58 protein-coding genes, 2 tRNA genes, 2 pseudogenes and 1 riboswitch are annotated in these 55305 nt (G+C 64.1%); of the genes and pseudogenes, 42 read left to right on the forward strand and 20 right to left on the reverse strand.

Features of this window, described 5'->3' with window-relative positions; genetic code table 11:
• A partial coding sequence (locus tag CXY75_RS03645) for an alcohol dehydrogenase catalytic domain-containing protein (protein WP_158251108.1) occupies positions 1-667 on the reverse strand: 667 nt, incomplete at its 3' end.
• A gap of 238 nt (positions 668-905) precedes the next feature.
• Positions 906-1727, reverse strand: a complete 822-nt coding sequence (locus CXY75_RS03650; RefSeq protein WP_104081499.1) for an aldo/keto reductase — start codon at positions 1725-1727, stop codon at positions 906-908.
• A 361-nt stretch (positions 1728-2088) separates the two neighbouring features.
• Here CXY75_RS03650 and gatC point away from each other — a divergent pair, with 361 nt between their 5' ends.
• From gatC to CXY75_RS03685, 7 genes are all read left to right on the forward strand, one after another.
• Positions 2089-2385, forward strand: coding sequence for an Asp-tRNA(Asn)/Glu-tRNA(Gln) amidotransferase subunit GatC (gatC, locus tag CXY75_RS03655; RefSeq protein WP_104081500.1), 297 nt, complete (start codon positions 2089-2091; stop codon positions 2383-2385).
• Between the two features lie 2 nt (positions 2386-2387).
• The gene (gatA, locus tag CXY75_RS03660; protein WP_104081501.1) at positions 2388-3935 is read left to right on the forward strand and encodes an Asp-tRNA(Asn)/Glu-tRNA(Gln) amidotransferase subunit GatA; all 1548 of its coding nucleotides are present in this window, start codon (positions 2388-2390) and stop codon (positions 3933-3935) included.
• On the forward strand, positions 3935-5458 hold the full coding sequence (gatB, locus tag CXY75_RS03665; RefSeq protein WP_104081502.1) for an Asp-tRNA(Asn)/Glu-tRNA(Gln) amidotransferase subunit GatB: 1524 nt from the start codon (positions 3935-3937) through the stop codon (positions 5456-5458). Before gatA ends, gatB begins: the two co-directional genes overlap by 1 nt.
• A 3-nt stretch (positions 5459-5461) precedes the next feature.
• Positions 5462-5728, forward strand: a complete 267-nt coding sequence (locus CXY75_RS03670) for a hypothetical protein (protein ID WP_104081503.1) — start codon at positions 5462-5464, stop codon at positions 5726-5728.
• A gap of 83 nt (positions 5729-5811) precedes the next feature.
• Entirely contained in the window at positions 5812-6867 is a 1056-nt protein-coding gene (locus tag CXY75_RS03675; RefSeq protein ID WP_233201719.1) for a VIT1/CCC1 transporter family protein, read from the forward strand.
• A gap of 200 nt (positions 6868-7067) precedes the next feature.
• The gene (dinB, locus tag CXY75_RS03680) at positions 7068-8285 is read left to right on the forward strand and encodes a DNA polymerase IV (protein WP_104081505.1); all 1218 of its coding nucleotides are present in this window, start codon (positions 7068-7070) and stop codon (positions 8283-8285) included.
• Positions 8286-8307: 22 nt separating this feature from the next.
• Positions 8308-8634, forward strand: a complete 327-nt coding sequence (locus CXY75_RS03685) for a hypothetical protein (RefSeq protein WP_104081506.1) — start codon at positions 8308-8310, stop codon at positions 8632-8634.
• A gap of 127 nt (positions 8635-8761) precedes the next feature.
• On the opposite strand, the gene CXY75_RS19395 is transcribed toward CXY75_RS03685, so the two are convergent.
• Positions 8762-9004 carry a hypothetical protein gene (locus CXY75_RS19395; RefSeq protein WP_146069354.1) on the reverse strand — a complete coding sequence of 81 codons (243 nt, stop codon included), beginning with the start codon at positions 9002-9004 and terminating at the stop codon, positions 8762-8764.
• 42 nt (positions 9005-9046) lie between these two features.
• Positions 9047-9157: riboswitch (TPP riboswitch) on the forward strand.
• Positions 9158-9189: 32 nt separating this feature from the next.
• Between CXY75_RS19395 and CXY75_RS03690 the strand changes: the two genes are divergently transcribed.
• From CXY75_RS03690 to CXY75_RS03710, 5 genes are all read left to right on the forward strand, one after another.
• Complete coding sequence (locus CXY75_RS03690) at positions 9190-9837, forward strand: ECF transporter S component (protein WP_104081507.1); 648 nt, start codon at positions 9190-9192, stop codon at positions 9835-9837.
• Positions 9838-9840: 3 nt separating this feature from the next.
• Positions 9841-11370, forward strand: coding sequence for an ABC transporter ATP-binding protein (locus tag CXY75_RS03695; protein WP_104081508.1), 1530 nt, complete (start codon positions 9841-9843; stop codon positions 11368-11370).
• Complete coding sequence (locus CXY75_RS03700) at positions 11367-12161, forward strand: energy-coupling factor transporter transmembrane protein EcfT (RefSeq protein ID WP_104081509.1); 795 nt, start codon at positions 11367-11369, stop codon at positions 12159-12161. The genes CXY75_RS03695 and CXY75_RS03700 overlap by 4 nt, the downstream gene beginning before the upstream one ends.
• Before the next feature lie 7 nt (positions 12162-12168).
• Entirely contained in the window at positions 12169-12735 is a 567-nt protein-coding gene (locus tag CXY75_RS03705; RefSeq protein ID WP_104081510.1) for a hypothetical protein, read from the forward strand.
• A gap of 121 nt (positions 12736-12856) precedes the next feature.
• The gene (locus CXY75_RS03710) at positions 12857-13129 is read left to right on the forward strand and encodes a hypothetical protein (protein WP_104081511.1); all 273 of its coding nucleotides are present in this window, start codon (positions 12857-12859) and stop codon (positions 13127-13129) included.
• A 6-nt stretch (positions 13130-13135) separates the two neighbouring features.
• Here the strand turns inward: CXY75_RS03710 and CXY75_RS03715 are convergent, their stop codons facing one another.
• The 4 genes from CXY75_RS03715 to orn all read right to left on the reverse strand — a co-directional run bounded on the left by CXY75_RS03715 (position 13136) and on the right by orn (position 15662).
• Positions 13136-14437 (reverse strand): hypothetical protein, encoded by a 1302-nt coding sequence (locus tag CXY75_RS03715; RefSeq protein WP_104081512.1) that lies wholly within the window; start codon positions 14435-14437, stop codon positions 13136-13138.
• A gap of 24 nt (positions 14438-14461) precedes the next feature.
• Positions 14462-14812, reverse strand: coding sequence for a metallopeptidase family protein (locus CXY75_RS03720; RefSeq protein ID WP_104081513.1), 351 nt, complete (start codon positions 14810-14812; stop codon positions 14462-14464).
• 25 nt (positions 14813-14837) lie between these two features.
• A tRNA-His gene (locus CXY75_RS03725) sits at positions 14838-14913 on the reverse strand.
• Between the two features lie 44 nt (positions 14914-14957).
• Positions 14958-15662: an oligoribonuclease gene (orn, locus tag CXY75_RS03730; protein WP_104081514.1), complete on the reverse strand. Its 705-nt coding sequence runs from the start codon at positions 15660-15662 to the stop codon at positions 14958-14960.
• A gap of 40 nt (positions 15663-15702) precedes the next feature.
• On the opposite strand from orn, the gene CXY75_RS03735 reads away from it, so the two are divergent.
• The 7 genes from CXY75_RS03735 (at position 15703) to nadE (ending at position 22203) form a co-directional block, all read left to right on the forward strand.
• Positions 15703-16005: a thioredoxin gene (locus CXY75_RS03735; RefSeq protein WP_369826658.1), complete on the forward strand. Its 303-nt coding sequence runs from the start codon at positions 15703-15705 to the stop codon at positions 16003-16005.
• Between the two features lie 3 nt (positions 16006-16008).
• The gene (locus CXY75_RS03740; RefSeq protein ID WP_199182361.1) at positions 16009-17520 is read left to right on the forward strand and encodes an ABC transporter substrate-binding protein; all 1512 of its coding nucleotides are present in this window, start codon (positions 16009-16011) and stop codon (positions 17518-17520) included.
• Between the two features lie 68 nt (positions 17521-17588).
• Positions 17589-18536 carry an ABC transporter permease gene (locus CXY75_RS03745; RefSeq protein WP_104081515.1) on the forward strand — a complete coding sequence of 316 codons (948 nt, stop codon included), beginning with the start codon at positions 17589-17591 and terminating at the stop codon, positions 18534-18536.
• Entirely contained in the window at positions 18533-19387 is an 855-nt protein-coding gene (locus tag CXY75_RS03750; RefSeq protein WP_104081516.1) for an ABC transporter permease, read from the forward strand. The genes CXY75_RS03745 and CXY75_RS03750 overlap by 4 nt, the downstream gene beginning before the upstream one ends.
• Positions 19384-21150: an ABC transporter ATP-binding protein gene (locus tag CXY75_RS03755; RefSeq protein WP_104081517.1), complete on the forward strand. Its 1767-nt coding sequence runs from the start codon at positions 19384-19386 to the stop codon at positions 21148-21150. Before CXY75_RS03750 ends, CXY75_RS03755 begins: the two co-directional genes overlap by 4 nt.
• A 97-nt stretch (positions 21151-21247) precedes the next feature.
• A tRNA-Arg gene (locus CXY75_RS03760) sits at positions 21248-21320 on the forward strand.
• 61 nt (positions 21321-21381) lie between these two features.
• Complete coding sequence (gene nadE / locus CXY75_RS03765) at positions 21382-22203, forward strand: ammonia-dependent NAD(+) synthetase (protein WP_104081518.1); 822 nt, start codon at positions 21382-21384, stop codon at positions 22201-22203.
• 95 nt (positions 22204-22298) lie between these two features.
• Here nadE and CXY75_RS03770 read toward each other — a convergent pair whose 3' ends face one another.
• Positions 22299-23063 (reverse strand): hypothetical protein, encoded by a 765-nt coding sequence (locus CXY75_RS03770; protein ID WP_104081519.1) that lies wholly within the window; start codon positions 23061-23063, stop codon positions 22299-22301.
• Positions 23064-23189: 126 nt separating this feature from the next.
• Positions 23190-23465: a hypothetical protein gene (locus CXY75_RS03775; RefSeq protein ID WP_233201712.1), complete on the reverse strand. Its 276-nt coding sequence runs from the start codon at positions 23463-23465 to the stop codon at positions 23190-23192.
• A 157-nt stretch (positions 23466-23622) separates the two neighbouring features.
• Between CXY75_RS03775 and msrA the strand changes: the two genes are divergently transcribed.
• From msrA to CXY75_RS03800, 5 genes are all read left to right on the forward strand, one after another.
• Positions 23623-24147, forward strand: coding sequence for a peptide-methionine (S)-S-oxide reductase MsrA (gene msrA / locus CXY75_RS03780; protein ID WP_104081520.1), 525 nt, complete (start codon positions 23623-23625; stop codon positions 24145-24147).
• Between the two features lie 206 nt (positions 24148-24353).
• Complete coding sequence (locus CXY75_RS03785; protein WP_104081521.1) at positions 24354-24884, forward strand: single-stranded DNA-binding protein; 531 nt, start codon at positions 24354-24356, stop codon at positions 24882-24884.
• A 55-nt stretch (positions 24885-24939) separates the two neighbouring features.
• Positions 24940-25467 (forward strand): hypothetical protein, encoded by a 528-nt coding sequence (locus tag CXY75_RS03790; protein WP_104081522.1) that lies wholly within the window; start codon positions 24940-24942, stop codon positions 25465-25467.
• 5 nt (positions 25468-25472) lie between these two features.
• Positions 25473-27155, forward strand: a complete 1683-nt coding sequence (ettA, locus tag CXY75_RS03795; RefSeq protein ID WP_104081523.1) for an energy-dependent translational throttle protein EttA — start codon at positions 25473-25475, stop codon at positions 27153-27155.
• A 12-nt stretch (positions 27156-27167) separates the two neighbouring features.
• Positions 27168-27638, forward strand: a complete 471-nt coding sequence (locus CXY75_RS03800) for a thioesterase family protein (protein WP_104081524.1) — start codon at positions 27168-27170, stop codon at positions 27636-27638.
• Positions 27639-27644: 6 nt separating this feature from the next.
• On the opposite strand, the gene CXY75_RS03805 is transcribed toward CXY75_RS03800, so the two are convergent.
• Positions 27645-28520, reverse strand: coding sequence for an acyl-CoA thioesterase II (locus CXY75_RS03805; RefSeq protein ID WP_104081525.1), 876 nt, complete (start codon positions 28518-28520; stop codon positions 27645-27647).
• A 67-nt stretch (positions 28521-28587) separates the two neighbouring features.
• Between CXY75_RS03805 and CXY75_RS03810 the strand changes: the two genes are divergently transcribed.
• On the forward strand, positions 28588-29268 hold the full coding sequence (locus CXY75_RS03810) for a hypothetical protein (protein WP_104081526.1): 681 nt from the start codon (positions 28588-28590) through the stop codon (positions 29266-29268).
• Between the two features lie 3 nt (positions 29269-29271).
• Here CXY75_RS03810 and CXY75_RS03815 read toward each other — a convergent pair whose 3' ends face one another.
• Positions 29272-30804, reverse strand: a complete 1533-nt coding sequence (locus CXY75_RS03815; protein WP_233201713.1) for a PucR family transcriptional regulator — start codon at positions 30802-30804, stop codon at positions 29272-29274.
• Between the two features lie 153 nt (positions 30805-30957).
• Between CXY75_RS03815 and gabT the strand changes: the two genes are divergently transcribed.
• The 6 genes and pseudogenes from gabT to CXY75_RS03845 all read left to right on the forward strand — a co-directional run bounded on the left by gabT (position 30958) and on the right by CXY75_RS03845 (position 37254).
• Complete coding sequence (gene gabT / locus CXY75_RS03820) at positions 30958-32325, forward strand: 4-aminobutyrate--2-oxoglutarate transaminase (RefSeq protein ID WP_104081528.1); 1368 nt, start codon at positions 30958-30960, stop codon at positions 32323-32325.
• Between the two features lie 152 nt (positions 32326-32477).
• Positions 32478-32710: pseudogene (locus CXY75_RS03825) on the forward strand (aldehyde dehydrogenase family protein); the annotation flags it as partial.
• 25 nt (positions 32711-32735) lie between these two features.
• On the forward strand, positions 32736-34097 hold the full coding sequence (locus CXY75_RS03830; RefSeq protein ID WP_104081529.1) for an NAD(P)/FAD-dependent oxidoreductase: 1362 nt from the start codon (positions 32736-32738) through the stop codon (positions 34095-34097).
• Entirely contained in the window at positions 34094-34966 is an 873-nt protein-coding gene (locus tag CXY75_RS03835) for a universal stress protein (RefSeq protein WP_104081530.1), read from the forward strand. Before CXY75_RS03830 ends, CXY75_RS03835 begins: the two co-directional genes overlap by 4 nt.
• Before the next feature lie 6 nt (positions 34967-34972).
• Positions 34973-36517, forward strand: a complete 1545-nt coding sequence (locus CXY75_RS03840) for an APC family permease (RefSeq protein WP_104081531.1) — start codon at positions 34973-34975, stop codon at positions 36515-36517.
• Positions 36518-36606: 89 nt separating this feature from the next.
• Positions 36607-37254: an FMN-dependent NADH-azoreductase gene (locus CXY75_RS03845; RefSeq protein WP_104081532.1), complete on the forward strand. Its 648-nt coding sequence runs from the start codon at positions 36607-36609 to the stop codon at positions 37252-37254.
• A gap of 49 nt (positions 37255-37303) precedes the next feature.
• Here CXY75_RS03845 and CXY75_RS03850 read toward each other — a convergent pair whose 3' ends face one another.
• Positions 37304-38425: a hypothetical protein gene (locus tag CXY75_RS03850; protein WP_146069355.1), complete on the reverse strand. Its 1122-nt coding sequence runs from the start codon at positions 38423-38425 to the stop codon at positions 37304-37306.
• Between the two features lie 388 nt (positions 38426-38813).
• Between CXY75_RS03850 and CXY75_RS03855 the strand changes: the two genes are divergently transcribed.
• Complete coding sequence (locus CXY75_RS03855; RefSeq protein ID WP_104081534.1) at positions 38814-40721, forward strand: HNH endonuclease signature motif containing protein; 1908 nt, start codon at positions 38814-38816, stop codon at positions 40719-40721.
• Between the two features lie 80 nt (positions 40722-40801).
• Positions 40802-41386, forward strand: a complete 585-nt coding sequence (locus tag CXY75_RS03860) for a hypothetical protein (RefSeq protein WP_104081535.1) — start codon at positions 40802-40804, stop codon at positions 41384-41386.
• Positions 41387-41497: 111 nt separating this feature from the next.
• Here the strand turns inward: CXY75_RS03860 and CXY75_RS19700 are convergent, their stop codons facing one another.
• Positions 41498-42118, reverse strand: coding sequence for an META domain-containing protein (locus CXY75_RS19700; protein WP_158251109.1), 621 nt, complete (start codon positions 42116-42118; stop codon positions 41498-41500).
• Between the two features lie 544 nt (positions 42119-42662).
• Here CXY75_RS19700 and CXY75_RS03870 point away from each other — a divergent pair.
• The 4 genes from CXY75_RS03870 to CXY75_RS03885 are packed head-to-tail and all read left to right on the forward strand — an operon-like array spanning position 42663 to position 47530.
• Positions 42663-43301 (forward strand): PadR family transcriptional regulator, encoded by a 639-nt coding sequence (locus CXY75_RS03870; RefSeq protein WP_104081537.1) that lies wholly within the window; start codon positions 42663-42665, stop codon positions 43299-43301.
• On the forward strand, positions 43298-44017 hold the full coding sequence (locus tag CXY75_RS03875; protein WP_104081538.1) for an ABC transporter ATP-binding protein: 720 nt from the start codon (positions 43298-43300) through the stop codon (positions 44015-44017). Before CXY75_RS03870 ends, CXY75_RS03875 begins: the two co-directional genes overlap by 4 nt.
• Positions 44018-44028: 11 nt before the next feature.
• The gene (locus tag CXY75_RS03880; RefSeq protein ID WP_158251110.1) at positions 44029-46809 is read left to right on the forward strand and encodes an ABC transporter permease; all 2781 of its coding nucleotides are present in this window, start codon (positions 44029-44031) and stop codon (positions 46807-46809) included.
• A 46-nt stretch (positions 46810-46855) separates the two neighbouring features.
• On the forward strand, positions 46856-47530 hold the full coding sequence (locus tag CXY75_RS03885; protein WP_104081540.1) for a hypothetical protein: 675 nt from the start codon (positions 46856-46858) through the stop codon (positions 47528-47530).
• Between the two features lie 82 nt (positions 47531-47612).
• Here CXY75_RS03885 and CXY75_RS03890 read toward each other — a convergent pair whose 3' ends face one another.
• The 3 genes from CXY75_RS03890 to CXY75_RS03900 all read right to left on the reverse strand — a co-directional run bounded on the left by CXY75_RS03890 (position 47613) and on the right by CXY75_RS03900 (position 50169).
• A complete protein-coding gene (locus tag CXY75_RS03890; protein WP_146069356.1) occupies positions 47613-48269 on the reverse strand; it encodes a hypothetical protein in 657 nt (218 codons plus the stop codon).
• Between the two features lie 203 nt (positions 48270-48472).
• A complete protein-coding gene (locus CXY75_RS03895; RefSeq protein WP_104081542.1) occupies positions 48473-49126 on the reverse strand; it encodes a YigZ family protein in 654 nt (217 codons plus the stop codon).
• Positions 49127-49506: 380 nt separating this feature from the next.
• Positions 49507-50169, reverse strand: a complete 663-nt coding sequence (locus CXY75_RS03900; protein ID WP_104081543.1) for a TetR/AcrR family transcriptional regulator — start codon at positions 50167-50169, stop codon at positions 49507-49509.
• Positions 50170-50284: 115 nt separating this feature from the next.
• On the opposite strand from CXY75_RS03900, the gene CXY75_RS03905 reads away from it, so the two are divergent.
• Genes CXY75_RS03905 through CXY75_RS20955 form a run of 3 tightly spaced genes read left to right on the forward strand, consistent with a single transcriptional unit; the run spans position 50285 to position 52011 of the window.
• Positions 50285-50581 (forward strand): DUF1905 domain-containing protein, encoded by a 297-nt coding sequence (locus CXY75_RS03905; RefSeq protein WP_233201721.1) that lies wholly within the window; start codon positions 50285-50287, stop codon positions 50579-50581.
• Positions 50582-50623: 42 nt separating this feature from the next.
• Positions 50624-51412, forward strand: coding sequence for an alpha/beta fold hydrolase (locus CXY75_RS03910; protein ID WP_104081544.1), 789 nt, complete (start codon positions 50624-50626; stop codon positions 51410-51412).
• Positions 51413-51471: 59 nt separating this feature from the next.
• Positions 51472-52011, forward strand: coding sequence for a YciI family protein (locus CXY75_RS20955; RefSeq protein ID WP_369826663.1), 540 nt, complete (start codon positions 51472-51474; stop codon positions 52009-52011).
• On the opposite strand, the gene CXY75_RS19400 is transcribed toward CXY75_RS20955, so the two are convergent.
• Positions 51944-52378, reverse strand: coding sequence for a hypothetical protein (locus tag CXY75_RS19400; RefSeq protein ID WP_146069357.1), 435 nt, complete (start codon positions 52376-52378; stop codon positions 51944-51946). The two genes, CXY75_RS20955 and CXY75_RS19400, sit on opposite strands and share 68 nt — an antisense overlap.
• 122 nt (positions 52379-52500) lie before the next feature.
• Positions 52501-52794, reverse strand: a pseudogene (locus tag CXY75_RS03920) (IS3 family transposase); the annotation flags it as partial.
• Positions 52795-53006: 212 nt separating this feature from the next.
• On the opposite strand from CXY75_RS03920, the gene CXY75_RS03925 reads away from it, so the two are divergent.
• Both CXY75_RS03925 and CXY75_RS03930 read left to right on the forward strand, forming a co-directional pair.
• Positions 53007-53414 (forward strand): hypothetical protein, encoded by a 408-nt coding sequence (locus CXY75_RS03925; protein ID WP_104081546.1) that lies wholly within the window; start codon positions 53007-53009, stop codon positions 53412-53414.
• 80 nt (positions 53415-53494) lie between these two features.
• The gene (locus CXY75_RS03930; RefSeq protein WP_146069358.1) at positions 53495-53749 is read left to right on the forward strand and encodes a hypothetical protein; all 255 of its coding nucleotides are present in this window, start codon (positions 53495-53497) and stop codon (positions 53747-53749) included.
• A gap of 31 nt (positions 53750-53780) precedes the next feature.
• Here the strand turns inward: CXY75_RS03930 and CXY75_RS03935 are convergent, their stop codons facing one another.
• Together CXY75_RS03935 and CXY75_RS20360 are read right to left on the reverse strand one after the other, a co-directional pair.
• Positions 53781-54281 (reverse strand): GNAT family N-acetyltransferase, encoded by a 501-nt coding sequence (locus CXY75_RS03935; RefSeq protein ID WP_158251111.1) that lies wholly within the window; start codon positions 54279-54281, stop codon positions 53781-53783.
• Between the two features lie 258 nt (positions 54282-54539).
• Positions 54540-55250, reverse strand: coding sequence for a hypothetical protein (locus CXY75_RS20360; RefSeq protein ID WP_233201714.1), 711 nt, complete (start codon positions 55248-55250; stop codon positions 54540-54542).
• Positions 55251-55305 lie beyond the last annotated feature (55 nt).

Genomic DNA, 55305 nt, shown 5'->3' on the forward strand with positions numbered 1-55305 from the left:
CGCCGATCTGCTCGGCGAGAGCCAGCCGGTCTGGGCGTCGGTCCACGACCCAGACTTTACTGGCGCCCTTGATTGTGGCAGACAGAGCCGCCATGAGCCCGACCGGACCTGCACCGTAGATCACGACCGTGTCGCCGGGAATCACGCCGGCCATTTCGGTAGCGTGGTAGCCGGTCGGAAAGATGTCCGAGAGCATCACGTAATCGTTTTGCTTTTCCACTGCGTCATCACCCAGGCGCAGGCAGTTGCTGTCGCCGTAGGGCACACGCAGCATTTGGGCCTGCCCGCCGGGGTACGGACCCATTCCGGCGAAGCCGTAGGCGGCGCCGGCGCCGACCGGGTCTGGTTGAGTGGTCATGCAGTAGTTGGTGAAACCGCGTTCGCAATTCTTGCAAAACCCGCAAGATATATTGAACGGCAGCACGACTCGATCGCCGATCTTGACGGCGTCGACGCCGTTTCCGATCTCGATGACCTCGCCCATGTTCTCGTGACCAAACGTGCGGCCCACCTCAAAATCGGTGCGTCCTTCGTACATGTGCAAATCCGAACCGCAAATATTTGTTGCCGTAATGCGGACGAGAACGTCAGTGGGACGTTCGATCTTGGCATCAGGAACGTCTTCAACACTGACGTCGTTCGGACCCTTGTAAACAACTGCCTTCATTTCTCTTCACTCCCTGAATGTCATGACCGTGAGAGACGGACGGTCCGTCTTCACTTTCGGAGGTTTTCAATGGATGAATGTCCAGGCAGTCTGATGCTGCGCGGAAAGTGGGAATAACTCAGTTTTATCATGATCGAAGTTAACCTGCCAGCATTCGTCTCAGGGGCGCGACAGCGCTCTGACCGGATCAATGGAACGCGACTGCGCCAAAACGCTCGTCACGACAGAGTGGACGGCGTCACAGAATATCGAGCGGCTGCTTGCTGCGGGGCGCCGGAAATGCATTATCCAGGGATGCTAAATCCTCGGCATCGAGAACTACCGCGCCCGCACCGACGTTCTGATGTACATGCTCGATCGACGAAGCCTTGGGAATCGCGATGACGCCGGGTTGTCTGATGACCCAGGCCAGTGCAATTTGGGCACCCGTCACTCCGTGGCGCTCTCCGATCTCGGTCAATAGTGGATGCTCGAGCAAGGACGGTCCCTGGCCGAGTGGCGAATAAGCCATGAGCGGCATGCCCATGCGTTGCTGCCAGGGTAGGAGATCAAACTCGATGCCTCGACTGCCCAGGTTGTAGAGCACCTGATTGGTAGCACATCCATGAGGCGCTTGCTTCAGCTCGTCACGATCAAAATTCGATACACCCCAGCTCCGAATCTTGCCAGCCGCACGGAGCCGTTCGAACCCGTCGACGGTTTCGAGGAGTGGAAAACTGCCGGACCAATGCAGCAAATAGACATCGAGTCGATCGGTTCCAAGCCGTCGCAAGCTGCGCTCGCACGCAGCGACAACGCCGCTGCGGCTCGCGTTGTGCGGGTACACCTTGCTGACCAGCACGACCTCATCGCGGTGACCGCGGATGGCCTCGCCGACCAATTCCTCGGAGGCGCCGTCGCCATACATTTCGGCGGTGTCGATCACGGTCAGGCCAGCGTCGATCCCTGCCCGAAGGGCCGCCACTTCCGTGACTCGCTTCGTGGCATCTTCACCGAGATACCAGGTTCCCTGTCCAATGACAGGTACCCGGATGCCGTCAAAAAAGTCGGTATCGCGCATGCGCTTTCCTCCAAATTGTGTATTTACAGGCGGTCGCTTGACGTTCCTCGATACTTCGTACAATCAGATCTCGCATCGAGAGTACGGTTCCACTTCGGTTCCGCTTCATGATGATTACCCGTGAACCTGCCAGAGTGCTCTGCACGGCCGCTTCACCTCGGATTTATTGGCACCGTAAAGTCTCTCTTCCTGTCATTGGTGACACCACTCGTCATGTGATCAGCGCGAAGCGGCCGACCGGTGCCTCGTCCACAGCGGAGCCGAGACGAACTTCACCAGTCGCGTGAAAAGGTGGTGCGCATGGGCTGGCGGCGCTGACGAATAAGATTGAAATGTCCACCACGATCCGTATCGGAGCACCATGTCTGAAATCACGGCCGAGCAGGTTGCCCATTTGGCGTACCTTGCCCGGATCGACCTCAGCCCCCTTGAGATCACCAATCTCACCCACGACCTCGGGCAGATTGTCGACTCGATCGCCAAGGTCTCTGAGGTGGCCACCGCTGACACCCCGGCCACGAGTCACCCGATGCCGCTGACCAACGTGTTCCGTGAAGACATTGTCGTGCCGTCTCTGACGGTCGAGCAAGCTCTCTCCGGTGCCCCAGACCGCGCCGGCGACAAATTCCGTGTGCCCGCTATTTTGGACGAGGAATAACCATGCCCTATCTCACCAAACTTTCCGCCGCCGCGCTGAGCGACCTGCTGGTGCGCAAGGAGGTCAGCGCGGTTGAAGCGACCCGCTCCCACCTCGACCACATCACGGCCGTCGACGCCGACCTGCACGCTTTTCTACACGTCGCCGCCGACGCCGCCCTTGAGACCGCCGCCCAGGTCGACGCCCGCCGTGCTGCCGGCGAAACGTTGAACCCGCTCGCCGGAGTGCCGATCGCGATTAAAGATGTGCTCGCTACTCGGGACATGCCCACTACTGCCGGGTCGAAAATTCTCGAGGGCTGGGTTCCGCCCTATGACGCGACCGTTGTCGCCCGCCTGCGTGCGGCCGGCCTGGTGCTGCTCGGTAAGACCAACATGGACGAGTTCGCCATGGGGTCATCGACCGAACACTCCGCCTATGGCGTCACTCGCAACCCCTGGGACCGCGACCGCATCCCGGGTGGTTCCGGTGGCGGTTCAGCCGCGGCCGTCGCCTCCTTTCAAGCACCGCTCGCCCTCGGCAGCGACACCGGCGGATCGATCCGCCAGCCCGCCGCTGTAACCGGTTCGGTCGGCGTCAAGCCCACTTACGGCGGAGTCTCCCGCTACGGTGCGATCGCCCTGGCCTCCAGCCTCGACCAGGTCGGTCCGGTTTCCCGCACGGTCTACGACGCCGCCCTGCTGCACGATGTCATCGGTGGTCACGACCCGCTCGACTCGACCTCGCTGACCGAGAGCTGGCCTTCGATGGCCGTCGCCGCCCGCGAAGGACTCAAGGACGGCGCCCTCAAAGGCCTCCGCGTTGGCATCATCAAAGAACTCTCCGGCGATGGCTTCCAGGCTGGTGTCACGCAACGCTTCAACGAGACCCTCGCGTTGCTCGTCGCCGCCGGCGCCGAGATTACAGAAATTTCGGCCCCGAACTTCGAGTACGCCGTCGCGGCCTACTACCTTATTTTGCCGGCCGAAGCGTCGAGCAACCTGGCCCGCTTCGACTCGGTGCGCTTTGGCATTCGGGTTAACCCGCACAGCGGCTCGCTCACCAGCGAGCACGTGATGAGCGCCACCCGCGAGGCGGGTTTTGGCCCCGAGGTCAAGCGCCGCATCATTCTCGGCACCTACGCCCTCAGCGCCGGCTATTACGACGCCTACTACGGCAGCGCGCAGAAAGTACGCACGCTCATTCAGCGTGACTTCGCCGCCGCGTTCAGCCAGGTCGACGTGCTGATGTCACCGAGCGCCCCGACCACCGCGTTCAAGTTCGGTGAGAAGCTCGCCGACCCGATGGCCATGTACATCAACGACGTGACGACCATCCCGGCGAATCTTGCCGGAGTGCCCGGCATGAGCATCCCGATGGGCCTCGCACCCGAAGACGGTCTGCCGGTCGGCCTGCAGATCATGGCACCCGCCAAAGCGGATGCCCGCCTCTACACCGTCGGCGCGGCCATCGAGCAGTTGCTTGAAGAACGCTGGGGGCACACCATGCTCAGCCAGGCACCGGCTCTGACCCCAACCGAAATGTTTGCCAGCGAAGAAGGAGCCGTCTGATGCCCAACGCAGAAAAGAAGAACCGGGCTGAATTGATGGACTTCGACACAGCACTCGAACTGTTCGAGCCGGTGCTCGGCTTCGAGGTACACGTTGAACTGAACACTAAAACCAAAATGTTCTGCGGCTGCGCCAACGAGTTCGGCTCCGGCGCCAACACGAACACCTGCCCCACCTGCCTCGGCCTGCCGGGCGGTCTGCCGCAGGTGAACAAGAAGGCGCTGGAATCCAGTATCCGTTTGGGGCTGGCTTTGGGCTGTGAAATTGCGGAGCACTCGCGGTTCGCTCGCAAGAACTACTTTTACCCCGACACGGCGAAGAACTTTCAAACCAGCCAGTACGACGACCCGATTGCGCATGACGGATCGATCACGATCGAACTCGAGAGCGGCCGTCTGGTCACCGTCGAGATCGAACGCGCCCACATGGAAGACGACGCCGGCAAGCTCACCCACATGGGAGGGGCGACCGGACGCATCCAAGGGGCCGACTACTCGCTCGTCGACTACAACCGCGGCGGTGTGCCACTGGTTGAGATCGTCACCCAGATGATCGAGGGCGCCGAACACGACGCCCCCGAGATCGGCAAAACCTACGTCGCGGCCATTCGCGAGATCGCCAAGGCGCTCGGCGTCTCCAACGCCCGCATGGAAGAGGGCAACGTGCGCTGCGACGCCAACGTCTCCCTGCGCCCGCGCGGCTCGAACGTGCTCGGCACCCGCACCGAAACCAAGAACGTCAACTCGCTGAGAAGCGTCGAGCGCGCCGTGCGCTACGAGATCCAGCGTCAGGCGGCCGTGCTGGCCGGCGGCGGAACCATCACGCAGGAGACTCGGCACTGGCACGAAGACACCGGCATCACCAGTGCCGGGCGGCCCAAGAGCGACGCCGATGACTACCGTTACTTTCCCGAGCCTGACCTGCTGCCGATGGCGCCGTCGCGTGAATGGGTCGAAGAGCTGCGTCTGACCCTGCCCGAGCCGCCCGCCGCCCGCCGCAAGCGCTTGCAGGCGGCGTGGGGTTTTGCGAACCTTGAATTTCAGGACGTCGTCAACTCCGACCTGCTCGACGCGGTCGAGGCGACCGTCGCCGCCGGGGCATCCGCTCAGGCCGCGCGCAAGTGGTGGACCGGCGAAATCGCCCGGCTCGCCAACGTGGCCGGTGTCGCCGCGGACTCGCTGGTGACGCCGGAGCAGCTGGCCGCGCTGATCCAGCTGGTTGAGGCCGGCACCCTCACCGACCGGTTGGCCCGCCAGGTGCTCGAGGGCGTCATCGCCGGCGAAGGCACCCCAGCCGAGGTCGTCGAGAGCCGCGGCCTGGCCGTGGTCTCCGACGACGGTGCGCTCATCGCTGCCATCGACGCCGCTCTACTCGGCCAGCCCGATGTGCTGGCCAAGATTCGCGATGGCAAGGTGCAGGCCGCCGGCGCCGTCATCGGCGCGGTTATGAAGGCCATGCGCGGGCAAGCGGATGCCGCGCGCGTGCGCGAACTCGTGCTCGAACGAGCCCAGGCGATCGAGTAGCAGATGACAATTCAGGCCTTCGGCGTGGGTGTGCAGGTCATCGTGCACCTGGACCGCACCCGCTTTCCCGACTCCCTGCTCGATGACCCAATCGGCGTCATTGTGGCGGCGGGGGAGTCGGAGGGAGCCGGCCTGTACGCGCCGACCATGGTGCGTGAGAAATTCTGGGTCGTTCGGTTTGAGGAACCCTTCTTCGGACTCGACGGATCCGGCCCGCACGACTCGGCGCGCATCCCGCAGAGCTTTCTTGAAGCAGCGCCGGAAGCGTGAGCGGCGAAAGTACGGGGAATGCGGATGGTTCCGGGACGGCGGGCGGCTCCGGGCTCGACGGGCGTGTCGCGTCGAACCGGGACATCCGTCGCTGGCGCCAATATCTGGCCGACGAACAGGCCGAGGCTGCGGTCTATCGCGACCTCGCCAACCGCCGTGCCGGCGAGGAACGGCAGATTCTGCTCGCCCTCTCAGACGCCGAGGGGCGGCACGAAGAACACTGGCGCCAATTGCTGGGCAGCGACATCGGCTCGCCTCGCCGTGGTGCGTTTCGCACCCGGTTTCTCGGGCTCCTCGCCCGACGCTTTGGTTCCGTCTTCGTGCTTGCCCTCGCCCAACGAGCCGAAGGGCGCTCGCCCTACGACGCCGATAACGACGCCACCAATGCCATGGCCGCCGACGAAACCGTGCACGAGGAGGTCGTGCGTGGCCTCGCTGCGCGTGGCCGAAAACGCCTCTCGGGAACTTTCCGGGCCGCCGTTTTCGGCATCAACGACGGACTCGTCAGCAACCTCGCCCTAGTTCTTGGTATCGGAGCTACCGGGGTGCCGGCCGCGACGATTCTATTCACCGGCATCGCCGGGCTGTTGGCCGGGGCACTGTCGATGGGCGCAGGCGAATACGTTTCGGTGCGCTCCCAGCGGGAACTTCTCGAAGCCTCAACGCCCGCGGATCCGACCAAGAGTGTGCTTTCGCACCTCGACCTCGCTGCCAACGAGCTAACTTTGGTCTACCGGGCACGGGGCCTGTCCGAGGAGGACGCAGAGATTCACGCTCGCGCCGACCTGGCCACCGCGTACCAGGCGACGGGCCCGGTTACCACTGTCGTCAAGCACGCCATACCCGACGAACACGAGGCCATTGGAACCGGTGCCGGCGCGGCATTGTCCAGTTTCTGCTTCTTCGCCTCGGGCGCGCTGCTGCCCGTGTTGCCCTATCTGTTCGGTATGACGGGCTTCGCGGCCATCATTCTGGCGACCGTGCTGGTGAGCGTTGCCCTGCTCGGCACCGGCGCAGTCGTCGGGTTGCTCTCTGGTGGTCCGCCGCTCAAACGGGCCCTGCGCCAGCTGCTCATCGGACTCGGAGCCGCCGCGGTCACTTACCTGCTCGGCCTGATCTTCGGTACGGCTCTCGGCTAACCTGCTTCGCGAGCTAGTGGTGGCTTTTCGGTGACCTAATCAGGAAATCCAGGCCTTTTTCCACGCGGAGCGCTTGTTTTTGGGCCGTGAGGGACTGACTGCCTTGTTCTTCCTGAATCCGCCATGGGAAACTTGGTGGTGCAGCGGCGTCTGACCGAGGGCGGTAGTGCCGACGCCTGGGATCGGGTTAGGGTTTTTCGGTGGGTAGACAGGACGGCAGCGGCAGGCAGGTTTCGGACGACGACGTCGACGACAGTTCGGCGACCGTTCTGCACGTCGACCTCGATGCGTTCTTCGTGTCGGTCGAGCTGCTCAGCCACCCCGAATTCGTCGACCAGCCGGTGATCGTGGGTCATCGCGGTGGCCGTTCGGTGGTCACGGCGGCCAACTACATTGCCCGGCGCTACGGCGTGAACTCAGCCATGCCGATGGTGCTCGCACTGCGACAGTGTCCAAACGCCATCGTGCTCGAACCGCACATGGGGCTCTATCGTGATTTTTCTACGCGGGTCATGAGAATTTTCGACGACGTGACCCCGCTCGTGGAGCGGCTCGGCATCGACGAGGCCTTCCTCGACGTGGCCGGCGCGACCAATCTGTTCGGCTCCCCGGCGGTGATCGGCGAACTCATTCGGGCGCGGGTGTTTGCCGAGACCGGGCTGGTTTGTTCGGTCGGCGCGGCCTCGACCAAATTCGTCGCCAAGCTGGCCTCCGGCCTGGCCAAACCCGACGGTCTGCTCGTCGTGCCGGCCGAGGCGACCATCGAGTTTCTGCATCCGCTGCCCGTGACCGATCTCTGGGGCGTTGGCGCGGCCACCGAGCAGGCGCTGACGCGCCTGGGCTTGAAAGTCATCGGCGATATTGCACACACCCCCCTGGCGGTGCTGCAGAAGTCGCTGGGGGAGGCATCCGGTCACAAACTATTCGAATTGTCCTGGGGTCGTGATCCGCGCTCGGTGACGCTCGAACGCGAGGAGAAAAGCGTGGGGCACGAGGTCACCTTTGAACACGACGTAACGGATGTCGACCGGTTGCGCAGTGAATTGCTGCGGCAGTGTGACCTCGTCGCGGCGAGGTTGCGCAGAAGCGGGCTGGTCGGGCGTCGTGTTGCCTTGAAGCTGCGCTACACGGACTTCAGCACGGTCACCCGGTCGCGCACGCTTGCCGAACCGACCAACGTTGGGCGGCGCATTTATGAGGAGGCCGTGGCTTCATTCGATCTGCTCGCCGTTTCTGGCGTTCGGGTGCGCCTGATTGGTGTGCGTGCCGAGCAGCTGGGAACGGCATCCGGGTCGGTGGGTCTGTGGGATCCGGATGAGGATTGGCGCGGCGCCGAACTCGCCGTTGACACCGTGACGAAACGATTCGGCGCCGGAACAGTGCGCCCGGCCTCGCACTTCACGCCTGACGAGAAGTAGCCTTTGCCGGTAGCCTAGTGGCATGACCAGCCTCCCGGAAAAACTCGCAGAAACATTCCGCTCCGCCGGTGTGAAATCGGCCTACGGCGATCCCGTGCAAATTGACGGCGCGACGCTGGTACCGGTTGCACTCGTGTATTACGGCTTCGGGGGCGGCGATGCCGGTGAAGCTGGTGGCGGCTCCGGTGGCGGTGGAGGGGGAGTGTCGCTGCCGATCGGCGCCTATGTGAAGTCGGGCGGAACCGCACACTTCGAACCCAACGTCATCGCCCTGCTCGCCGTCGGTGTTCCGTTTTTGCTGATTGCCGGGCGCACCCTGGCCCGAGTAATTCGAGCCCTCAAGAAGTAGCCCCCCTCTCCCTGTTTCCGGGCCCGGGTCCGGACACCGGGCCCATGGTAGATCATGGGCCCGCGGAGCTCGGGTGGGCCCGGTGAAGTTGACGCTGGAGCGGCGCGCCAGCGCGGGCAGGGAAGGTTTAGTGTGGGCGGCCCGGCCGAGTGCGGCGCGGGCGTGGTTCGCGACGTAATCGACGGCTGCGGCGCGGCGCGCGCGCGAAGCGGCGGCGCAACCAGAGGGGTACTCGCGGGCGCAGCCAATCCGGAAAATGCCACGGGCCACTCACCGGCAGACCCTGGGCGATGCGTCGACGCCGGAGGATGAAACGGCGCAGGAACAGAAGATACAGCGCCGCCAACACGAGCAAAATTCCGATGCTCATGTCATGGTTCCCATGCCGTCAGTCTAGGCGTGGCACTAGACTCGAACTGAACACGGGAGTCCGGTACACCGGGCTGAGAGGAAGCTATCGAAGCTTCGACCGTCGAACCTGATCTGGATCATGCCAGCGCAGGGAGGCTTCTCGATCCCGTGCCCTGTATTCACCTACGGAAAGGGCACGTCACAGTGCACGCAACAACGGCATCACTCAAGCAATCCGTTCCACTACGACCCACGAAACGCAACTACCGCTGGCGTGTCGTCGACATCGTCGTCGCGAGCGTCATCGGTGTCGCCAGCGGCATCATCTTCTGGGCCTGGGGCCTCGCCTGGTCGCCGCTCAGCGCAATTCTCGCCTTCACGCCCGGCCTCGAAGGCCTCTTGGCCGGGGGCTGGTTGTTTGCTGGGGTGCTCGGCGGTCTCATCATCCGCAAGCCAGGCGCCGCCGTGTACACCGAGGTCGTCGCGGCCGTCGTGTCGATGCTCATTGGCACCCAGTGGGGCTTTTCCACGCTGATCTGGGGCGTTGTTGAGGGCTTGGGCGCCGAAATAATTCTCGCCCTGTTCCTGTATAGCAACTGGCGCCTCGGCGTTGCGCTGCTCGCCGGCGCCGGCGCCGGTGTGGCGGTCGGCCTGCTCGATACGACCTTCACGAGCTATGCGGCACTGGACTTTGGCTACAAGGCCGTCTACTTCGTCTCCGCTGTGGTATCGGGAACCATACTGGCCGGGCTTTTGTCCTGGCTCGCCGTGCGCGGCCTGGCCCGCACCGGCGCCCTGAGCAGGTTCGCTGCCGGTCGGGAGGGTTCGCGGGCGGCGTCCGCGCTGAGCTAACGGATGCCTGCTCCATCGTCATTCACACCCGGTCGCGCCTCCCACATCCGCGCCGCGCAGATTCGTGCACGTGCCTGGGGCTGGCGCCACGCTGGTCGGCACACCCAGGCAGTATCCGGCCTCGACCTCGTGATCGAGCCCGGCGAACGGGTACTGCTACTCGGTGCCAGCGGGGCGGGTAAGAGCACCCTGGTGCACGCGCTTGCCGGGGTGCTCGGCGACGCCGAAGACGGCGACGAGACGGGCTCGCTGCTCATCGACGGTCACCGCGCAGCGGAAGCTCGTGGACGGGTCGGCTTGGTACTGCAAGACCCGGACTCCCAGGTCGTGCTCGCCCGAATCGGCGACGACGTAGCGTTCGGCTGCGAGAATCTCGCCGTACCCCGCGCCGAGATCTGGCCACGGGTGCGACAGGCCCTGGCCGAGGTCGGCCTGGACCTGCCCCTCGACCACCCCACCTCGAGCCTGAGCGGCGGGCAGAAACAGCGCCTCGCCCTGGCCGGCGTGTTAGCCATGCAGCCGGGGCTGCTGCTGCTCGACGAACCGACCGCGAACCTCGACCCCGCTGGTGTCATCGAGGTGCGCGACGCCGTCGTGCGTTCCCTCGACCATTCCGGGGCGACGTTCGTCGTGATCGAGCACCGAGTGGAGGTGTGGCAGCACATCGTCGACCGTGTGATCGTGCTCGATCCGGCCGGAGGTGTGCTCGCCGACGGCCCGACGCGCGAGATTCTGGCGAGCCAGGGTGAAAGACTGGCGCACGCCGGAGTGTGGGTGCCGGCCCTTCCGCCACGGTTCCCAACGCGCCACCAGGTCACGGCCTCCGAGACTCTGCTATGGGCCGAGGGGCTGGCGGTCGGTCGCGTTCCGTTTGCTCGGCGCGCGGCATCCGTTGTCGCCGATGGAATTACCCTCGCCGTCGCCGCCGGCACGGCTACCGTCGTGACCGGCCCGAACGGCGCCGGCAAATCAACCCTCGCGCTCACCCTCGCCGGGTTGCTCGCTCCGGCCGGCGGATCGCTGCGTGCGAGCGATTTTTTCGCGGCCGGCATCAACTCCGAGCCACATCGGTGGCGCTCGAAACAGCTGTTGAACCGTATCGGTACCGTCTTTCAGGACCCGGAGCACCAGTTTCTGGCCGCTACCGTGCGAGACGACCTGCTGATCGGGCCGCGCGCCCTCGGGCTCAGTCTGGCCGAGCAGACCAGTCGGGTCGACGAATTGATGCACCGGCTGCGCCTCGATCACCTCGCCGACGCCAACCCATTCACCCTGTCAGGCGGCGAAAAGAGACGGATGTCCGTCGCCACCGTTATCGCCACCCGTCCCCGCCTGCTCGTGCTCGACGAGCCAACCTTCGGGCAGGACTCTCGCACCTGGCAGGAGCTGGTGGCATTTCTGGCCGAATTGCTCGACGCTGGCACGGCGCTCGTCGCGGTGACCCACGATGCCCAGTTTGTCAGCGCCCTCGCCGACGAGGAATATCGGCTGGCCTCGACCGACCCAATCAGACTCGGGGTGGGAACATCATGAGCCTCTTGACCCCCACGATTCGCCCAAGCGTTGTCGCCCGACTCAACCCGGTCGCCAAGCTCGCCGTCGCCCTCATCGTGAGCTGTGCCCTGCTGCTCTCGATCGACTGGGTGTCGGCGGGCGTTGCTCTGCTACTCGAAGCCGTGCTGCTGATCTGGTGCGGCCTGAGTGCCCGCCAATTCTGGCTGCGCACCGCACCGGTCTGGATCGCCGCCCCGATGGCATCGATCACCACGATTCTCTACGGCGAAGACTCCGGCCCGCTGCTTGGGCAATTCGGATTCATCTCGGTGACGGAGGGGTCGGCGCTGCTCGGGCTGGCAATTGGCCTGCGCGTGCTCGCCATCGGCCTGCCGGGTATCGTGCTGTTAGCCACGACCGATCCGACCGATCTGGCCGACGGACTGGCCCAGGTGCTGCGGCTACCGGCCCGATTTGTGCTCGGCGGCCTGGCGGGGCTTCGCCTGGTGGGAATGTTCATCGAAGACTGGCACTCGCTCTCCCTCGCCCGCCGGGCCCGCGGGGTCGGTGACGGCGGCGGAGTGCGCGGTGCGGCCCGGCGTTTCTTCGGCCCAGCATTCGCTCTGCTTGTGATCTCGGTTCGTCGGGGCAGCAAACTCGCCACCGCCATGGAAGCACGCGGATTCGGCAGCGACGAACCGCGCACCTGGGCCAGGCCGTCGCGGGTTCGAACCGCCGACGCCGTTCTCGTGGGCATGGGCTTCGCCATCGCCGGCATCGCCATTGCCGTAGCGGTGTGGGCCGAAACCTGGAGCTTTGTTCTTGCCTGATCGTGGGATGCCTGATCGCAACGTTTCGCACGGGGCACTGTTGGCGCCGGTGCTGCACGCCATCGCCGCTGCAGGGCCGAACCCGACGGTCCTCATCGACGGGCCGAGCGGCGCGGGCAAGAGTACCCTAGCCGATGCCCTCCTGGCCCAGTGGCCGAGCAATCAAACGCCGCAACTTGTGCGCATGGACGATATCTACCCCGGCTGGGACGGCCTCGACGCGGCGATCCGGCAGTTGCGCCGGTATGTGCTCGGGCCCCGGCATGCCGGGCAGCCCGCGTCCTGGCAGCGCTACGACTGGTCCGAGAACCAGCCGGCGGAGTGGCATCCGCTTGATACCGCCCGACCGCTCATCGTGGAAGGCTGCGGAACCCTCGCGGCAGCGCCGGCGGCGTTCAGCGACGTGCGGGTGTGGCTGGGCGCCGACGACGACCTGCGCAAACAACGAGCGCTTGACCGCGACGGCGATGCGTTCCGCACGCACTGGGATCAGTGGCAGCAGGAATGGGCGACCTACCTTGAGCAGGGCAGACCAGAACGTCGTGCGACTGTACGCGTACGAGCCAGCACGTGATCGGCGGATGCCCACGGTACGCCTGTGGCCCTCGTGGGAACGCGCGCCAACTTCTCAAATACGCGCCGCGACGTGCGAGTATGCCGGGCGCCGCAGGCCGCAGGGGACTAGATTGGCTGCCATGACCAGTTCCAACCGTGACGATGCCGGTGAACCCACCCTGTATATCGCCGAGTTCATCGACGGCCCGCTCGAAGGGCACACCGATTCGCGCTCGCTCCTGCACGGCAAACACGCGCCCCGCATCAGCATGGTCGCCGCTGTCGCCGGTCTCGAGTCGGTGTTCTGGTACGACGAGGTCGACGAACGTGACGTGAGCGGGCAACGCCGCGTACGCTACGCCTTCGACGAGGGCGAGAGCGACCCGGTCGAGGCGGAGATCGATCCGATCTAGGCCGGTTCAGCTCCGGGAATCCAGTAGCGCCGTGATCATCATGACCGGATGCAGCAGGCGCCAGCCCGTTCCCGGGTCGTTAATGGGTTGGTCGAGTTTCAGCGCCGCCGAGAGCTCTTCACCGGCGACGGTGAGCCGTACCTGTCCGACGTTTGCGCCCGTGCGGGACGTGGCGAAGTCTTTGAGCGTGACCGTCGCCGCCTCGGGGGTGGTGGCCTGCCAGGCATACCGGGTGCGGGAAACGCCGACCACGGCCGCAGCCTCATCGCCCCACGCGGATTCAAACGTCGCGTAGGTGTCGCCGGCGGCCAGCACGGGCAGCGGTCCGATGCCAGCGCGGGCGCTGGCCATGAGGGCCGTCACGTCGGCGGACAGGTCATCGTAGGTCGGCTCGCCGATAAAAGCGCCGGAGAACGTGAAACTCGACGCGCCGTCGCTGACCGTGGCGGTGAATAGAAAACAGACGCCGGCGGCATCCGTGTAGCTGCGCGAAATACCGGTGATACCTTCTTCTGGCAGATAGGACGTGGTGTTTTCAACACCGCGGCGGTTCGCCAGAGCGGATGCGGGACTCGCCAGTATCGCAGAGACGATCGGGTCGGTCGCGGCGAGGCCCGCGAGCCGAGCCAGATCGGTAGCGGTCCCGGCGCTCGCATCGTGCAGTCCGGTCGCGTCCACAACGGCGGAGCCGGTCAGCCCGTTTTCGACGAGCCAGGTGTTGGCGGCCTCAACGTAGGCGTCAACCGAACCGAACGCCCAGCGGGCCACGGTGTCGGCGTGATTGTTGCTCGAGCCGAGCAGCAACGCCTGCAACAATTCCAGCTCGGTCCATTGTTCGTCAGCGAAGACCGCCACCGAGCGGGCACCGATCTGGTCGTAGTCCAGGTAGCTCTGAAAGTCGGCAGCGGTGAGGTCCACGATGGGCCCGGTCTCGCCCGCCACGATCGGCTTGAAGTCGAGAACGACGAGGGCGGTCACCACCTTGGCTACCGAAGCCATCGGCAGGGCTTCGGCGGTACCAGCAACCGCGATCGGCTCCGCAGCACCCGTCGAGCCAGTGCCCGCACCGATCGATGTCGTCCCCGACGTATCGCTCGTCGTGGCCGCCACCACGGCGATGGCGCTCGCGCCGTTAACCGGCAGTACCGGGGGAGTGGGGGCCGCGGCGCCAACGGGAGGCGTGACCGTCGTGGCCGTAACGGCGGGCAGGGGCCCGAGTAGTGTGGCCGGACCGTACACCCCGATACCCAGAATCACGACGGTTCCGACCAGGATTCCGACAAGACGGCCAGGACGGAAGGAGCTCATCCCCCCAGGGTAGTCCGCGAGGCGTCAGCTCCAGCCGAGCTCGTGCAGCCTGTCGTCGTCAATGCCATAGAAATGCGCGATTTCGTGCACGAGGGTGATGTGAATTTCCTCGTGCAGATCCTCGAGGGTGTCACAGATGGCGAGCAGCGGCTCCCGGTACAGCACGATGCGATCGGGCATCTCACCGAAGCCGTACTGCCCGCGTTCGGTGAGCGCGACCCCGTCATACAGGCCCAGGGTGTCGAGGGTGCCGTCCTCTGGGCGATCCTCAACCACGAAGATGATGTTATCGAGGCCGTCAACCATGTCATCAGGAAGCAGGTCGAGCTCGTCAACGACGAGCCGCTCAAATTCGGACGCGTCGAGGTCAAACATCGAGGTTTCGCTTGCGATATTTCATTGGGGTGAGTAACGGGGATTGAACCCGCGACCTCCTGGACCACAACCAGGCGCTCTGCCAACTGAGCTATACCCACCATGCGTCCCCACGCTTACAACGCGGGGCAACTCAGCAATCCTATTACACCTCGGAGGCGAATAAGTGCACGACCTCGGCGGCCTGCGACTTGGCTTCGTCGCTCGAGGGGCCGGGATCGGCGACAAATACCGTCTGACGGTAGTAGGCGAGCTCCCGAATGGACTCGAGAATATCGGCTAGTGCGCGGTGGCCGCCGTCTTTGGTGGGGGCGTTGAAGTAAACGCGCGGGTACCAGCGACGGGCCAGTTCTTTGATCGACGACACGTCGACATTGCGGTAGTGCAGCTGGTTGTCGAGGCGCGGCATGTAGCGGGTGAGGAAGGCACGATCGGTGCCGATAGAGTTGCCAGCCAGGGGAGCCCGCTGCTCAGCCGGAATGAACTTCAAGACGTACTCGAGAACCTGGTATTCCGCTTCCGCGGCGCTCACGCCGCCCGGAATCTCCGTAATGAGGCCCGAGGAGGTGTGCATGTTGCGCACAAAATCGCCCATGTTTTCTAGGGCAGAATCGTTGGGCTTGATGATGATATCGAGACCAGGGTCAAGCACATTGAGGTCGTAGTCGGTGATGACGACGGCGATCTCGACAAGCTCGTCGCGGTCAAGGTCGAGCCCGGTCATCTCGCAGTCGATCCAGACCAGGCGATCGGGACTCTTGGAGGTCGGGGCCTTCGCCGCCGCAGTGGTTGGGGTCTCGACGGGCGTGGGGGCGGTCGTCGGTGCTGTACCAGTCGTGCTGTTCGTCATGCAACGAGTCTACCGGTGGCCCCCGACAGGGCCTGTAAACTTGAACGACACTGTTTTTTTGCGCGTTATCTGCGAGGCCCTGATGGAATTTACCCTGTATTCGTCGTCATTCTGCGAACCGTGCATGCAGACGCGTGCCGTGCTCGCCGAGGCGAAACGGCTCGTGCCCGGCTCGACCGTTCGCGAGATTGATGTGGCCAGTGCCCCCGAAGAAGCCGAGGCGCTGCTCATTCGTAACACCCCCACCGTCATCATTACCAACGGTGTTGGTACCGAGGTTTTTCGGGCGGCCGGCGTTCCGACCCTGGCTCAGGTTCTCGTAGCCGCCGCTAAAGCGCTCTGACTGATGAGGGCCCACACTCGTCGCCCGGTTCTCGCTGGCATCGCGACAGCCGTGATGGCGTCGCTGGCCCTGGTCGGGTGCTCTACCGGGTCTGCGTCCACCGACGACGCGGTCAACACCGCATTGACCGTTGGGCTGCTGGCCACGCCCAGCAACCTCGATTACACGACGACCGCCGGTGCGGCCATTCCGCAGGCGCTGCTCTACAACGTGTACGAGGGACTAGTCAAACTCGACAACGACGGCACCATCCACCCCCTGTTGGCACAGTCGTGGACGGTCAGCGGTGATGGCCTGGTCTATGACTTTGTGCTCCAGGAGGGCGTGACATTCTCGGACGGCTCACCGTTCACGGCCGACAGCGTCAAGTTCAGCCTCGAACGCGTGAAGGCCAACTGGACCGCGAACGGCCCGGCCTACCTGGATTCGATTGCCAGCATCGAGGCCGTCAGTGACACCCAGGCTCGGATTACGTTGTCCAAGCCGAGCAACAGCTGGCTGTTCAACATGACCGGTCCGGTCGGCACGATGTTCACCGAATCTGGTGTTGCCAACCTGGCCACCGACGCGATTGGTACCGGGCCGTACACGGTGGCTTCTTTCCAGACCGGCGACAGCCTGGTGCTCGCAGCCAACACTGAGTATTGGGGCGAGGCGCCGTATCTGACCGATGTCCGGCTGCGCTATTTCACCGATACGACGGCGCAGACCAACGCCCTACTGAGCGGTGACATCAACCTCATCTCGGGCATCTCGCAGTTTCAGCTGGTCGACCAGTTCAAGTCGAACGCCGACTTTCAGGTGCTCGAGGGTACCAGCACCGGTGAAGTCACCTTGTCAATGAATAATGCCAGCGAGGCCTTCAGCGACGTTCGCGTGCGGCAGGCAGTCATGTACGCCATCGATCGATCGGCCGTCATGGATACGGTGAGCAGCGGCTACGGTCTGTTGATCGGCTCCATGGTTGCGCCAACTGACCCCTGGTACGACGCCAGCCTGGCCGACCTGTACCCCTATGATCCCGACAAGGCCACCGAACTGCTCGATGCGGCCGGAGTCCGTGACCTGAGTGTGGCGTTCAAGATCCCCAACCTTCCGTACGCCGTCGCTGGCGCTCAGGTGGTCAAAGACCAGCTTGCCCAGGTGGGAATCACCGCCAACGTGACAACGCTGGAATTTCCCGCGCTGTGGCTTGACGAGGTCTTCGCCCAGCACGACTACGACATGTCGCTCATCATGCACAGCGAGCCGCGCGACGTGACCGCCTTCGCCGCACGCAGCTACTACGCCGGCTACGATTCGCCCGAGGTGATGGCGCAATTCGCTCAAGCGGATGCTGCCGACCCGGCCACGTACATCGACCTCATGAAGCAGGCCACGACAACCATGGCCGAAGAAGCCGCCGCCGATTGGCTCTACCTGCAGCCGGCCATCTCCATCGGCGAGGCGGATCTACTCGGCGTGCCGAAGAATACCCCGAGCCTGGCGCTGGATCTGTCCAACATCTCCCGGTAGCGCCGGTGAGCGCCGGTACCGGTACGGTGGTCTTCGATCGGTCGAATCAGTCAGTGGAAAGTCCGGGTATGGTCCTTGTGGTTCTGCGCCGCGTCGGCGTCTTCGCAGCCACGGTGATCGTGGCCTCGATCGTGACCTTTCTGATGCTGTCGATCCTGCCCGGCAACGCCGCACGCATCGCCCTGGGCGTGCACGCAACCGAAGCGGATGTCGCGGCACAGGCCACGGCCATGGGTCTCGATCGCCCGGCGATCGTGCGCTATCTGGCTTGGTTCGGACATGTACTCGTCGGTGATTTCGGCACCTCCACCGTGTCGCGTCAACCGATCGGACCCGACATAGCGGATGCCCTCGGCATCACGGTGATCCTGGTACTGACCAGCGTCGTGCTGGCCCTTGTCTTCGCGATCCCGTTTGGAATATTGACCGCGGTCAGGCAGCGAAAGCCCGACGGCGCGATTCTGTCTGGTATCAGCCAGATCGGCGTCGCCGTGCCGGGATTTCTGGCCGGAATGCTTCTCGTCACCGTCTTCGCCGTGACCCTGCGCTGGCTTCCGGCGGGCGGCTGGGTTGACCCGGCCGAGGACTTCGGCGGGTTCCTCGAGCACCTCATTTTGCCAGCGATCGCCCTCGGCAGCGTGCAGGGCGCCGTGCTCAGCCGCTACGTGCGCGCGTCGGTGCTGGAGGTTATGCGGGACGACTTCATTCGCACGGCCAGGGCCAAGGGCCTCGGTGCTGGCCGGGCGCTATTTCGGCACGGACTGCGGAACGCGGCCGTTCCGGTGATGACCGTGCTCGGCCTGCAGATCGCCACACTTTTGGTCGGCGCCGTCGTGATCGAGCGGGTGTTTAGCATTCCGGGTCTCGGCAGCTTGCTGCTCGACAAGGTTGCCCTGCGCGACCTGCCGGCCGTGCAGGGCATCGTGCTGGTACTTGTCGTGTTCGTGCTGCTGCTGAACTTTCTCGTCGACCTCGCATTCACGGTTATCGATCCGCGACTGCGGAGCGCAGCATGACGGCTATCAAGCCCAGGCCGGGTCGTGTCGTCGGTCGTGGTGGGGGCGCAACGCTGTGGGCTGGCGTCGTGCTGATTGGGCTGGTCGTGCTGGCCGCCGTCGTGTCAGTGTGGTGGACCCCGTTCGACCCGGAAGGGGTCTTCTCTGATTCGATCCTGCTCCCGCCGGGATCAGAGCACCTGCTCGGCACCGATAGTTTCGGGCGGGATGTCTTCAGCTCCCTCCTGCGTGGCGCGCAAATCTCACTGCTCGTTGGCACCGTTGCGGTCGGGATCGCGGCCGTGCTCGGCGTGCCGTTCGGTATCGTGGCCGGCATGAGTCCGGGCCGGCTGGACACGTTCATGATGCGCAGCAACGACATCTCGCTCGCCTTCCCCGCCTTGCTGCTCGCGATTATTTTCGGTGCCATCTTCGGTGCCGGCACGGTCACCGCGATGGTGGCGCTTGGCATCGGCACGGCGCCAGCGTTCGCACTCATCGCCCGCAGCGGCACCAGGCAGATCATGAGCCGGGAGTACGTACAGGCCGCGCGGGCATCCGGTAAGAGCGGCCTGTTCATTGGGGCACGGCACGTTCTGCCCAATATCAGCGGCATGCTCATCGTGCAGGCCTCGGTCTCGTTCGGCATCGCGGTTTTGGCCGAGGCAGCCCTGTCATACCTGGGGCTTGGCACCCCGCCGCCGACGCCGTCCTGGGGGCGAATGCTGCAGGATGCCCAGGGTTACCTGTTCATCGAGCCGCTGCTCATCGTCTGGCCAGGAATCGCCATTGCCAGTGCCGTGCTCGGCTTCAACCTGCTCGGTGACGGCCTCCGCGATCGCCTGGACCCCCGAATGCAGGTGAAACGATGACCGCGCCAACGCTGCGCGTGCGTGACCTGCGGGTCGCTTCACCCTTTACCGAGCTGCTGCACGGCATCAGTTTCGACATTGCTCCCGGCGAGCGGGTCGGCCTCATTGGCGAGTCCGGGTCGGGAAAATCGCTCACCGCGACATCCGTTATGGGGCTGCTTCCGCAGACTCTGACGGCCACAGGGTCGGTACTGGTGAGCGGTATCGACACGAACCTGCTCGCCGCACCAGAGCGCCGCCTGAACAAGGTGCGTGGCAACACCATGGCGATGGTCTTTCAGGAGCCGATGACCGCCCTGAACCCACTCATGCGCGTCGGCGCCCAGGTGGCCGAAATCATGACGATACATCGAACCGAACCCGGCCGACGCCAGGCCAGGGAGCGCGCCATCGACCTGCTGGAACAGGTCAAATTGCCAAGCCCCGCCCAGGTTGCTCTCGCCTTTCCGCACCAGCTTTCCGGCGGACAGCGCCAGCGCGTGCTGCTCGCGATGGCGATGGCGAACAACCCCCAGCTGCTGCTCTGCGATGAACCGACCACAGCGCTCGACGTGACCGTTCAGGCCGAGGTTCTAAAACTCATCAAAAATCTCGTGATCGACCGGGGCTCCTCCCTGCTCCTGATCACCCACGACATTGCGGTGATCGCCGAGGTCTGCCAGCGGGTGCTCGTTCTGCATCAGGGCACGATCGTCGAAGACGGTCCGGTGGGGCGCGTGTTGACGGCGCCGCAGCATCCGTATACCCAGAAACTCATCGCGGCCTCCAATCTCGCCGCAGTCGATCATCGTGGCCGCCTGCACACCCTCGCGCTCCCCGCGCCGGTACCCAGCTCACCTGTACCCAGCTCGGTTGTACCGAGCCGGGTCGAAACGGATGCCGCGGCGCCGCCGATCCTGCCGCCTTACCGCGCCGCCCACCAGAGCCTTGACCTGGGCGGCCTACCGACAATTTTTAACGAGGTGGCCGGTGTGCCCGTCATTTCGGTGCGGGGCCTCAGCCGGCAGTATCGGCGGCGCGGCGGCGGCCTGTTTTCCCCGGTACCGATCGTGCACGGCCTGCGGGAGGTGTCGTTCGACGTGGCCGAGGGCCAGCGGTTCGGCATCGTCGGCGAATCCGGTTCCGGCAAGTCCACCCTCCTGCGCATGCTCTGTGCCCTGGACCAGCCCAGTTCCGGCACGGTCGACGTGCTAGGGCAACCGATCGCTGGTGCCGCGGAACGGCACCTGCGTGACTTTCGCAGCCAGGTGCAGATTGTCTTTCAGGACCCGATGGGGTCACTGGATCCCCGCATGAAGGTGCGCGATATCGTCGCAGAACCCCTGCATCACGTCGATCGCACCGAGGCCCTCGCCCGGGTCGAGGCCCAACTGGCCGCCGTCGGACTCGATGCCGACGCGATGGACCGGCATCCGCATCAGTTCTCTGGCGGCCAACGGCAACGCATTTCGATTGCGCGAGCACTCATCACCCGGCCGCGGGTTTTGGTGGCCGACGAAGCGGTCAGCGCCCTCGACGTATTGGTACGGGCCCAGGTGCTCAACCTGCTCGCCGACCTGGTCGACGAATATCGGCTCACCCTCGTGTTTGTCTCCCACGATCTCGGCGTCATCCGTCACCTCTGCGACACGGTCGCCGTCGTTTCCGGTGGACGCATCGTCGAGTGCGGGCCCACCGGCGACGTCTACGACCACCCGCTTCATCCGTACACGCGGCAGCTGGTCAGCGCGACACCCTCCATCCACGAACTAACCGGCGCGTAGCCACCTAACGAGATGGCACCTCTGGTAGTAGCGCAGCGATGATCTTCGCTGCCGCGACCGGACCACCCACCCAAGACCTGTAACCTTGAACAGTCCCGCCCCCGTAGCTCAGTGGATAGAGCACCGGCCTTCTAATCCGATTGTCGTAGGTTCGATTCCTACCGGGGGCACAGCAGACGCGTCTCGATGGATGCTGGCAGCGCACTTTCTCGAGGATTGCTAGATTCAAGTATGCGAGAACAACAGGTGCGAATCATCAAGGAACTCAACGTTTCACCCACCATTGACCCGGCCACCGAGGTTCGCCGCCGGGTAAAATTTCTCAAGGACTACCTCAAGCACACCGGCGCTGCGGGCCTGGCGCTCGGTATCAGCGGAGGTCAGGACTCCACTCTCGCCGGCCGGCTCTGCGCGCTCGCGATCGATGAACTGGTCGCCGAGGGGTATCCGGTTACGTTTGTGGCCATGCGCCTGCCGTACGCGGTGCAACGCGACGAAGTGGATGCCCAACTCGCGTTAAAATTCATCCGCCCGCAGTCGCAGGCCTCCTTCAACATCGAGCTCGCCGTCGACGGCTTCGAAAGCGAGTTTCTAGCGAGCCTGGACGTGGCGATGACCGACTTCACCAAGGGCAACGTCAAGGCACGTTCGCGCATGATCGCGCAGTACGCCCTGGCCGGTCAACTGGGTCTGCTCGTGGTCGGCACCGACCATGCGGCTGAAGCCGTCACCGGATTCTTCACCAAGTACGGCGATGGCGGCTCCGATATTCTGCCGCTCACCGGTCTGACCAAGCGCCAGGGGCGCGCCCTGTTGGTGGAACTGGGAGCCCCCGAACAGCTCTACTTGAAGGACCCCACCGCCGACCTGCTCGACCATGCGCCGGGCCAGACCGACGAGGCCAACCTGGGGCTGCAGTACGAGCACATCGACGACTTTCTCGAGGGCCGACCGGTCGAAGACGAAGTAGCCGAGGCGATCGAAGCGCGCTACCGCAATACCGAGCACAAGCGCCGAGTTCCGGCCTCGCTGTTCGATGACTGGTGGAAGTAAGCGCTTGGCGATCGTGCAGCCCGGCGCTGTCAAAAGTTAAAAAGATAAACCGGTCAGCGCTGCACTAGCGCCGACCGGCTCGTTCGTGATGTGGGCTAGAGCGTCGGGTCCGCCGAGGAGCGCGTGAGCGGATCGCTGCTGCGCACCTCGAGCTTGTTCACGTCGTCGAGCAGGCGCTGCGTCTCCGTTGACGGAGACGCCGGCGAACTAGCCGACGCCGATCCGGGAGCACGGTTGACAGCTGCGGGAGTCAGCGGCGCAGCCCGCACCGGTGTGGGCGCGGAATCGGCCGGCTGGTACTGGTCGTGGTGCTGCTGAGCGACCCACGCTTCTTGCTCGGCGAGCAGGCTCTTCTCCGTCGACGAATTCTGGGTCTTCCAGCGGTCCAGATCGCCCTGAAAAATCTTGCGGGCCCGCGCCGGCTTGTTCTGCCATTCAACCAGACGGTCGCGAAACTCCACCAGCGCCGGTTCCAGCTGGTAGCCGAACGTGGCGGAGGTGCGCTTGAGTTCGTACAGCTCATGGGCGGCCCAGTTCGCGGCGATGCCCGATCCGCGAATGGGAAGCAGCCGAACCTGAATATCGGCCTGCCCGACGGCACGGTCGCTCATGACCTGTTCCTGTGGCGTGAGCGAGTTCCAGACGGATGCCTCGGTGGCGGCATCGACCAGGGTCGCGATCGCGGCCACCTTGATCTCGCGATCACGCTGGGTAATGAGCCGCTTGACGGCCCCGCGGGAGATCAACGCCGTCAGCACGCTGGCCACGATGATCGCACCGATAAAGACGACCGCACTGAAAACCACCGGTTCAGTACTGACATCTGTGAGCCAGGTCACGAAGTTATTCCACCATTCCATGTGGAGGATTTTATCCGCGCACTTTCTGTTCTGCGGGACCAGCCTCGGCGTGCCTCCACCCAATTGGCACCAATGGGTGCAGCGCTAGCGACAACAAACTAGCGAAAGCACGCTATCGAAAACACGCTATCGAAAACAATCGACGGCGTCTTCGATGCGGCAGAACACGCCGAGGTCGCGGGTTCGGGTCGCAAAGACAACCCGGCGAGCACTGAACCGGTCGCCGTCGACGCCAGCGTGACGCTCGAGATAGCCGATCACCACCCCGGCCGGATCGACGATGCGCCACAGACCGTCGCGCACGAGAATAAAAGTGCGGCCGCGAATGGTGGGAATTGCTGGGCCGCGCCGTTCTGGAAGGACTGCGGGCGGGACGGGAATCGGTGCGATGAGAGTGGTCATTCGCGCTCCTCATATGGTCAGCCGCCTGAGAAACTCAGCTGGCCGCGGGTGTTTCTTTTACCGTATGGGTGACCACCGACATCCGCTTTGGGCGAACATTTGGCAGCGTTGCTGGATCTGCCCGTGGCAGGGGGCAACGACGAGTTAGTGTGGAAGGGTGAATACTTTTGTGATCGCAGGTGGTTGTTTCTGGTGTCTCGATGCTGTCTATCGGGTGCTACGCGGAGTGAGCGAAGTGGTGTCGGGGTACACCGGCGGTACGACCTCCGACCCGGACTATGAGTCGGTCTGCACCGGACGCACCGGGCACGCCGAAGCCGTCGCGGTGACCTTCGACCCGGATGTTATTCCGGCTAGCGTCATTCTCGACGTGTTCTTCACCCTGCACGACCCCACCCAGGTGGGCCGTCAGGGCAACGACATCGGTACCCAGTACCGGTCGGCCATGTTCTACACCGATGACGAGCAGAAGCAGATCTTTGAAACGGCTCGCGATCGAGCGAGCGAGTGGTGGGGGTCGGGAATTACGACCACGATCGAGCCGCTTGGCGACTACCACGAGGCCGAGGATTACCACCAAGACTTCTTCAACAAGAACCCCGGGCAGGGCTACTGCATGGCCGTTGCCGTGCCGAAGGTCAACAAGATTCGCAAGTCGTACTCCGAATACTTGATTAACTAACCGCTCCTCCACAGGTACGCATCACCGGAATACTCCACTGATCCGCACCGCCTCGCACCACCTCGTCGTTCTGGGCCACACACTCTTTGTGTGCGACCCGGGAACGACGAAGACTGGCACGAGTTGTCGTTCCCGGGCCGTGTGCGCGGGCTCTCTGCCTAGCGCCTCGTGATCGTGTTCTCACGAAAACCGTGCCGGGAGAGATTATGAGTGAGCGCATCACGGTATTCGGGGTCATCGGCACCGATCCGCACACGAGCGTGGGTAAAAACGGGGCACCGATCACCTCGTTTCGGCTGGCATCGCGCCAGAGTCATTTTGACCAGGCGAAGAAAGAGTGGGTCGATGACCCGACCAGCTGGTTTTCGGTCTCGACGTTTCGTCGTCTAGCTCAAAACGCGGCGCAGTCGCTGCATAAGGGCGAGCATGTCATCGTCAGCGGCAAGTTATTGGTGCGCAACTGGAGCAACGCGGAACGTTCCGGAACGGATGTCGACATACTTGCTGACGTCGTCGGCCACGATCTGACGTGGTACACCACGACGCCGGTGCGAAGCGCGCAGCCTTCCAAAGCCAACGCGAGTCCGGAGGCACCGGACCCGGTCGAATCAGCCGAATCCGTCGAGTCGGCCACAGCCTATGAGTCGGACAGCGGGCACATCGACCGCTTTGATGATGGCTTTGTTCCCGCCCCGACCGGCGCTGACCAGGATACGTTTGCCCGTTTAGACTCGTAGCATCGTCCACGCGCGTGGACCGGGGGAGAGGTAGTTCGTCAGCGTGACAGAACCAATGCGACAGGATCAGAGTTCTTCGGTTCAGTGGCGCGCCCGCCGCTCGCGGTTGACCGTGGCTATGGTCGGCGCGGCGCTGCTGCTCGGCGTCACCATGACGGGTTGCGCGGGTGGTGTGGCGGAGCCCCCGGCTACCAGCGCAGCGCCGGCGCCCGTGGTCTCGGCGGAGCCCTCGGCCACACCAGCACCAGTAGCGACGCTGCTGCCCGAAGGTTCGGCCGGTGAGAACCTCGCATATTTCAACGTTCTGGCCGCCGCCGTTACCAAGGCCAACCCCGCGGCTGACGGCCGTGCCTACATCGATGCCCTCGTCGCGGGCGGATTCGACCGCGCCGCGATGGAAGTTACCTTCGATCGCACCCAGGCCAATCTCGTGGCCGACTCCGTGCAGTTTTCGGTTCGCTTCGCCGAGGAATGCCTGATTGGTCAGATCGGCCCGGCTAGCGACGGTTTCCACAGCGTGGTTGCACCGATTTTGTCGACCGGTTTGTGTCTCGTCGGGGTCACCCGGCAAATAGACTGGTAAACACTATGGCCGAATTTATTTACTCAATGGTCCGCGCTCGCAAGGCGATCGGTGAAAAGCTGATTCTTGACGACGTCACCATGTCCTTCTTCCCCGGCGCCAAGATTGGAGTGGTCGGCCCGAACGGTGCCGGAAAGTCCACCATTCTTAAGATCATGGCGGGACTGGATACCCCCAGCAACGGCGAGGCGAGGCTGTCTCCCGGCTACACCGTTGGCATCCTGATGCAGGAACCGCAGCTTGACGAGAGCAAGACCGTGCTCGAAAACGTGCAGGAGGGCGTGGGGCCGATCAAGGCCAAGGTCGACCGCTTCAACGAAATCAGCCTCGCTCTCGGCGAACCCGACGCCGATTTTGACACCCTGCTCGCCGAAATGGGTATCCTGCAAGAAGCTATCGACGCAGCGGATGCCTGGGACCTCGACTCCCAGCTCGAACAGGCTATGGACGCCCTGCGTACCCCGCCGGGTGACTCCGAAGTCGCCAACCTCTCCGGTGGCGAGAAGCGCCGCGTTGCGCTGACCAAACTTCTGCTGCAGAAGCCCGACCTGCTCCTGCTCGATGAGCCCACTAACCACCTCGACGCCGAGAGCGTGCTGTGGCTCGAGCAGCACCTCGCCAAGTACCCCGGCGCCGTACTCGCCGTCACCCACGACCGGTACTTTCTCGACCACGTTGCCGAGTGGATCGCCGAGATCGACCGTGGACACCTGTATCCCTATGAGGGCAACTACTCCACCTACCTGGAGAAGAAGCAGGAACGTCTGCTCGTGCAGGGCAAGAAGGATGCGAAGCTGTCGCGTCGTCTCGCCGACGAGCTGGAGTGGGTGCGCTCCAACGCCAAGGGCCGCCAGGTGAAGTCGAAGGCCCGCCTGGCCCGCTACGAAGAGATGGTCACCGCAGCCGAGAGCACCCGCAAGCTCGACTTCGAAGAAATCGTGATCCCGGTTGGCCCGCGCCTCGGAGCTCAGGTTATCGACGCGACCAAGCTCAACAAGGGTTTCGATGGGCGTGTGCTCATCGACAATCTCAGCTTCACCCTGCCGCGCAACGGCATCGTCGGCATCATCGGCCCGAACGGCGTGGGAAAGAGCACCCTGTTCAAAACCATTGTCGGCCAGGAGCCGCTCGATGGCGGTGAGCTCAAGATTGGCGAAACGGTTGATATTTCCTACGTCGACCAGGACCGCGGCGGCATTGACCCGAACAAAACGCTGTGGGAGGTTGTCTCCGACGGTCAGGACTACATTCAGGTCGGCAAGACCGAGATTCCCTCGCGCGCCTACGTATCGACCTTCGGGTTCAAGGGCCCGGACCAGCAGAAGAAGGCCGGAGTGCTCTCCGGTGGTGAGCGCAACCGCCTCAACCTGGCCCTCACCCTGAAACAGGGCGGAAACCTGCTCCTGCTCGACGAACCGACTAACGACCTCGACGTGGAAACCCTCGGTTCGCTCGAGAACGCGCTGCTTGAGTTTCCCGGCTGCGCCGTGGTGATCACCCACGATCGGTGGTTCCTTGACCGGGTGGCCACGCACATCCTCTCGTATGAAGGCACCGACGATAACCCAGCCAACTGGTACTGGTTCGAGGGCAACTTCGAATCGTATGAGCAGAACAAGATCGAGCGTCTCGGCCCTGACGCGGCCAAGCCGCACCGTTCCGCCTACCGCAAGCTCACTCGCGATTAGGTAGTTAGACAGGTGAAGCTGCATGTACCGATCCGCCTGCGCTGGTCAGACCTCGATGCCTACGGTCACGTCAACAATTCCGAGATGCTGCGCCTGCTCGAAGAGGCGCGCATCCTGGCATTCTGGGTGACCGAAGACAGTGGGGCGGTCGGTGCGAGCACCGCGGTGCTCGACGGGCGCCCGGGCGCCGACACGTTGACGCTCATTGCGCGGCAGGAGATCGAGTACCTGGCGCCGGTGCCGTACCTGCGTCAGCCGCTCGACGTGCGGCTTTGGCTCGGCAAGCTGGGTGGTGCGAGCCTCGACGTCTGCTACGAGGTCTACAGCCCCGAGGGTGTCGCGCCGGAGGTGCTCTACGCCAGGGCGAATGCCACCATCGTGCTCGTCGATGCGGCAAGCGAACGTCCGCGCCGCATCAACGACACGGAACGTGCGGCCTGGACTCCGTATCTCGATGACCCGATCGTGTTCGCCCGGCGATAATCCGAGCTACTCAAGCACGATGGGCACGCGCAGCATGCCCTCCTGTGCAACGGTGGCCAAGAGCACGCCGTCGCGGCTAAAGATGCTGCCCGTGGCGAGGCCGCGACCGCCCTGGGCGCTCGGCGAATCCTGCACGTAGAGTAGCCATTCGTCGACCCGGCCGAAGCGGTGCCACCACATGGCGTGGTCAAGGCTTGCGACCTTGAGGCCCGGCGAGGACCAGGCGATACCGTGCCGGCGCATGATGGGTTCCATGATCGAGTAATCGCTCGCGTAGGCCAGCGCAGCGCGGTGCAGGTCGGGATCGTCGGGCAGCGGTGAAAAAGTTTTCATCCACACGGCCTGCCGTGAGGTGTGCTCGCCATTGACCTTGAGATAAATGGGGGAGGGTACGTGACGCATGTCGAACGGGCGTTCGCTGGCCCAGTACCGCGCCACTGAATGGTCGATGTGCGAGAGCGAATCGGATGCCGTCGGCAGGCTTTCCGGGTCGGGAATGCCGGTCGGCATGTCAATGTGGTGCTCTAGGCCTTCGTCGGCGTCCTGGAACGAGGCGATCATCGACAGGATCGGCACGCCGTCCTGGTAACACTGGGTGCGGCGGGTGGAGAATGAGCGGCCGTCATGGATGCGTTCGACCGAGAAAGTGATCGGCTGGTTGACATCACCGGGGCGCAGAAAGTAACCGTGCATGGAGTGCACGCTGCGTTCGTCCGGCACCGTGCGCATGGCTGCGACGAGCGACTGGGCGAGCACCTGCCCGCCGAACACGCGGCCGAGCGGCATCCACTGGGATGGCCCGGTAAAGATGTCCTCGTTGGTTCGAGCACCGGTGTCGGTCAGATCGAGGGCGGCCAGGAGGCCTTCCGTCGGCTTGTGCATGATGTCTCCTCGGCACATTCGCTTCCGCGGCCTGCGGTCGTGGCGTACCTTGATAGTTTAGAAGGTGATGAGCCAGTCATTTACTCTTACAGATTCCCAGTCCCTCAGCGACCTTGTGGTCTTTCTTTCGCGGTCGCGGCGTGTGCTTGACGGTTCAGCCCGACTGATTGCGGCCGACGGCGTGCTGGCGGTGTACACCGCGATTCTCTACCCGCGGGGCCTGCTCGACACGAGCCCGACCGTGCTCGGGCTGCGCACCTTCGCCCTGACCGAGGCGGTCGAGCTCGACAAAGTCGTGCCGGTGCGTTCCCTGATCGAGCGTCTCAAACGCCTTGAATCCACCGCGCACGATGCAACCGTGCCCGTCACGGTGACCGTTCCCCTCGAGGTGAACACCGTGACCTGGGCCGGTATCTCGCCACCGAAGGGCGGCTGGGAGCCGAACGGACAGACCTCGGCCGCACGGCTGGAGGAGGCGGCCCGGCAAGGAATCGACGAGGTGGCCGCGACCATTCCGCAGGGTACCGGGGAAATGATCGTCGAGCGCGTGCGCGCCGAAGTCTGGGGTCGCACGGTTGGTGGCCTGGAGTTTGTGCCGGCCGGTGCCGGTTTCGCGGCGTTCAGCCTCGGTTTTCTCTCCGACGACGAGCCGGTGCGGCTTTACGAGTCTGGGCTCTGGGCTCGGCTCAGCACGAGCCGGGGCCATGTTCTTGTGCGGCGTAAGCCGTGGACCCTGCAGGCGAAGTAGCCCTCACGCGGCCGAATCGGTGGCCAGCAGGGCGGCCCACACATCGGCGCGGGCCGGAAACGAGCCAAGATCGCGGGCAAGCAGGTGCTCTGCCTGCTGAATGCGGGTGCGCACCGTGTGACGGTGTACGCCCAGCTGATCGGCGGTGGCACCGAAATGGCCGTTGCTCTGAAGCCAGACCCGCAGCGTCGCGAGCAGTTCGGTGCCGTGCGACAGATCGTAGCTGAGCACCGGCGCGAGAGTGGCCAGGCCGACCTCGCGGGCATCCGTTCTCGCCAGGAGCGCTAGCACGCCCTGCTGGGCAACATCGGCAAAGGCCGTGACCCCCGGTGCGCTCTCCCGAGATCGAGCCAGCGCCTGCTGCCCCTGGTTGAGGGCACGCGGCAGCTGGCGGTACTCGGTCGGCTCGGAGAGTCCAGCGTGCACCTGAAACAATGCGCACAGATCCGAGAGGATGCCGTGGGCCGACCGGTCGAGACACAGTACGACGGTGTCCTCCTGGCGGGCAAAAAACAGCTGCCCGGGGGAATCCTCGACGCGAAGTTCCAGATACTCGGTGATGGCGTCCCGGCGGAGGGCGGGAGCATCGACGACGGCCACCAGCACCGGCGCCTCCGGGAGCGCACCCCACATTTGCCGGGAGATCTGGTCGACCAGTTTCTGGTCGCCGCCGAGCAGGGTGTGCATCAGGCCGGATCGCAGCAGCCCCTGCGCCCGGTCAAGGGCGTTGTTTTGTTCGAGGGCGAGACCGGCCAGGGCGATCACGCTCGTGACAACCTCGGTGCTGGCCTGGTCGAGGGCACGCGGACCGCCGAGGGCGAGCACGCCGCGCAGGTGATCGTGGCCGCCGAGGGTTTGCAAGGTGAGCGTCTCGCCGCCGACGTCGACGGTGCTGCTCGAACGCTGTCCGCGCGCCAGCAAGCGCCGAGATTCCTGCTGCACTGTGCGCAGCGTGTCGGGGGCGGCAGCGAAGGTGGCGGCGGGAAAGACCCGATCGAGAGTGCCGCTGGCGTCGAAAAGGGCAACCCAGTGGCCCAACTGGTTGGAGAGCTCGGCCAGGGTGGCACTCAAGCCGTCTGGACGAAGGGCGGCGAGCGCGATAGCACGCTGGGCCCGCAATGCCCAGGTGGCGCGCGCGAAACGATCCTCGGCCACGAGGTCGCCGGCCACCCTCGCCACGGCAATGAACGGGGTGCGATAGGGCACCTCGAAAAGGGGCAGTCCGAGTAGTTGGCAGGCCGCGAGCAGTGCGTCGGGCGTGCCGTGTCGAATAACCTCTGTACCGAAACCAAGTGCGGTGATGCCGTGGTGACGCAGACGCTGGACGTAGGCGAGGAAGTCGGCATCCGTTGTCACATTGAACTGGGTGCCGGTCGTGAGCAGCACCTGATCGGCGGAGAGAAACGGGGTCGGGTCGACCAGATCGGAGCTGTGCACCCACTCCACTGGTGCATCGAGCGCGGCCGGGTCGATGTCGCCGCGCAGGGTGAGGGCGAGGTTCGGATCGGCGAGGAGGCGGCGCAGGGTGGGAAGCACGGGGTACCTATACAGATTGTCTAAGAATGTACGCGCCACTATACCGCTGGGACATGGTGTCGCGCGCCGGTTCTGCCTAGCCTTGCCCAGTGTTGAATCAACACAGCGGCATCGTGGCCGCGATACCGCACGTCGCATCGAACGGAAACTCTTATGACACTCGTTGATACTGCTCCCTCCACCGGTATACCGCTGGGTGGCCCAACCCTGGCGCAGGAACGCACACTGGTGACGAGCATTCCCGGACCGAAGTCGCGGGCACTGAGTGAACGCAAGGCGCGAGCCGTGTCGGCGGGCGTCGGCATCACGCTGCCGGTCTACGTGGTGGCCGCCGGCGGAGGCGTTCTGGTCGACGTTGACGGTAACTCGCTGATCGACCTTGGTTCTGGCATCGCCGTCACCGGTGTCGGCAATAGCGCTCCGCGGGTGGTTGCGGCCGTCGCCGCCCAGCTCGCCCAGTTCACCCACACTTGCTTCACCGTAGCCCCTTACGACTCCTACATCGAGGTAGCCGAAGCCCTGAACCGGCTCACCCCTGGTGACCACGAGAAGCGCAGCGTGTTGTTCAACTCCGGCGCCGAGGCGGTGGAGAACGCCGTTAAGATTGCTCGTCACTTCACCGGCAGGCAGGCCGTCGTGGCCTTCGATCACGCGTACCACGGCCGGACCAACCTGACCATGGGCCTGACGGCCAAGAACCAGCCATACAAGAACGGTTTCGGGCCCTTCGCTCCCGAGGTGTACCGGGCGCCCATGTCGTACCCGTTGCGTGATGGTCGACTTGACGGTGTCGTGGCAGCACACCGGGCCATCTCCCAGATCGAGAAGCAGATCGGCGCCAGCAACCTCGCCGCCATCATCATCGAACCCATCCAGGGCGAGGGCGGCTTCATCGTTCCAGCTCCGGGCTTTCTGGCCACCCTGCTCGCCTGGTGCCGCGTCAACGAGGTCGTGTTCATTGCCGACGAGATTCAGACCGGATTCGCCCGCACCGGACAGATGTTTGCCTGCGAATACGAGGGCATCGTTCCCGACCTCATCTGCACGGCCAAGGGCATCGCTGGCGGCCTACCGCTATCGGCCGTCACCGGACGCGCCGACATTATGGACGCGCCGCAGGCCGGCGGGCTCGGCGGCACCTACGGCGGCAACCCGCTCGCCTGCGCCGCAGCCCTCGCCACCATCGACAGCTATGAGAGCGACCACTTGGTTGAACGGGCCGCCGCCATTGGCCAGATCATGGGCGAGCGCCTCGGCGCGCTCGCCGCAGCCGACAGCCGCATCGCCGAGGTGCGCGGCCGCGGAGCCATGATGGCCATCGAACTCGTCGACCCCGCCACCGGGGAGCCGGATGCCGCGCTGACCGGCCGGGTCATCGCGGCCGTCCACGCCCAGGGCGTCATTCTGCTCGGCTGCGGAACCTACGGCAACGTCATCCGCTTTCTGCCGCCGCTGAGCATCTCCGACCACCTGCTGCTCGAGGGCCTGCAAGTTCTCGCCGACGCCCTGGCCGGCGCATGAGCGCCGTAGCCCTCACCGGCTAGTCGGTAGCGCTGCTCGCCGCGTTCCCGACCAGCTTTACATCAACGGCCAGTGGGTGAACGCAACCGGGGAGCCGTTCGTGGTGACCGCCCGACAATCGGACGGAAACAGACGAAGAGACCATTCAAATGGTAAATGACACCGAATATGATCTGACAGGTTACGTTTGTACCACTGATATCACCCGTGGCACCGTATGATCGGCAGTATCAATACCGGAATGATGGGGCTGAACACCGGCCTGGTTTCTAATGCCGCAGCGCCATTCGGCGGTGTCAAGCAGTCGGGCCGGGGTCGTGAGGTCGGTCGTGAGGGCATCAACGCATACCTCTCGGCCACGTGCACCCTCATTCCCGCGTCCTAATTCACCACTCAACACAGGAGCAACCATGACCACGATTGATCGTGACGTCGTCATTATCGGCGCGGGGGCATCCGGTCTCACCGCAGCCACCGCACTGCAGAAGGCCGGCCTGACCGTTGCCGTGCTTGAAGCCCGCGACCGCGTCGGCGGGCGGCTGTGGACCGACCAGATCGAGGGTGCCATGCTCGAGATTGGTGGCCAGTGGGTCTCACCCGACCAACACGCCCTCAAGAACACGCTGACCGAGCTAGGCCTGGCCACCTACCCGCGCTACCGGGCCGGTCGGAACGTCTACATCAACGGCGCCGGCGTTGTGAGCCGGTTCGACGGCGAAATCTTTCCCGTTCCGGCCGGCACCGAGGCGCAAATCGTCGGCCTGATCGAGAAACTTGACGCCCTCGTGGCCGAAATCAACCCGGATTGCCCGTGGGAGCATCCGCTCGCTAAAGAACTCGACGAGGTGTCGTTCAGCCGTTGGCTCGAGACGCAAACCGACGACCAGGAAGCCCGCGACAACATTGGCATGTTTATTGCCGGGGCCATGCTCACCAAGCCGGCTCACGCCTTCTCGGCCTTGCAAGCCCTGCTGATGGCCGCCAGTGCCGGCTCGTTCAGCAACCTCGTCGACGCCGACTTCATTCTTGACGAGCGTGTGATTGGCGGGCTGCAGCAGGTACCGCTGTTGCTGGCCGAAAAACTCGGCAGCGACGTTTACCTGGGGCAGCCGGTGCGCAGCCTGGCCTGGGACGAGGCCGGAGTCACGGTCGTCGCGGACGGTATGACGGTGACCGCCCGGCACGCCATCGTGGCCGTTCCGCCGCCCCTGATCAGCCGGATCAGCTTCAATCCGCCGCTGCCGCGCCGGCAGCAGCAGCTGCACCAGCACCTGTCCATGGGCTTCGTAATCAAGGTGCATGCCGTTTACGAGACGCCGTTCTGGCGGGCCGACGACCTCTCCGGCACCGCGTTTAGTCCCTACGAGCTCGTGCACGAGGCCTATGACAACACCAACTTCGACGACCCGCGCGGCACCCTGGTGGGTTTCGTCTCCGATGAAGAAGCGGATGCCGTCTTCGCTCTGACGGCCGACGAGCGCAAGAAGCGAATCCTCGCGTCGTTGTCGCATTATTACGGCGAGCAGGCGCTGCACCCCGTCGTCTATTACGAAAGCGACTGGGGCTCCGAAGAATGGACCCGCGGAGCCTACGCCGCAAGTTTCGACATGGGCGGATTGGCCCGGTACGGCGCCGAACTGCGCAGCCCCGTCGGCCCGATCTCCTTCTCGTGCAGCGACATGGCAGGTAAGGGCTACCAGCACGTTGACGGCGCCATCCGGGTTGGACAGGACACCGCAGCGGCGATCCTCGAGGCCCGGGTGAGTGTGTGAGGTTTCTGGTCGGATACACCGCGACGCCAGCGGGCGCGGATGCCCTCGCCCTCGGCGTGCGCCTCGCTCGCGCGCCCGGCGCCGAACTCGATATCGTGCTCGTGCTCAACGGGGGAGAGCGCGCCACGCTGACACCGACCGATCCCGGCTACGACCGGCTGCTGCTGGAAACGGCCGAGGGCTGGCTGGCCGAGGCGCTCACCCTGGTACCCGCGGGCATGTCGGTGCACACGCATCTCGAGCACGCCGACTCGTTTACCCAGGGGCTGCTCCATGCTGCCGCCCGGTTGCACTCGAACCTGATCGTGGTCGGCGCGGCCACTCACGGCCTGCTTGGGCGATTCGCGATCGGCAGCGTCGCCAGCGGCCTGTTGCACTCCTCTCCGGTTCCCGTGGCGCTCGCGCCGGAGGGTACCCGAGTCATGGGCACCGACGAAACGATCGGCCGGGTCACCTGCGCCGTTGGCACCAAGCCGGGCGCCGACGGACTGCTGGCGGCCGGCATCCGCTTGGCGCGCAGAATGGATGCCCAGCTTCGGCTGGTCTCCCTCGTCGCGATCGATCACCCCGGCGCCGACGAGCACACCGTAGCTCTGGCCGCCGACCACGCCCAGGCGGTTCTTGACTTTGCCACCGAGAACCTGATGGACGGGCTGGAGGTGACGGCCAGCGTCGCCTCCGGCAGTAGCATCGAGCAGGCCGTGCGCGGTCTGCACTGGGATCCGACCGAGGTAGCCCTCGTCGGCTCCAGCCGGCTGGCGCAACCTCATCGACTTTTTCTGGGTTCGATCGCGGCCAAGATGTTGCGCGAACTGCCCGTGCCACTCATTGTGGTGCCGCGAGATTTTGCCCTCACAGTGGAGGAATAAGAGAACATGACTCAACAAATCAACGCCAGAGTAGTCGTTGACCAGAAGGCCGGAGGCATCTCCACGAAGGGCCTCAGCGCCGGCTCGGTCGGGCTGGTCGGGGCCGTCATTATTGGCATCTCCTGCATCGCCCCGGCATACACACTGACCGGAGCGCTCGGCCCCACAGTTGCCGAGGTGGGGTTGCAGTTGCCGGCGATCTTCGTGGCCGGGTTCATCCCGATGCTGCTGGTCGCCCTCGGCTACCGAGAGCTGAACAAGGCCATGCCAGACAGCGGAACCAGCTTCACCTGGGCGACACGGGCCTTCGGGCCGTGGATTGGCTGGATGGCCGGCTGGGGCTTGATCGCCGCGACCGTCGTGGTGCTCAGTAACCTGGCCGGTATCGCGGTTGATTTCTTCTATCTGATGCTCTCGCAGATCTTTGGCAATAGTGCCGAGATTGCGGGACTCGCCGGCAATCCCTTCATCAACGTCGGTACCTGTCTGGTATTTATTTTAATTGCCACCTGGATTAGCTACCGGGACATGCAGACCACCCAAAAGGTGCAGTACTGGCTGGTCGGGTTTCAACTGATCGTGCTGGTCGGCTTTGGCATCATGGCCTTCGTGCATATTGCCAACGGTTCCGCGTTCGATCCGACGCCGGTCTCGCTGTCGTGGTTCAACCCCTTCGCCGTCACCTCTTTCTCCGCCTTTGCGGCCGGACTGAGCCTGTCGATCTTCATCTTTTGGGGCTGGGACGTCACCCTGACCATGTCGGAGGAGACCAAGGGCTCCCGCTCGACGCCGGGGCGGGCCGCGACCCTGACCGTGATCATCGTCATGGTGCTCTACCTGTTCGTCGCCATCGCGGCCGTCTCCTTCGCCGGCGTCGGCGGTGTGGGCGTAGGCCTCGGCAACCCGGAGATTCAGGGCAACGTGTTCTTCGCCCTGGCCGGCCCGGCGCTCGGCCCCTTCGCGGTGCTCATGTCGATCGCCGTGCTCTCCAGCTCGGCCGCCTCGCTGCAGTCCACCTTCGTCTCGCCAGCTCGCACCCTCCTCGCAATGGGCCACTACGGCGCATTGCCGCCGGCCTACGCCAAGGTCAGCCCGCGCTTCTTCACCCCCGGCTATGCGACCATCGCGTCAGCGGTCGTCGCAGCCGGGTTCTACACGATCATGCGGTTCGTCAGCGAAGACGTGCTGTGGGACACCATCACGACCCTCGGCATGATGATCTGCTTCTATTACGCGCTGACCGCGTTCGCTTGCGTCTGGTACTTTCGGCTCCAGTGGTTCGCTACCGTGCGCAACGCCTTCTTCACCTTTGTGTTTCCGCTGATCGGCGGCATTATTTTGACGGTGCTGTTCTGCACCACCCTGGTCGACAGCATGGATCCGAACTACGGCAGCGGCTCCGAGATCTTCGGCTTGGGTCTGGTCTTCGTGCTGGGCATGGCGATTCTGCTGATTGGTGTTGTCATCATGATCGTGCAGTCCCAGGTGCGCCCTGCGTTCTTTCGCGGCGAGACGCTCAGCCTGGCCGCGCCGCGCTACGGCGAGGAGTAGCCGAGTTGCGGCATCCGCTTGTTGAAAGCGGATGCCGCCGCCACGACGGCGACACGAGTGGGCACACTCGCTGCCTCTAGGCTGTGGGCATGCCCACACTGTTGCATCTTGACTCGTCCGCCGACCTGACGACCTCGCGCTCGCGCGCGATTACCGCTACCTTCGCCGATGCCTGGCGCAGCCTCGGCGCCGACCACACCGTCATTCACCGTGACCTGCATCGCGAGCCGCTGCCCCACCTGACGGATGCCGCGCTGCACTTTCCGCCCCGGCTGCGCCCGGAGGGTGCCAGTCCCAGCGCTGAGCAGGAAGCGCTGCAGCAGCAACTCATCGCAGAACTCGTCGCGGCCGATGTGCTAGTGATCGGTGTCCCGCTCTACAACTACTCGATGCCATCGACCTTGAAGGCGTGGATCGACTACATCCACCTGCCGGCAGTGACCGCTTCATTTGACGATCCCGCCACACAGCAGCCGCTGGCCGCACGCCCGGCCGTGCTGATCTCGACCCGCGGCGGGGTCTATGACTCGGGAACCGCCACCGAGTTCGACGACCACGCGCTTCCCGCGCTTCGCCTCATTCTGGGCAACGCCCTTGGAATGACGGTCGAAACCATCGTGGCCACCCGCACACTCAGCGAACGATTCGGTGCCCCCGCCGACGAGGTCGCCAAGCAACACGCCGAACTGGCCGCCGCCCACGAATCCGCGGCCCAGACCGCCCGCCGCCTGGGCTGATTCGATCTCAAACGGCAGACCGCTGGATGCGGTGGACGGAACGCCGACTTCATTCCAAAGCGGATGCGACGTGCCCGGCTAGCTCCAGTACCTGGTCCCGGTCGGGGGCTTCAATCGGCCGTTGGCCGTTGATGAACGTGCCCAGTCGCACCCAATCATCGCCGACAATGAAGTCGACCGCGCAGGCCGAGACCGCACCGATCGGGCACAAAAGGTAGGCCGGTTCGGTGACTCCCGCGACGCTCACAACCTCGTGGTTCTTCCATACGCCGCTCTGCACCTGGGCGGGATCAAAGGCCCACGCACCGTGCGGCAGCATTTCCAGGTTGGCAAGGGACACGTCCGAACCGGCCGGGCCCACGATGCAGCGCGTCACACCAGCGAGTGTTGCCGCTCCGGTCATGACGCCCCAGCCGCCGCTGTGATAGGTGGTGTACACGGGCAGCTCGGCCGACCGGAAGACGGACTGCACGGTCGCAGCGGGCAGGATTATGTCGCAGTCGGTGCGTGCAGCGACTGCGACAACGGCTGGCGCAGTGTTCGAGGCCGCGGCGGTGGAGACCCGTTCGGCGACCGTGTTCAATATCGGCGAGACGAGCGCCAGAACGTCGGCGTCGGATGCCGGATCGGCAACGTTCGCCCCCTGCAGAAACACCTCGATCCAGGCCTCACCGACGACGATGTTAGAGGTGCACAGGCTGGCGTGCGCGAAACAGGTCGTGCCGGACGAGTCTCCAAACGGCTGGGCGTCACCGAGCGGATGATCCCCGACATGCAATTCGATCTGCGCGGCCGTGGCATCGGGCAGTACCTGTACGGTCAGTTCGTCATATGCCGGATTGGGAATGCCAGCGACGGGCGCGTCGTCATTGCCCCAGGTGCAGTTCACCCCACCGGTGTTTTGCACGGCATATTTCACCGGGGACACGGATGGCGCCCAGTTCGATCGCGGTTCGTAGTCGTTCGCACCGAAAAGAGTCTCCAGCTCGACGCTCGACACCAAGTCGGCGCAGGTCACGTCGAACCGCGAAGCGGGCGCTGACGAGAGCTCGGCTGCTGGTGCTGTCGTCGATGGCGTTGGCTCCGAGGCGGCTGGCGTTGCCGGGCTCGAACACCCCGTCAGCGCAAGGATTAAGGCAACGGTAATCGGAACGACGCTTTTTTTCCCCATGCTGGCAACGTACCAACACGTGCGGACATACCGCCAATCAGCGGCCGGCAGCCCGAGCTCAAGGCGAGCCGCATCTGGGATATTGCCGCTGGACTTTGAACGGGAGAGTGGCGGCATCCGCTGTTTTGTCGAGGGCTCGCCTGCGACACAGGTTCCATGAGTAGGAGCAACGGTTGGGGAGCATTCGTGACGAAGAATCGCTCACTTCTTCGAAAGCGCACGCAGGACATCAAACCGTTGTGGCCGTGAAACGGCTTGTGCTGTCGAGGGGAAGCGACAGCGAAGTTGACGAAAATTGAACCAGTCAGTCAATTTTGTTCCCGAAAATCTCTCTGAGCATCTCTCGCTTTTATATTCGATTTCCGGTAGAATCGTTGTGAAGGAGGCAATGGCGCCCATGTTCATGGAAAACCCCGGTGAGGCCAGTTCGAACCCCGTCATTGTGGCGGTGGAGCAGGCTCGGGATGCGTTGTTGGCGGCGTTGGGTGGGGTGTCATTCGGGTCGCTGGGCGATGAAGAATCTCTGAGCATGTTGCTCGCGCTAGAGAGTGTCGGCCGGGTTGTCGATGGGGCCCGGGTAGTCTCCACGACGGATGTGCTGCGCCGCTCCGAATATTTCGATGTGGCCATGGCGAAAGCTACTGCCAAGGAGGTCGCCGCAGAGAAATTCACGGCGAAGACTGCTGCGGCGACGTTTCCGGCGGTGATGAGCACCGAGCAGGGTGATGCGGCCGCGGCGGGTGCGGTGTCGCTGGCGCGCCGGCTCGGCTGCCGCAGTGGCCTCGTGCTGGTCTGCACCCTGGCGCGGTTGTCGCGCAGTGAGGTGCGGCAGCGTGCGAGCCTGGGCAAGACTGCGGGTGAGCGGATGCTGCTCGGCCGGCCCCTCGCGCCGACCTACCCCGTCGTCGGTGAGGCATTGCAGGGCGGGGAGCTCGGTGTAGAGCAGGCCCGGGTAATCGTGAAGGTTCTCGACGAACTGCGCCCCTCCGTCCTGGTCGATGACCTCGACCGCGTGGAACGTTCCCTGGTGGCGAGTGGGTCCGGGGCCATCACGCCCGAAACCGAAGCACTCCCCGGCGCCGGCATTGCCTTCGCGCCAGAGCTGCTGCGGCAGCAAGGCATTGCGTGGCAGGCGCGCCTCGCGCCCGACGGGTGCGCGCCCGGCGAGTCCACCGCCGAACGACGCAGCTGGTTCGCCTTCGGTGGGCTGGCGAACGGCGGCTACAGCCTGAACGGCTGGATGACTACCCTTGACCGCGCCATTATCGGCACGGTTTTCGACGCGTACCTCTCCTCCGCTGCCGCAAACCCGGTTCCCGGAGCCGCTCCGCGTGCTACGGTCGCGTTTCGCGAGACCGAGCCGTGCGAACGGTCCGATGCGGACAGCACGGACAGCACGAACAGCACCGGCAGCCATGACTCCGATGGCAGCCATGGCAGTGCCAGCGACGTCCTCGCGACTGGCGCCAACGCTGACGGTGGCGAGCAGGCCGCAAACGACGCTCAGGCCGAGCGCTGCGAAAGTGGCGAGCAGGCCGAGGGACAGCACGCCCAGAACGAGCAGGCCGACGGCCAGAAAGGCCAGAAAGGCCAGAAAGGCCAGAACGGCCAGAACATCCAGAACGAAGGCTGCGACGAGCAGACCGGAGCAAACGCGGGCCAGGTACTCAGCCCCTGCCCGCAGGAACCGGGCGACACTCGATCGATCGGTGAGAAGCAGGCAGGCATCCTCCGCGCGGTGTTCGAAGCGGCTGCCCGGCAGCCAGGCACCCCGACGATGGGCGGGGCGGCACCGACGGTGCTGGTGCACATCAATATCAACGACCTGCTCGCTGGGCGCGGAGCCGGCTGGATCGACGGCATCGACGGTCCCCTCACCGTGAAACAAGTCGATGAACTCATCTGCGCCGGCGGGTATCAACCCATACTGTTCGGCCACAACGGCAAAATTCTGCACCTCGGCAGCACCAATCGATTCTTCAACGCCACCCAACGCCGAGCATTGGCCGCCCGCGATGGCGGCTGCATCATCCCTGGCTGCACCGTGCCACCCCAATTCACACAGGTACATCACCTGAAAGGCTGGCGCCAGGGCGGACCCACCGATATCGACAACGCCGTTCTCCTCTGCAACCCAGCGCATGCCAGTATCGAAACCTCGGGCTGGGACATCGACATGAAAGACGGCCGCCCCTGGGTCCGCGGCCCCCTCATCTTCGACCCCACCCAAACGTGGCGGCCCGGCGGTCAAAACCGCGCCGCCACACCCGCCGAGAAACCAAACTGGGAAAAGTAGGTCCACCCCGAGCTGGCGGGTCGATCGCTCGTTCCTCGCGCCTCGACCAGCGAGTGGCTGTTTGCGCTTGACTGGGTGCCATGACTGGCACACTGATTCTTGGCGGGACGGGCTGGCTCGGTCGCGAGATCGCCGAGCAGCTGGTGGCGCACGGCGACGACGTGACCTGCCTGGCCCGAGGCGAGTCAGGAGCTGTCCCCGACGGCGTGACGTTTATCCGATTTGACCGGCGAACACCCGGCGCCTACGACCTGGCCGCCTGGCTAATCGGTGCCGGAAATCGAGGCCTCACCGGCATCTACAACGCCGTTGGCAGCGAACATGATCTCTCCACGGTTCTGCTGGCGGCCGCCAAGGTGGCCGGCCATACTGGCAACCTCATCTCGGTCGACGATGACTGGCTGATCGAACACAACGTCAACTATTGGGCCGGACCCCGCTCGCTGCCCTTATGGCTTCCCCGTAGTGACTCCGCCTTTGCGCAGCGCAGCCGCAGTCGATTCGTCGCCGCTGGAGGAACCGAGCGAAACCTGAAGGAAGTCCTTGAGGACGTTCTTGCTGACGAACGAAAGCGCGGACTCGACCGGCAGCGCCGATCAGGCGTCACTCGAGAAGAAGAGAACCTTCTTCTGAATGAAATCGCACGGCAGATAGCGAGTGACTAGAGCGGCGTTGGTGATCGGTCACTGCAGTCTCAAGTCGATACTGGGCCTGGCACAAATCGATAGGGGCCAGTTCGCGGTTTCTTCCAATCGTGATCGAATCGTGCGTGACGGTTAGTCGCGCTTGAGCTGTCCCAGCTCTGCCCCGCCTGCATCCAGTAGCCGCAGCACTCCGTCGTCGAGGCTGGCCAATCGGGCCTGCGCCACCCACGATGGCACTGGCGCGCCCTCGCACGCCATCAAGGTCGAGGCGCCAGCCGTGGCCAGGAGCGCTCCCTGCCCGTCGACGGCCCAGCGGCCCTGGCCGCCATTGCAGCCATCGGAGCCGGCCCAGGTACCGTCCGCTGCGAAAAGTACGTGCGGATCGGTTGTGCTGCTGGCTGAAACCGGGACCCACCGCCCGACCAGGTCGTCGGACGTTGCCGGGGTGAGCTCTGGCGCCAGGGAGACTGGTTGTCGCAACGTCTCGCGCATCGCCGCGGTGATGACGGGTGGCTGGGTGTAGAGCTCTGCCGCAGTCGGGATCGCCTCGGGATTGCCATCGATGGTGAGGGTAGCGACTACCGCACCGTTCGCATCGGTGAGTTCCCAGCCCGCACCGGCGGCCCGATACCCGGTGACGGATTCGAGCCAGGCCACTCGCGGCAGGGTCGCTCCCGTGACGCACTCACCGCTGGCGGCGTACGTCGAAGCAAGAAACAGGGTTTCGCTCGCCCGCCACGAACCGTCGATCATTCCGCAGTCTCGCCAGAGCTGGAACTCCGGTGCGTCCAACCGCAACCAGGTGTCGGGTTTTTCGTCTGCTGCGCCCGAGACGCGCCAGATGTTGACCAATCCAATCGCGGCAGATTCCGCGCTGGTGGGAGGGCTGGCCGGGGGTGGTGAATCTAGCGTGGGACCAATGTCCCCACGTGGGGCCGGCGCGCAGGCCGTCAGCGTGAGGACCAACACGGCCGCCAGGCTTGCAACCACACGCCCGCGTCGCCGTTTGGTTGCGTACCAAGTCGACCAAAACCGCTCTCGCCCTCGACTGGTCGCCCCCGTCAAGGCGGTTCCGTTCGCAATTTTTAACCTAGTCCCCATGTGTTTGATCATGGCCGAGTGTCAGCGGGATTGTCCAATGCAGCAGATGCTCCTACCGGACGTGAAAAGAAACCTCTCCTGCCTGCGTGTATCCGTTGCATCAGATAAGACTGCTCCTCAAACAGTTCGATGTATAGATGTCGAGTGTGTATATACTCGACATGCAAACACCGCGTAGGTGAATAGAGGAGTTGTCGTGTCGGTACGTCAGAGCATTCTTGCCATTCTTGATCAAGGGTCGAGCTATGGGTATCGGCTGCGCGCCGAGTTCGAGCGACGCACCGGCTCGACTTGGCCGATCAATGTCGGTCAGATCTACAACACGTTGGAGCGCCTGGAACGCGACGGCCTGATCGTGAAGGGTGACACCGACACCGACGGGCACGTGTTCTACTCAATCACCGGTGCGGGCCACGCCGAGGTGATTGCGTGGCTGCGTTCCCCGGTGCCGCGCCCGGCGACGACTCGAGACGAACTCGCGATCAAGCTGGCTGTTGCCGTGACCCTGCCGGGTGTTGATATTGCTGAAATCGTTCGGGTGCAGCGGATGTCCACGATGACGACCCTGCAGCAGCTCACCCGGGCGAAGAACAGCGGCGATGACCCCGAATCCACCGACGAACTCGCCTGGCTGCTCGTGATCGACTCGTTGATCTTTCAAGCTGAGGCGGAGATTCGCTGGCTGGACCACTCCAGCTCCCGGCTAGCCCAGGCAAAATCCCGGGGATTGGCGGCGAGCGAACCGCTCGCCGAGCCGCGCAGGCGTGGTCGGCCAGCGCGAACCGACTTGCCCACGACTGCCCAAGCTGCGGCTGACGGGGCGGCCGTGCGATGAGCGCCGAGCTGTTGCGCCTCGACGGTGTGTCGCGTCAATACGGACACGGCGAAACCGCCGTCACCGCGCTGGCCGGAATCGATTTGACCATCGTGCCGGGCGAGATGGTGGCCGTGATGGGTTCCTCGGGCTCGGGTAAATCGACCCTGCTCACCATCGCGGGCGGCCTGACCACACCGACCTCGGGTGAGGTCGTCATTGATGGCCAATGGATCAGCGCCATGACCGCCAAGCAGCTCGCGGTTCTGCGCCGCCGCACCCTGGGCTTCGTCTTTCAGGATTTCAATCTGATTCCCGCCCTGACCGCCCTCGAAAACGTCACGCTGCCCCTGGAACTGGACAGTTGGCGCAGCCGCGACTCGCGACGCGCCGGTCTCGACGCCCTCGCCTCCGTCGACCTGGCAAGCCGGGCCGGGAACTACCCTGATGATCTCTCGGGAGGCCAGCAGCAACGCGTCGCGATTGCCCGCGCCATCGTCGGCACGCGCAAGCTGATCCTGGCCGATGAACCCACCGGCGCCCTGGACAGCCACACCGGCGAAGTCGTGCTGCGGATGCTGCGGCACCGTGTCGACGCCGGTGCCGGCGCGATTTTGGTCACCCACGATGCCCGGCACGCCGCCTGGGCCGATCGCATCGTCTACCTCGAAGACGGTCGCATCGTGGGCCAAACGTCGACCGGATCAGCCGAAGAGCTCCTCGAAGCTGGCCGCTAATGCCCGGCCGTATGAGGGGTCGCAGCCGCATCGCGCCGTTTCGTGCCGCCCTGAGATTCGCCCGGCGCGATGCGTGGGCCGCGAAGGGGCGCAGCGCACTGATCATTGCCATGGTCGCCATTCCCGTCGCCGGTCTCAGCGGCGTTGCCCTGGTTGGGTTGAGCATGGTGCCCACCGCCGACGAGACGATAGCCGCCGCGCTCGGCCAGGCCGACGCTCGCATTAATATCGTCAGCAGCCCCGATCCGTCGATGATTCAGAGCCCCTCGCGGCCCGACTGGTATCAGGTCGACCTGGACTCGTCCGGCGTGCCGGTCAACTCGCAGCCGGATGGTGCCCTGGTCGATCCGGCCACCCTAGTTTCAGCTGATTCGACTCTCATCGCCCTGCGTTCGGCCGACGTGACGATAGAAACCGCGACCGGTATCACCGGGATGCCCGCAGTCGAGGGCGAGACCTGGAACGCCGGTTTCGAACCCAAGTACGTTCTCCTCGACGGGCGCGCGCCCGAGGCCAACGATGAAATCCTGGTCACTGCTGCCGCCCTTGACCGGCTCGGCGTGCGAATCGGCGACGGGGCAACCTTGCTCGATCCAGAACGCTCAGTCACCGTGGTCGGTGTGCAGGATGCCGCGGAATTTCCCGACTCCCAACCTGTCGTCTTCGGCCGTCTCGGTGCGTTCACGGGCGACACCGAGCAACGAGTGAGCCAGGACGATTTCTACCTCTTCGGCCACGTTCTGGATTGGCCGGCCGTGCAGCAGCTGAACCAGTCGGGGGCCGTCGTTCTGTCGCGGTCGGTGCTGCTGAAGCCTCCGCCAGCTGGCAGCTACCAGCTGCAGACATCCACTGAATTGCAGGGGGTTGCGACCACGGTCGTGACGCTGACGGCAGCGGGCGTTGCCTTTGCCGTACTGGAGGTTGTACTGCTGGCCGGCGCAGCCTTCACCGTCGGTGCCCGGCAACAGCAGCGCATGCTGGCGACCGTCGCGAGCGTCGGCGGCCACCGGCGCACCCTCTTTCATATTGTTACCGCGAGTGGTCTCGTGCTCGGATTCGCCGGAGGTATTGTCGGTGCCGCGATCGGCGTTCTCGCTGGCTCGCTGTTCATGGCGATCACCGGTGACGGCAGCGCCGTGCAGTACTGGGGCTACCACCTGTCGATCCCCATTCTGGTCGGCATCGCCCTCTTCGCGATGGTGATCGGCTGGATCGCCGCGCTGCTACCGGCCTGGAGGGCATCGCGCATGGACGTGCTGGCCGCGCTGCGCGGAGCACGGCGTGCCCAGACCGTGCGCCACACCGGGCGACGCTGGATCGGACTATCGATCATTGTGGCCGGAGTCGCCATGACAGCGGGCGGCGCGCTCGCGGGGGCTGCGAGTTTTGCCGCGCCCGGCAAGATCGGTAACAGTTCGCTTTATCAACTGTCCATCATGCTCGTGCTGGCCGGTCCGGTGCTGGCGCAGGTGGGGGCGCTCCTTGTGGCGCCGCGCATCCTCGCGGTTGTCGCTGCCCTCGTGGCTCGCCTCGGCATGGGGGCTCGGCTGGCCGCCCGTGATTCCGTGCGCAACCGGTCCCGCTCGTTGCCCGTACTCGCGGCGATCATGACCACGGTATTTCTCGGCACTATGCTGCTGGCCTTCTTCGGTGGCGCCGATGAATCCAACAGGGCAACCTACGAACGGTGGAACGCCGAGGGTCAGATCATGGTGGACCTGAACGGCTGGACGGACGAGAATACGCAGGTCATCTATCCGATTGCACCCGAAGTGACGAGGATGCTCCGTGCGCAGTTCGGCGCGGAGAAAATCAGCGTCCTGTCCGGTGTGCGGCCGGCGTCACCCGGAGTAACGGACACCTCACCCAAGCCGCTACTCGCATTGCGCCCCGAGGTTCGGTGTGAACTCGTGAGCGGTTCGAACCCGGCCGGCGCCTGCGACGCACCATTCTGGTTGTTCTCGAACGGAACTGAACCCCAGATATGGACCGGAACCGTCGACGACCTTGCACTGATTCTTGATAAGAAAGTCTCCGCAGACGCCCAGCGTGCGTTGCGCGCTGGGGGAGCGGTCTCCCTCTACTCCGAGTATGTGCAGGATGACGGGACTATCCAGATCGAGTGGATGTCGGCATCCACTTCTATCGGCGCAAACCAAGAGGCGACGCCCCTGTCGACCACGACGATCGATGCTGTGGTGCAGGAGCCGGCGCATCCGATTCATTTCAGTGTCTTCATGCTGGAATCAACCGCGACAGCGCACGGCCTGGAGCCAGTCACATACCGAGTGCTCGCCTCCCTGTCCGCGCCTATAAAAGACGCAGATTACGGCCAGCTGTGGGGATCCCTGCGCTCTCTCACGGGCGGCACCGACCTCCTAGCCCGCTACGAGGCGGGGCCAGGTAGCACGATTGGAACCGCAGGATGGGCGTTGGTGGCTGTCGCTGCACTGGTCGCCTTCGGCGCGGCAGCTGTCGCGCTGGGACTCGCCCGGGTCGATGGCCGGCGCGATGACGTGACCCTGAGCGCGGTGGGCGCCCATCCGGGCCTGCGCCGCAGCGTCGCGTTCTGGCAAGCCGTGTTGCTCACCGGCACCGGAGCTGTTCTGGGCGGAATCCTCGGCTTGCTGGGTCCCACGATGCTGGGGCTGGTCGGCCTGCTGCCCTTTGCACCACCGTGGCCACAGGTAGCCTTGCTCGTTCTTGGGCTTCCCGTGATCATCGCGGTCGGCAGCTGGCTCATGACTCGCCCGGCGTACTTCGACGAACGCCTGCAACGCACGCTCGCCTAACCGCAGTAAAGGTGGACACTGCGAGCGGGCTGAGTACGCTGGGACCATGGTCGACACAAAGACGTTGAGTGGCCCTGAAACGGATGCCCCACTCACCTGGTTCATCGGGGGAGCGTTGCTGCTTGCAACGGTGATCGTCGGCGTGGTCCAGCCAGCGATTTCCCAGATCGTCTTCGGGGGCAGCATCCGAACGGTGTTGTTCAGTGTGGCCCTGCTGTTCTTCGCCTGGGGAATTCACCGTTCGGGCAGCGTCACGGCCCGCCGCCCACTCGGGACCACCGCGCTGACGGCGCTCGCCGCCTGGCTGCTTTTGGGATCGGTGTTTGAGGGCGTCATCGCCGAAAGCTTTTCGAACGATCCCGCGCCGGGGGCACTGCAGGTCTTTAGCTACCTTGACTCGTTCGTGCGATTCGCCTTGGCGTTCGTCGCCGTCATGCAGATCGCTCGCGCTGGCGTCGTGCCGGCGCCGTGGAACTGGGCGCCGGCGTGGGTCGTGGGGGCAGCATCCGCTTCGTGGCTGGTGATGGCCATCGTGGCCGTTGGTACTTCCCAGGACTACGTCATCTTCACGATGCTCTTATTAAGTGTGGACGGGCTCGTGCGCGTCGGCGGCACCGTGTTGCTTGGGGTGCTCGCGATTGTGCTCGCGGATCGAGCACGTCGCCCGAAGACTGTCACGGCGGCACGGGTTGCCAACCCGTTGCGGGCGGACGCCGAGTAATCTCCCATGCCGTTTCATGGATGAGGTGGCTTGGACGCTTGGGCCGTGAGCCAGGCGGACCGGTCGCGGTGTGATCACTGACCTAGGTGAGCGAGAAGAGAAAAATCGGCGCGACGATCCGGGTGATATCGCTTGACCCCTGATCGGATTGGGCAATGACGCCGTAAGGCAATTCCATCCCGACGTCGGCGATGATGCCCGGGAATGACGTTGGCAGGTCGAGCGCCACGGAGCGCTGGCCGAACGCATCGTCAACGTGCACGCGGTTCGCATCTTGCCCGCTCGCGACAAAATCAAACGAATCTCCGACGCTTGTGCCGTCGACCGAGGCGATGGCGAGGCCGCCGTCTGTGGTGGCCGCCGTCACCCAAACGCTGAATGCGGGCTTATAGAGGCTTACCGCCCCGGTGGGCATTGCCTCGCTCGAGTACCGGTTTACCACGATGTCGAACCCACCCCACGACGTCCCCTCCATCTCGGGGTAGTGATTCGAGCCGTCTTGGTGATGCGTGGTCAGGGGCTCGCCGAGTATCTCGATGGCGGCAGCAACGGCTTCGTCACCGTTCTCGGAATATCGAAGCGCGAGAAGCACGGTGCCGTTCTCATCGACGACGTCGGTCGTCTCCGCTCCAAGACGGATGCTGGTGGGCTCGGCTGGTGCCGTCGCTTCGGACGAAACCGGGTTGACAGATGGGGGAGTAACGGGCGGCGTGCCCGCGCAGGCAGACAATGAAGCCACCAAAACGATCATGGAGATCACAGCGAGTGGTTTACGGATAGCGTCCCCCCAAAATAGTCAAGGTGAACAAATTCTCCTCACCCACGACTCACGCTATCGTGCTGTGAAGAAATCCATATCGTTTGCGCCCCACTCGGGACCGGCGCCAAACGAGGCGACTATCGTCACGATCCACACGGCCAACGGCCGCGCCGGCAACCGGATTACCGTTCGACGTCGACCCATTCGTGGCCGAGAGACTCCAATTCCGCAGTTCCGGCCGTGACGTGGGCGACGATCGCGGCGAGCCGCGTGGCGTCGTCATCGGCAATCTGCAACACCGCCTCACGCCCATAGTCCGTGCGCAGGACGAGCACCCCACGCTGGCGCAACTCGGCCTCGATGCGGCCGGCATTCGCGTGGGCCAGGGCCAGCGTGAACAGTTCACGGCGTTCGCGCTCCACGACTAGTCTCTGGGAATGAGCAGCGTCGATCGCGGTCAGAACGGCCTCCGAGTATGCGCGCACGAGGCCGCCGGCCCCGAGAAGCGTGCCACCGAAATAGCGGGTGACGACGGCCACGCAGTCGACGAAGCCGCGCCCGGACAGCGCCTCGAGCATGGGTCGACCCGCAGTTCCCGACGGTTCACCATCGTCATTGGTACGCCGCACCTGATCGGGAGTTCCGGTCGGTCCGAGTACGAATGCCGAGCAGTGGTGGCGAGCGCTGAAGTGCTCCTTACGGGCATCGTCAATCGCAGCCCGCGCAGCATTCTCTGTCTCGGTTCTAACTAGGCGGCAGAGAAATTTGGATCGTTTTACTTCGATCTCGGCGTCAACGCGGCTGCCGACGCCGCCGTACAAGGTGAGATCGGCCATACGTCTAGTCTCGCGCATCCGTCCGCAGGCACCTGCGCTAACGCTGGGCTGGGCAGGGGAGTGGGGTGGAGTTCCTATCTCCGCTCGCGAGGACGTTGGCGCATCGGTGGTCGCTTTCGCTGACGCGCCCGAGCACCCAATTCCACCGTCGGCAGCATACTTATGGCCATCATTCTGTGTACCATTTATCCCCCCTTCACCGGGCATTTTCTCGGGCGGGTGTTATGGGAATCGAGCGTTCCCGGAACTATGTGGAACGTCTTCGATGCTCCGTCAGTGTTCGGGTGTCTCGGTGGTTGTCCGGCTTGCGGGCTGCAGGGCTACGCGAAAAGCTCCGCTGTTCTTGCTGGATGAAAGCAGTCCGGTGGGTGTATCCGAATTTATCGTCTTCCGTGTGCGGCAAGGAAAAACCGAACGCCTTCGGCGACGTGACTGTGGAGCTGGGCTGTGTTCGGTATAGCTGCATCACCGAGCAGCATGGCCTCGTTGAGCGGCGCGGACATTATCAGCCAGTTGAACTGTGATGCGGTGACGGACGGGTCGTCAATCTCGAGCAGGCCGCGATCGGCCAGGCGCTCGAAAACCATTGCGAGTGCTGACGTTGCCCGCTGTGGCCCGCTCTCGTAGAGTGCCGTTGCTAGTGCGGGAAACCTGCCGACCTCGCCGATGACGAGCCGCCGAAGCTGCAGCAGCCGCGGGGTCATGACGATGGCAAGCTGCCGTTCGGCGTAGCTCTGGAGATAGTTCGCTAGTTCCGTCTCATCTGCAGGATCGGGGACCTCGTTGTGCACGCGGTCACCCGCCTCGTTTGTCATGGTCGTCACTAGCTCGACGAATAGCGCCTCTTTGCTGCCGAAGTGTTTATAGACAGTCTGTTTCGACACCCCGGACTGAGCGGCCAATTCGTCCATGTTTGTACCGAGGTAGCCACCCTTGAGGAATGCATCCTCCGCTGCGCCAAGGATCGCTTGACGCTTAAGCGCCGATCGTTGGCCACCCTCGGGCGCACCCGACGCAAGGTTCCGTGCGGTGGCCTGTGCCATGGACAATCCCATTCAGGGTCGGGTATTGCTTGATTTCGCGTACTGCACAGTCTAGTCTTTGCCTATAGTACTGAACGGTCTAGTCTGATCAGCGGTTTAGGGAGTATTGACTATCGTGATTGCTTCAGAAGATTCCTCCCGGCACATCGACGCTGTGTTCAGCGCTGTGATTCGCAGGAATATCGGTCCTAGCGGCTGGACCATCGTGGTCATGCTGGACTCAGGCGAGTTCTTCGGTACCCGGAAGCCGGTCAAGGTAGCCGGCACCATGGACGGTCATGCCTTTCACGCGACACTGCTGCCTGTGGGAGCTGGCACGCACATGGTGCCGATCAAAGCTGAGCTGCGAAAAGTCGTCGGCAAAGACGAGGGTGATCAGGTGATCGTGCACCTACGACAGCGACTGAGCTGACAATGACAACCGATAGGGCACACACAGACAAGGAACATTCGCATGAGTGAATTCGTAACAACATCCGAGGGCGATCGGGTCGCCTTCGACCGACGGGGATCCGGTCCCGCGCTGATCTTTATTGCCGGAGCCGGACCCTTCCGGGCCATCGACCCGTCAACAACGACGACCGAGGAGTTGGCGGCACAGTTAGGCATCAGGACGATCGTCTATGACCGCTTGGGTCGCGGCGAAAGCATGGTTGACGGGCGGATCGACCTCGAGCGGGAACTTGCTGCTGTTGTGGCGCTTCTCGAAATCGCTGGCGGAAGTGCTGTATTGTGTGGGCACTCCTCCGGCTGCTCGATCGCTTTGGCGGCTGCCGTATCAGGCCTGCCGGTCGACGGACTTGTCCTCTGGGAGGCACCGCTTGGGCCACAGGACGGCGAGGCGCGGGAGTGGGCCGACGAAGTGGACCGACGAATCTCCGCAGGTGACCTTGAGGGTGCCTTGATCCACTACATGAAAGACATGCCGCCGGAGTTCCTCGCCGGTGTGCGCACCTCTCCGATGTGGCCGGGCCTGGTTGCCCAAGTTGGTAGCCTCCGCCCCGACGGGGAATCGCTCGCGTGGGCCGAGTCTGCGCCGCTCCCAGAATTGTTTGCCAGCATCAGGGTTCCCGTTGAGGTGCTGATTGGTGAGGAGACTTTCCCGGTGATGATCACGGCGGCCGACGCGATCGTCGCGGCGATACCCGGTGCGACACAGAAGCGGATGGCAGGCGCCAACCACTCGTGGGAGCCCGGGCCGATGGCCGTCGAACTTGCCGCGTTCGTCACATCGTCGAAATGACATCCATGCACGTTGAGATAAGCCACCGTATCGAAGGAGAGGTCCATTGATATTTCCTGCTGACGCTTTACAACAATGCCAACACGATAGCAGCCATCGAAGGTCCTGATCGGGAGGAGTTCCGAAAGGTTCACGACGACACCCAGAAAGAGCTCACGGCCGAGGGAGCGCTCATCGACAACAGCGAGTTGAGCGTGGTCGAGGCAACGGTCGTCCGCACACACGAAGGAGCGACGACCCGCACCGATGGCCCATTCACGGAAGGCCAGGACTTTGTCGGTGGCTACTACCTGATCGAGTGCGGTCATCTTGAGCGAGCCGCCGAACTCGCCGGTCGATTCGTCGAGGCGAGGTTCGCACCGATAAAGTGCGCGCCCCCGTGCATGGCTGATCGAAAACCACTTCGTCCTCAGCACCGCCCGCTCAGGGTTCGGCTTATGGGACGATGCGGTGGCAGGGTCAGGTCGTTCAGCTGGGAAGGCCAGGCAGCGTTGAGCCCTCAGTACCCGCGGGGTCCACGGGACGAACACCTTAGGGAAGCGTTATCTCCCGAAGCTGCTGGCCTACTGCCTTCCAGCCGCCCAGTTGCTGCTGAGTGATAGGACGTTCCGGGCTCGTAGCCCAGTCTTCGACGTCCCTTCCGCCGATAGATTTCGCCAAATACCTTATGACGCCCTTCTTCGACTCGGTGGACATCGCAGCACCCGTCTGCTCAGCGCCTGGAACGTCGGCGATTTCCGTGAGGTACGCCTGGGCGAACCAGTCAGCGGCTTCAGCACGTAAGTACGCGCTCGTCAGTGAGGTGTACCAGCGAGAGATAAATTCTCCGTAGGGTGCTGAATTCGTCATGAAACCGTCGCCGCTGAAGAGGAGTTCCCGGACTCTTTTAGGGGTTAGCCCTCTCGCTGCAAGGAGGGCGCCGTCGATATCTCCTCGGTCTACGAGTTTACCAAGTTCGTTGCTCATCACACCCATCCGTTACTGATACGGCCACCCGAAGACGTCGGCACGGCGACGGTCCCCCCTTGTCTACCCACGTGAGTTGCTGCGGGCATTTCGAACAGCGGAATTAGTGGACTCTTCCGCGTTGCCAATGTTGGCTGTTGATAACCATAGTGGACGTCACTAAAGTCGGCGGTAACCCGGCGCGGAGTGCCGGCGTCGGCTGTTGTCGAAGCCTTCTACATACCGGATGACATCGCTGCGGGCCTGTGATTTCGTCGCGTATGCGGTGCGGTAAACGCGTTCGTTCTTGAGCATCGAGAAAAACTTTCGGCCAAACTGTTGTCCCAACACGCCGGGCGGCCCATCGAGGAGCGCAACCGGAGGCTGGTCACCAGCGCCCGGAACTCGGCCGACGTGAAAACGCTGCCGCGGTCCTGACCGCGTCGGCAATTTCCGTGTGTACGGTGCGGCGCAGTGGCTGCGGGAGAGCTTCTGGGCCGCGACAGGAATTGTGCCCCGCGACCCCAACAAATCCACCCGAAGGTGCATCTAGCACGCGATCCCGTAGGACGTTCCCTATAAGATGCGGCTGCGAGTCTCACTGGAGGTGTCGCTACCGGTTCAATCCGATACTGGATACTCTGAGCCCATGTCGCCCAAGGTTGCCGGTTGGTTCGGAATGGCTGCCGCCGCCGTGATTGCAGCTGCCGCGGGGTTCCTGATCGCCAACGCGGCGACGAGTATTCTTGGTGCGTTGGTTCTGGTCGGCGCCACCATCTTCTTTTCCATCGCTGCGGTGTGGACGCTGCGGAAGACTTGGGCCGACACAGTGTGGCCACCGGGAGTGCCCACCAGCGCGTCCCGGCTTCGACGCAGACAGCGCATCGGGGCCATCGTTCAGTGCGTTCTGTCACCACTCATGATTGCCTTAAGCGTCGTCCTCATCGTCGCTGGGAGCACCTGGGCGGTCGTCTACATTCTCCTCGGGGTGATAAATGGTGTGATAGCGCTGTGGACCCTCAAGGTTTTGCGCGACTCCGCGCCGAGATCTGAGTGATCACAGATCTCGAGGCGGACCCGCATATTGAAGACCGGGCTCGCGAGGCACTCGTAAGTGGCCGGTGTACAGTCCAAGCCATGTCCTCGCTCATTCAGCAGAGAATGGCAATAGAGCGTATCCGCACCCCCGCCATCGCGTGGACGCTATTCGGCGGGATTTGGGGGCTGCTTGCACTCGCCCAAGTGGTCGTGGGAACGGAGCCGACGCGAGCGGCCGTGTTCTTCGGTATCACGGGAGGGATAATCATCGTCGGGTTCGTCAAATTGAGGCGGTACCGTCGGGCAATTGCAGCGTTTACCGCCGAGAACGGCGTAGAGGCTGGCAAGCGCTGACGGACCCCCGGCCGTCCCATTAGGCGTTCGGCTAACGGGCGCTCAACCCATGTAAATCGAGGACATACGCCTGGGTCGGGCGTCTCAACAGAGAATGCTGGAATGGTTCACCCAGCTGTCTCCATCCCATTTTCTCGTAGAGGTGCACCGCCGCATGGTGATCGGCGAGTACGTGGAGTACGGATTGGTCGTAGCCCCGTAGGGCTAGCTGGGTGGTGAGAGCCATGAGCAGACTTGCACCGAGCCTGCGACCTTGAGCGTCCGGAGCGACGGCGAGGAGGCCGACCACCGGCGCGGCCGGCGGATCACCCACCAGACCGCTGCCCGGTTTTGTGGCGAGCCCGAATCCGACGATTCCTGTGGATGTGTCCTCGGCCACGATCCAACACTCTGAGTCGTCGAATTTCGGTCGCGCGCGCTCTGCTACGCCGACGACTGCCGCGCCGTCGCGCGCGAGGCAAGCTGCGACCCACAGTGAAAGACATTCCTCTGTATCCGCCTCATCCCCGTCGCGATATTCAATCTTGCTCATTGCGCCCGGATTCTTCATGCGTCGAGTTTCTCACCCGGTTTGGTAACGGAAGAATCGCGTCTCGTTCCAATTCCCGTATGGGGTTCCGCTTACGGGCAACTCGCCCCGCCAATCGACTTGAGCGGAATCACGTTTCAACGGGCCCGCTGGAGGTCCGGCTTGCGGGCATCAGATCGCGTGGATGATCACGGCCGACGCAGAGTTCGTACCGAAGACAGCTACACCTCATGGGTGCGTTGCTTCCTTCCCTCCGCCCGGTCAGTGCAGCGGCGATGTCGAACCGCTGATGGAGATGGTGTTGCCCCCGCGCTCGCCCCTGAATCGGTACTCGCCCCAGCGGATCGATTGCGACTGCTCGTGCTCGACTGCGGCCCAATCCCATCCGGTAATAGCAGGCGAGTCGGCGCCGCATTGGGGCGGGTAGGACTCCATGATCGTCGTGCAGAACACCGGTCCGTCTCCGTCATCGAGCACCATGCCGGCGAACGATTCCTCGGCGGGGCCGCTCAACGCGATCAGCAGCGCGAGGATCGCGAGCGCGAGGGCGACCGGTGTCATCGCATACCGCTCCGGTTTGGACCGGGAGATCGCATTCATCAGCACGCCGAGGGTGAGGTATCCAAAGACCACCCAGATCCCCACTGTCGAGAACGCGTTCGGAAACACGTCAGCGACACCCGCCCGGTCGAGGGCGAGCAGGGCGATGAACCCGTAGATCAGGATGGAGACGCCGGAGGCGATCCGATACCCGAGCGGCAGCACGCCGGGATGCTGCCCGCCCCACGCGAATCGTCCCCACGGCGCACCGAAGGCGAGGGAAAGCTGGAAGAGAATCAGCAGTCCAATCAGTGTGACGAAGGCGATGGCGGCGATCACGGATGCAAGCATACGGGGCGCGCAGGTCAACCCACCCTTGCCAGCAGGGAGCACCTCTGCCGCGCTGTGCTTGGGTGCGCTGCCAATATGCACGCAACTGATCAACCGAAGGGACCCCAGCAGAGCCGAGATCGATCAGCTAACTAAT

Source organism: Cryobacterium sp. Y11, assembly GCF_002929535.1.
In the GTDB taxonomy this organism is placed as follows: domain Bacteria; phylum Actinomycetota; class Actinomycetes; order Actinomycetales; family Microbacteriaceae; genus Cryobacterium.

Coding starts and splice junctions, on each gene's coding strand:
- CXY75_RS03895 (WP_104081542.1), bottom strand. CDS start 49,126: ATGGCCGATCTCACCTTGTACGGCGGCGTCGGCAGCCGCGTTGACGCC.
- CXY75_RS03845 (WP_104081532.1), top strand. CDS start 36,607: ATGCCCACACTGTTGCATCTTGACTCGTCCGCCGACCTGACGACCTCG.
- CXY75_RS03900 (WP_104081543.1), bottom strand. CDS start 50,169: ATGGCACAGGCCACCGCACGGAACCTTGCGTCGGGTGCGCCCGAGGGT.
- gabT (WP_104081528.1), top strand. CDS start 30,958: ATGACACTCGTTGATACTGCTCCCTCCACCGGTATACCGCTGGGTGGC.
- CXY75_RS03775 (WP_233201712.1), bottom strand. CDS start 23,465: ATGACCACTCTCATCGCACCGATTCCCGTCCCGCCCGCAGTCCTTCCA.
- CXY75_RS03810 (WP_104081526.1), top strand. CDS start 28,588: ATGAGCCAGTCATTTACTCTTACAGATTCCCAGTCCCTCAGCGACCTT.
- CXY75_RS03710 (WP_104081511.1), top strand. CDS start 12,857: ATGACCAGTTCCAACCGTGACGATGCCGGTGAACCCACCCTGTATATC.
- CXY75_RS03755 (WP_104081517.1), top strand. CDS start 19,384: ATGACCGCGCCAACGCTGCGCGTGCGTGACCTGCGGGTCGCTTCACCC.
- gatC (WP_104081500.1), top strand. CDS start 2,089: ATGTCTGAAATCACGGCCGAGCAGGTTGCCCATTTGGCGTACCTTGCC.
- CXY75_RS03930 (WP_146069358.1), top strand. CDS start 53,495: ATGTCCTCGCTCATTCAGCAGAGAATGGCAATAGAGCGTATCCGCACC.
- CXY75_RS03805 (WP_104081525.1), bottom strand. CDS start 28,520: ATGCACAAGCCGACGGAAGGCCTCCTGGCCGCCCTCGATCTGACCGAC.
- CXY75_RS03875 (WP_104081538.1), top strand. CDS start 43,298: ATGAGCGCCGAGCTGTTGCGCCTCGACGGTGTGTCGCGTCAATACGGA.
- CXY75_RS19400 (WP_146069357.1), bottom strand. CDS start 52,378: ATGAGCAACGAACTTGGTAAACTCGTAGACCGAGGAGATATCGACGGC.
- CXY75_RS03685 (WP_104081506.1), top strand. CDS start 8,308: ATGACCAGCCTCCCGGAAAAACTCGCAGAAACATTCCGCTCCGCCGGT.
- CXY75_RS03650 (WP_104081499.1), bottom strand. CDS start 1,727: ATGCGCGATACCGACTTTTTTGACGGCATCCGGGTACCTGTCATTGGA.
- CXY75_RS03910 (WP_104081544.1), top strand. CDS start 50,624: ATGAGTGAATTCGTAACAACATCCGAGGGCGATCGGGTCGCCTTCGAC.
- CXY75_RS03885 (WP_104081540.1), top strand. CDS start 46,856: ATGGTCGACACAAAGACGTTGAGTGGCCCTGAAACGGATGCCCCACTC.
- CXY75_RS19395 (WP_146069354.1), bottom strand. CDS start 9,004: ATGAGCATCGGAATTTTGCTCGTGTTGGCGGCGCTGTATCTTCTGTTC.
- CXY75_RS03880 (WP_158251110.1), top strand. CDS start 44,029: ATGAGGGGTCGCAGCCGCATCGCGCCGTTTCGTGCCGCCCTGAGATTC.
- CXY75_RS03705 (WP_104081510.1), top strand. CDS start 12,169: ATGCCTGATCGCAACGTTTCGCACGGGGCACTGTTGGCGCCGGTGCTG.
- ettA (WP_104081523.1), top strand. CDS start 25,473: ATGGCCGAATTTATTTACTCAATGGTCCGCGCTCGCAAGGCGATCGGT.
- orn (WP_104081514.1), bottom strand. CDS start 15,662: ATGACGAACAGCACGACTGGTACAGCACCGACGACCGCCCCCACGCCC.
- CXY75_RS03745 (WP_104081515.1), top strand. CDS start 17,589: ATGGTCCTTGTGGTTCTGCGCCGCGTCGGCGTCTTCGCAGCCACGGTG.
- CXY75_RS03770 (WP_104081519.1), bottom strand. CDS start 23,063: ATGGAATGGTGGAATAACTTCGTGACCTGGCTCACAGATGTCAGTACT.
- CXY75_RS03840 (WP_104081531.1), top strand. CDS start 34,973: ATGACTCAACAAATCAACGCCAGAGTAGTCGTTGACCAGAAGGCCGGA.
- gatB (WP_104081502.1), top strand. CDS start 3,935: ATGCCCAACGCAGAAAAGAAGAACCGGGCTGAATTGATGGACTTCGAC.
- CXY75_RS03715 (WP_104081512.1), bottom strand. CDS start 14,437: ATGAGCTCCTTCCGTCCTGGCCGTCTTGTCGGAATCCTGGTCGGAACC.
- CXY75_RS03790 (WP_104081522.1), top strand. CDS start 24,940: ATGCGACAGGATCAGAGTTCTTCGGTTCAGTGGCGCGCCCGCCGCTCG.
- CXY75_RS03935 (WP_158251111.1), bottom strand. CDS start 54,281: ATGAGCAAGATTGAATATCGCGACGGGGATGAGGCGGATACAGAGGAA.
- CXY75_RS03830 (WP_104081529.1), top strand. CDS start 32,736: ATGACCACGATTGATCGTGACGTCGTCATTATCGGCGCGGGGGCATCC.
- CXY75_RS03860 (WP_104081535.1), top strand. CDS start 40,802: ATGACTGGCACACTGATTCTTGGCGGGACGGGCTGGCTCGGTCGCGAG.
- CXY75_RS03695 (WP_104081508.1), top strand. CDS start 9,841: ATGCCTGCTCCATCGTCATTCACACCCGGTCGCGCCTCCCACATCCGC.
- CXY75_RS03925 (WP_104081546.1), top strand. CDS start 53,007: ATGTCGCCCAAGGTTGCCGGTTGGTTCGGAATGGCTGCCGCCGCCGTG.
- CXY75_RS03720 (WP_104081513.1), bottom strand. CDS start 14,812: ATGTTTGACCTCGACGCGTCCGAATTTGAGCGGCTCGTCGTTGACGAG.
- CXY75_RS03850 (WP_146069355.1), bottom strand. CDS start 38,425: ATGGGGAAAAAAAGCGTCGTTCCGATTACCGTTGCCTTAATCCTTGCG.
- CXY75_RS19700 (WP_158251109.1), bottom strand. CDS start 42,118: ATGATCGACGGTTCGTGGCGGGCGAGCGAAACCCTGTTTCTTGCTTCG.
- CXY75_RS03785 (WP_104081521.1), top strand. CDS start 24,354: ATGAGTGAGCGCATCACGGTATTCGGGGTCATCGGCACCGATCCGCAC.
- CXY75_RS03750 (WP_104081516.1), top strand. CDS start 18,533: ATGACGGCTATCAAGCCCAGGCCGGGTCGTGTCGTCGGTCGTGGTGGG.
- CXY75_RS03740 (WP_199182361.1), top strand. CDS start 16,009: ATGAGGGCCCACACTCGTCGCCCGGTTCTCGCTGGCATCGCGACAGCC.
- nadE (WP_104081518.1), top strand. CDS start 21,382: ATGCGAGAACAACAGGTGCGAATCATCAAGGAACTCAACGTTTCACCC.
- CXY75_RS03855 (WP_104081534.1), top strand. CDS start 38,814: ATGGCGCCCATGTTCATGGAAAACCCCGGTGAGGCCAGTTCGAACCCC.
- gatA (WP_104081501.1), top strand. CDS start 2,388: ATGCCCTATCTCACCAAACTTTCCGCCGCCGCGCTGAGCGACCTGCTG.
- CXY75_RS03700 (WP_104081509.1), top strand. CDS start 11,367: ATGAGCCTCTTGACCCCCACGATTCGCCCAAGCGTTGTCGCCCGACTC.
- CXY75_RS03670 (WP_104081503.1), top strand. CDS start 5,462: ATGACAATTCAGGCCTTCGGCGTGGGTGTGCAGGTCATCGTGCACCTG.